The sequence below is a fragment of the Arthrobacter sp. 8AJ genome, from assembly GCF_902506025.1.
Taxonomy (GTDB): Bacteria; Actinomycetota; Actinomycetes; order Actinomycetales; family Micrococcaceae; genus Arthrobacter.
This window is the reverse complement of sequence record NZ_LR733289.1, coordinates 1,287,244-1,342,172: the sequence shown is the minus strand read 5'-3', so window position 1 is coordinate 1,342,172 and position 54,929 is coordinate 1,287,244. Positions and strand designations below refer to the sequence as shown.

Here is a 54,929-nt window from a genome sequence, read left to right as displayed (position 1 = left end):
CTCGAAGCCCTGGGCCGGCGCCTTACTCCCCCGGCCTACGTCGCGTTCCTGGACCGCCTCCTGTCCCTCGCCGGACGCCCGGCCTCCATGCCGCTGGGAAAGGTGCTGGGATCCAAGCTCGCCCTCGGCCTGGCCGGGGTGGTCATGGGCGGCTACCTGGCCGCAATCGGCAGCAGTCCCCTGATGAAACTCGCCGGGATCTTCGTCCTGTTCCTTGGCTACTTCATCCCGGACCTGCTCCTCTACAGCAAGGGGCAGGAGCGGCAGAAGGCCATGCAGCTTGAACTGGCCAACACGCTTGACCAGATGCTGATCTCCGTGGAAGCAGGGCTTGGCTTCGAAGGCGCCATGGCCCGGGCCGGTGAGAACGGCAAGGGCCCGCTGGCCGAGGAACTGGTCCGCACCCTGCAGGACATGCAGGTGGGACGCAGCCGCCGCGAGTCCTACATCGCGCTGGCGGAACGGACCAGCATCCCGGAACTGCGCAGCTTCGTGCAGGCCGTGGTCCAGGCCGACACGTACGGCATCGCCATCAGCCGGGTCCTTCGGGTCCAGGCCAAGGTCATGCGGGTAAAGCGCCGCCAGCGGGCCGAGGAAAAGGCCATGAAGCTGCCGGTCATGATCCTTTTCCCGCTGCTGTTCTTTATCTTTCCGGTCCTCTTCATTGCCATCCTGGGACCGGCCGTGATCAACACCGTGGTGACCTTCAGCGCACAATAGACGATACTCAGTGCGGCGGCAAGGTTACCTCAAGGTTTACACAGAATGATAAGAAATTGGACGCCGAAGGAATTCCAGGAAGTAGCCTTGAACAATGCAGAGTCAACATCCCGGTTCCAGCGGAAAGAGCCTCGCTGCGGACTCCCCGCTGGCCGGGGTCACGTTGCCTGCAGCCCCCGCCCCGGCCGCAGGCGCGGCCCTCTCACTGGAAGCGGCCGCGCTCTTGCCGCTCATTGACGCAGCCGTGCTGGAGGAGCTCGAGGACGAGCTGGCCGGATCCGGACTGGCCCAACGCTTTGCCCGCGACTACGCCGCCATGTGGGACCTGCGCCTGGCCCGGCTGGGAACAGCCGTGGACAGCCAGGACGAGGCCTCGGCCCTGGATGCCGTCATCAGCCTGAAGATCAGCTCCGCCATGGTGGGCGGACTCCGGTTGGCCAGGCTCGCCGAACTCCTCGAAGGCCTGATCCGGCAGGGCGACTTCGTCCGGGGCCAGGCCATGATGGCCGGCGTGGCCCAGGACGGGGCACGGACGGTGTCCGAGCTGCAGTCGACCTACATTTTGGAAAAGGGCTGACCCCTAGGCGTCATCGGGACGGCGGGGCGCCAACCGGTACCCCACCCCGCGGACCGTCTGCAGCCAGCGCGGTGACAGCTGGTCCTCCTTGAGCTTGCGCCGCAGGTTTCCCACGTGGACCTCCACCGCCCGCTCGTCCGCCTCGCTGATGTACGTGTCCCGTTCATAGAAATCGCCCCGCACGGCCCTCACCAGGTCAGCCCTGGTGCAGACGGCACCGCCGCCCTTGAGCAGCACATGCAGCAGGTCGAATTCACTGCGGGTCAGCCCCAGCGGCTCACCCTTGACCTCCACGGTGCGTGTCCGGTGGTTCAGCAGGAGGCCGTTGTGCCGGAACACGCCGGTCTCGCCGTGCGTGTCAGGAACCGGCGCCTGTCCCAAGCGGGCCGCCGCGTCCCCGGTTATCTCATGCCGGGGCCTGCGCATCATTGCCGCCACCCGAGCCCGAAGTTCCCTTGGCCTGAATGGCTTGGCGATGTAATCGTCCGCGCCTGTGTTCAGCGCCGAGAGCAGGTCCGGTTCCTCCGTCCGTCCGGTCAGCATCACCACATAGGCATTACTGAAATTCCGGATTCGCCGTAAAACCTCGAACCCGTCAATATCCGGCAGGCCGATATCGAGCGTTACAACGTTGGCCTGCTTGCTGCGGACCACCTCAACCCCGGCCCGCCCATCAACAGCTGTATGCACTTCGAAGCCCGCTTGGGTCAGTACGCCTTCAAGGAGGTTGCGTACATCCGCGTCATCTTCGATTACTACAGCTACACCAAGATCGTCCATTGCTATCCCTGCGCCAGGCGGAGATGGCCCCCCATTGGCCCAGCGCCAATGCCATTCCCGCTCCAACCATTTATACGCTACTAGTAAGCCCTGCTGATCACAGCTGTGTTGGCCCGGAGAATTGAAAAGTCAATTATTATGACAAGACATGTGCACTATGGATGGGAAAGGGTAAGTACCGGGGTAAGGAAAGCAATTCAAAGACCCTGGCAGGGCCTGTAATCCAGTTGCGAAAGGGTACGAGTCAGAAACATGGCTGAGCCATTGTTCCACCAGGGGCCTGGCCGGTTCTTCCGCGAGCTGGGACCCCGCGCCCAGGTGGCGTTGTGCCAGCTCCCCCTCACCCTCGTAGTGCTGGTCCTGGCGGTGATTACACCGTTCGCGTGGCCCTCCCTTCTGCACAGCCCGATATACGGCGCAGGGCTTGTCCTCCATGGCATCCTGTTCCTTGCCTGCTTCCTGGTCCCCTGGGAGCGGTTGCCGCACCGGCCGTACCTGGTGATCCCGGTGCTGGACTTTGCGGCGATTGCGTTCCTGCGCAATGGGGCGGTACCGCTCCTCCCGGGCCTGGCCGTCCTGGTGGTCTTTCCGGTCATCTGGCTCTCCGCGTCCGGAATGCTGGCACGGAGCAGCCTGGTGCTCAGCTTCCTGGGACCGTTCTTCATCATGGCCCCCTCGGCCGTGGACCACTTGCCCACTATCACGGCATCGGACCTCATCACGGTGGTTCTCTTCCCAGTGATGATGCTTGCTGTTTCGCTGGCCATCCGCTTCGCGAGCGTGAACCTGCGGCTGCAGCAGCGTGAACTGGCAGAGAAGGACCGCGAGCTCCGGGACCTGCTGGCGGCGAGCCGGGAACGGGAAAAGCTGCTCGAAACCGTCCTGGACGCCACCGACGTCGGTATTGCCGCCGTCGACCGTTCCGGCCACTTCCTGGTCTCCAACAGCCGCCAGCGCAACTTCCGCCGCGCCACAGGCGCTGACGAGGCCATCCCCGGCCAGGGGCACCAGCTCATCTTCGGCCAGGACCGCCGCACCCTGCTCCCCCCGGACCGCAGGCCCATCAGCCGGGCCATGGCGGGAGAATCCTTCGCCGACTACCTGGTGTGGGCCGGTGAGGGGCCGGAGCAGCGCGCCGTCTCCACGGCTGCACGTCCGCTTGTCAGCGAGGATGGCCGGCTCACCGGGGCGGTGGTGGTCTACACCGATGTGACCGGCTGGGTGGAGTCCGTGGCCGCCAACCAGGAACTGGTCTCCAACGTCTCGCACGAGTTCAAGAACCCGCTGAACTCGATCATTGGCAACGTGGACCTGGTCCTGGATGAGGCGGACCTGCTGCCGGCGCATCTGGCCCAGCGGCTCCTGGTGGTCCAGCGGAACGCGGAGCGGTTGATGGACCTCGTGGCCGACCTGACGGCCTCCGCCTCCACCACCTTGAATGTCCACCCCAAACGGACCGACCTGGCCAGCCTGGTGGAGACCAGCCTTAGTTCAGCCCAGGCCTCGGCACAGCGGTCCCACGTGGAGATCGCCGCCGATGTCCCCTCGCCCCTCTGGGCCTACGCCGACCCGCTCAGGATCGGGCAGGTCCTGGACAACCTGGTCTCCAACGCCATCAAGTACTCCCCCGGCGGCGGCAGGATCAGCATCAGCGCCACAGCGGACCGGCAGTGGGTTCGGCTGAGCGTCACGGACACAGGGATGGGCATGTCGCACGAGGACGCGGCACAGGTCTTCACCCGCTTCTTCCGGACGGAAGCGGCCCAACAGGCGGCCATTCCCGGAGCGGGGCTGGGCTTGTCCATCACGCGGATGATCGTGGAGCGGCACGGCGGCAGCATCATGTGCGAGAGCGGCGAGGGCCAGGGCAGCACTTTCACGGTGACCCTGCCGGCGGAGGGCCCCCCTCCGGCGTTCTAAGAGATCAGGGCGCGGCCCGGGTCAGTGCTCGCGGACGGCCCGGGTCTGTTCTGCACGGGCCAGGAGTTCGCTGTCCGAGGGGTAGGCCACTTCCTCCAGCACCAGGGGATGCGGGGCCGCAAGGACAGACTTGGCATCCCGCTTCTGCAGCAGCAGCCGTTCGTACAGCCAGCCGGGTTCCTCCACACCCTCGCCCACGTACAGGGCGGACCCGATCAGCGCGCGCACCATGTTATGGCAGAACGCGTCGGCCTGGACGGTTGCCACGATGACGCCGTCCTCGCCGCGCCGGAACTCGAAGCGCTGCAGCTCGCGGATGGTGGTGGCACCTTCGCGCGGCTTGCAGAAGGACAGGAAGTTCTGCAGGCCCAGCAGCCGGGACGCGCCCTCGTTGAGCAGGTCCACGTCCAGCGGGTTCTTGTGCCACAGGGTGAAATACCGCTCCAGGGGATCCCAGAGGGCAGGCCCGTCCGCGATCCGGTAGCTGTACCGCCGCCACAGCGCCGAGAAGCGTGCGTCAAAGCCGGCGGGTGCCGGCGAGATATCGTGGACCTCCACCGCGCCGTGCAGGTCGCCGAGGGCGCGGTTCAAGGCACCGCGGAGGCGCCGCAGCATGGCGACGGCGGGGTCGAGTTCGTGCCCGCGCGGCAGTCCCAGCCACTCGGCTTCGGTGAGGTCCAAATGGACCACCTGGCCGCGGGCGTGCACGCCGGCGTCGGTGCGCCCCGCGACGGTGACCCGTACCTGGCGCCGGACCAGGAGCTCGATTGCTTCCTCCAGGACACCCTGGACGGTCCGCCGCCTCGGCTGGAGCGCCCACCCGCTGAACGGGCCGCCGTCGTACGAAAGGTCAAGCCGGATACGCAAAAACCCGCCGCCCCCTGGAACGGGGGCCGCGGGTTTTTGGTGGTTCACAGACCTAAGTCTATGCGAAGAGAATCAGCGAATTACTTCGCGTCCTTCTCCTCGGCTGCGGGAGCCTCGGCAGCTTCTTCAGCAGCAGGTGCCTCTTCGGTTGCAGCAGCTTCCTCAGCGGCCGTAGCCTCTTCAGCGGGAGCTTCCTCGGCAGCCGGAGCAGCCTTGGCAGCAGCCTGGGTAGCCTCGGCTACGACGGCCTGCTTGGCGGAAACCGGCTCGAGGACCAGTTCGATGACAGCCATGGGAGCGTTGTCGCCCTTGCGGTTGCCGATCTTGGTGATGCGGGTGTAGCCGCCGTCGCGGTTCTCCACAGCCTGCGCAATGTCGGTGAACAGCTCGTGGACGACGCCCTTGTTGCTGATCAGGCCGAGGACGCGGCGGCGGGAAGCCAGGTCGCCACGCTTGGCGAAGGTCACCAGGCGCTCTGCGTACGGCTTCAGGCGCTTGGCCTTGGTCACCGTGGTGGTGATCCGCTTGTGCTCGAACAGGGATGAGGCCAGGTTCGCGAGCATCAGACGCTCGTGAGCCGGGCCGCCGCCGAGGCGCGGACCCTTAGTGGGGGTAGGCATAATTGTTTCTCCTCATGTGGAAGCCGTGGGCGGCACACCATGGTGCTGCCCGCCGGCCAAGGTCTGGTTTAGAGTTCGTCGTCGCCGAAAGCGGCGTCGTCCTCTTCGATTGCTGCGGCGCGTGCTGCGAGGTCAAAACCGGGAGGCGAGTCCTTGAGGGACAGGCCCAGTTCAACCAGCTTTGCCTTGACCTCGTCAATGGACTTTGCACCGAAGTTGCGGATGTCCATCAGGTCAGCCTCGGAGCGGGCAACGAGTTCACCCACGGTGTGGATGCCCTCACGCTTGAGGCAGTTGTAGGAACGGACGGTGAGGTCCAGATCCTCGATCGGCAGTGCCATGTCGGCTGCCAGGGCAGCGTCGGTGGGCGACGGGCCGATCTCGATACCTTCAGCTGCGGTGTTCAGCTCACGGGCCAGACCGAACAGTTCCACCAGGGTGGTGCCTGCGGAAGCAACGGCATCGCGCGGGGCGATGGCCTGCTTGGTCTCGACGTCGACAATCAGCTTGTCGAAGTCGGTGCGCTGCTCAACACGGGTTGCTTCCACGCGGAAAGTAACCTTCAGCACCGGCGAGTAGATGGAGTCAACCGGGATACGGCCGATCTCTGCGTCGCCGGACTTGTTCTGAGCTGCCGAAACGTAGCCGCGGCCGCGCTCGATGGTCAGTTCGAGTTCGAACTTGCCCTTCGAGTTCAGCGTGGCAATGTGCAGATCCGGGTTGTGGAATTCGACGCCGGCCGGCGGAGCGATGTCCGCGGCGGTGACGACTCCGGGGCCCTGCTTGCGCAGGTAAGCCACGACGGGCTCGTCGTGCTCGGAGGAAACCGACAGGCTCTTGATGTTGAGGATGATCTCGGTGACATCTTCCTTGACACCCGGAACCGTGGTGAACTCGTGCAGCACACCATCGATCCGGATGCTGGTTACGGCAGCACCGGGGATGGAGGAGAGCAGGGTACGGCGGAGGGAGTTTCCGAGGGTGTAGCCGAAGCCCGGTTCCAGCGGTTCAATGATGAAACGCGAACGGTTTTCGGAGACTACCTCTTCGGAGAGGGTGGGGCGCTGTGCAATGAGCACTTAGGTTTCCTTTCGGCGAGCATCCGCTATATGACGCAACACAGGTGGTGGAAATTCGGTCTGAAGACTTAACGCGCTGGGCTTGCCCGGACCATCGCTGGTCCGGGCAAGCTCCTGCTGCGGAAAAGAATTAGACGCGGCGGCGCTTCGGCGGGCGGCAGCCGTTGTGCGCTGCGGGGGTGACGTCCTGGATGGAGCCAACCTCGAGGCCTGCGGCCTGCAGCGAACGGATGGCGGTTTCGCGTCCGGAACCCGGTCCCTTGACGAAAACGTCTACCTTGCGCATGCCGTGCTCCTGCGCACGCTTGGCAGCGGCTTCGGCGGCCATCTGCGCAGCGAACGGGGTGGACTTGCGCGAGCCCTTGAAGCCAACCTCACCGGAGGAAGCCCAGGAAATAACAGCGCCGGTCGGATCCGTGATGGAAACGATGGTGTTGTTAAAGGTGCTCTTGATGTGCGCCTGGCCAAGCGCGATATTCTTCTTGTCCTTCTTACGCGGCTTGCGAACCGCGCCACGAGTCTTCGGGGGCATTTTTTCTCCTACAGAAAGTTATTGGGGAAAGTCCGTAAATCCCGAGCGGGGATTTTAACGGGCCTTCTTCTTGCCGGCGACGGTACGCTTCGGGCCCTTGCGGGTACGTGCGTTGGTCTTCGTACGCTGACCGCGTACGGGCAGGCCCTTGCGGTGGCGCAGGCCTTCGTAGCTGCCGATTTCAACCTTGCGGCGGATATCTGCTGCTACTTCGCGGCGAAGGTCACCCTCAACCTTGTAGTTGCCTTCAATGTAGTCACGCAGCTCAACCAGCTGGGCGTCAGTCAGGTCCTTGACGCGGACGTCAGCGCTGATGCCAGTGGCGGCCAGGGTTTCGTGTGCACGGGTCTTGCCCACGCCGTAGATGTAAGTAAGCGCAATTTCCAGCCGCTTTTCGCGGGGAATGTCTACGCCAGCGAGACGAGCCATAGTGGCAGTACTCCTTGATAAACCGGAGGTCGTAGGCAGTACACCCGCACGTTCCGTGCGGCCCCAGCCTCCGACCGGGGGTTAGCTGTCCGGACTCTTTCGAGCTCAATGTTCCAGATCAGCTTGTGCTGCCTTTATTTACTTGCGTGGGTTAGCAACCCAGGATTTCCTTCAGGGAAGGAAATTAGCCCTGGCGCTGCTTGTGGCGCGGGTTCTCGCAGATCACCATGACCCGGCCATTACGGCGGATCACTTTGCACTTTTCGCAGATCTGCTTGACGCTCGGCTTGACCTTCATGGCGTTCCTTTGCGTGTAGCAGTTTGGTCAACTGGAGCAGCAGTCAGTTTGCACTGCCGCCGCCCAGCAATTTACTTGTAGCGGTAGACGATACGACCACGGGTGAGGTCGTACGGGCTCAGCTCCACCACTACGCGGTCCTCAGGGAGGATTCGGATGTAGTGCTGACGCATCTTTCCAGAGATGTGTGCCAGAACGATGTGCTTGTTGGTGAGCTCAACGCGAAACATCGCGTTAGGCAGCGCCTCGGTCACAACGCCTTCGATCTCAATGACCCCGTCCTTCTTGGCCATACCCTCCGCTAACTGTTGTTGCCGCAGCCCCGCCGGATAGCACCGGGCATGACCACGAACGTTTTTGTTGGATCGATTGCCGTCTCCAGGCCCAAAAGGGCGTGGCAGTCCAGACAACCAACAAACAACACTACCCTGTTGGCCGGTAAAAGTTAAATCGGCCATAGTAGCCTACGCGGTGCGGTACGCACCATATTCGCCGGCCGGAGTGCTCACGGCACCAGCCGCCGCCACACCGTCCAGAATGGCCAAACGGACGACGTCGGCTGCCGCGCTTTGGAGCGTGATGAGACTGACCTGGCGGGCAGCGTCGTCGGAGCGGTCGAGTGCCACAGCACCGGTTGCCAGGCAGAAGACTGTGTCCCCGTCGGCCAGGGTATGGCTCGGGTTCAGCGCCCGGGCAATCCCGGCATGGGAAGCAGAGGCAGTCCTCTTACATTCGGCCACATCAAGAACGGCATTGGTGGCCACAACGACAAGGGTGGTGTTAAGGGGCGGCGGATCAGTGGTCTCCACGGAGAACTGCACCGCTGGTTCAAACGGGAGTCCGAGTGCGTTGACTATGGCCAGGGCTCCGACCACAACCCCGTTCCCGAGCGTGGCCGACGCTGTGCCAACTCCCCCTTTATATTGCCCCCGGCCGATCAGTGCCCCGGTGCCGGCACCCACGTTGCCCCGCCCGGCGTCGTGCCCCTCCTTTTGTGCTGCCGCGGCGGCCGTTGCCGCGTAGCCCATGTCCGGCGTCGGCCGTGCGGCGAAGTTCCCGCCCCTGCCGAGGTCGAAGATGGCCGCGGCGGGGACGATGGGCACCACTCCCCCGGGAACGGCAAAGCCGCGGCCGTTTTCCTCGCACCAGCGCTGAGCCCCCGCAGCGGACGCCAGCCCGTAGGCGCTGCCGCCCGTGAGGACCAGGGCGTCCACGGTGCCGACCAGGGTGGTGGGGTCAAGGGCGTCCGTTTCGTGCGTAGCCGGGCCGCCGCCCTGGACATCCACCGAGCCCACCGTGCCCGGCGGCGGCAGGACAACGGTAACGCCCGTCAGCCATCCGTCGGTGTCCTTCTGGACGTGGCCCACGCGGATGCCCGGGACATCGGTAATGGTTCCCATGCCCCTATTGTCCCCTCCGCTGGCGCGCCCCTGCCGCAACGGCGAACTTTATGCGAGACTGCAATCAACACAGCGTTAACGGGCGACGAAGCCTTGGATAACAGTTCCCTGACAAGGGCATATGCGGGTTTCAGCCCCCTGACGGTCTGGTGTAGTAGTCCCTAGATCAAGCCAGGGCCGGCCACGAGCAGGCTCCCAACCCGGGAGAGACACGCATGACCCGTCAACTCGCCCAGCACCCCGCCACCAAACCCAAGAGGCCCCCGGGGCGTTCGGCAAAAGTTCCACGACGGCGGTGGACCGCAAGGACCCGCCGCGACTTCTTTGTTTTCCTTGCCATGGCGCTGCCCAACCTGGTGCTGATCGCCGTCTTCACCTACCGGCCGCTGTTCAGCAACATGTACTACTCCACGTTGGACTGGACCCTCGGTTCCCCCACCGCCAGCGTGGTGGGCTTCGCCAACTACGTCACCTTCTTTACCAGCAACGATGCCCCGAAAGTGCTGGGCACCACCGCAGTGTTCACGCTGGTGACGGTGGGCGGCTCGATGATCCTGGGCCTGCTGGTTGCGCTGGCCTTGAACGCCAAGGTCCGCGGCACCACATTCGCGCGCTCCGCCGTCTTTGCCCCCTACGTCCTCTCCGGCGTCGGCGTGGGCCTCGTGTGGCTGTTCATTTTTGATCCGGGCTACGGCGTCCTGGCCTGGCTGCTCCGGGGCATCGGGCAGCAGAGCCCGCAGTGGATCAACGATCCCCAGCTGTCGCTGGTCATGGTGATCCTGGTTTACGTGTGGAAGAACCTGGGCTACTGCGCGGTGGTGTACCTCGCCGGGCTCCAGTCGCTTCCGCAGGAGGTCATGGAGGCGGCGTCCCTCGACGGTGCCAACGGGTTCCGCCGCTTCGTCAGCATCTCGCTGCCGCTGCTGTCCCCCACCACGTTCTTCCTCCTGATCACCACCATGCTCAGCTCGCTGCAGGCCTTCGACCTCATCCGGATCATGACACCCCTGGGCACCGGCACCAGCACCCTGATCTATGAGGCCTACCTCCAGGCCTTCGGGGCCTACAACAGGGCCGGCTACTCAGCGGCCATTTCGGTGGTCCTGTTTGCCATCCTCCTGGTGATCACCGTGCTCCAGCTGCGGTTCGTGGAACGAAAGGTTCATTACTCGTGACATCCCTATCACCGGTGAGCCCGGACCCCGCCGCCCCGGCCATCGCCGCACCGGATCCCGGCCTTCGCCGCGACCGGCCGTTCTCCCGCCGGAACCTTGTCCAGACCGTGGTGGGCGGCTACCTGCCGCTGCTGATCGCCACGCTGGTGGTGTTCCTTCCCCTGCTGTGGATGGTGCTCAGCTCCTTCAAGCAATCGGGCGAAATCGTCACCACCGACCTGAAGATCCTTCCGGAAAGCCTGAACCTGGAGAACTACCGGACCGCCATGACTACGGTCCCCTTCGGGCAGTTCTTCCTGAACAGCACCATCGTCACCCTGTCAGGGGCAACCATCAAGGTGCTCCTGGCCATCCTGACCGCGTACGCCCTGGTCTTTGTCCGCTTCCCGTTCCGGAACTTCATCTTCCTGCTGATCCTGGTGGCCCTCATGGTGCCGCCGCAGGTATCCATCCTGCCCAACTTCATCCTGATCGCGGGGATCGGCGGGAAGAACACCCTGTGGGGCATCATCCTGCCCGGCCTTGGCACCGCGTTTGGCACGTTCCTGCTGCGGCAGCACTTCCGTACCCTGCCCGCCTCCATTCTCGAATCTGCAGAGATGGACGGTGCCGGCCACTGGCGCCGGCTGTGGCAGATCGTGGTCCCCGTCTCCGTGCCTTCCATTGCCACGGTGGCCCTGGTGACCATCGTGACCGAGTGGAACGACTACATCTGGCCGCTCATCATCACGGACCGGCCGGAAACCATGACCTTGCCGGTGGGCCTCACCCTCCTGCAGAACAACGAGAGCAACGCCGCCGGCTGGGGTGTCCTCATGGCCGGGGCAGTCCTGGTCATCGTCCCCATCCTGATCATCTTCGCGGCCCTGCAGCGCTACATCGTGGCGGGCCTCACCCAAGGCAGCGTGACCGGCTAAGCCGCCGGCCGCCGTCGTACTACCCAACCTCCAAGTACTCCCCCTTCCGCAGGCAACAACCGAAAGGAACTGTCATGACACTTCACCTGGACCGGAGGCACTTCCTGGGCCTGGCAGGGCTCACCGCCTCTGCCGCAGCCCTGGCCGCATGCGGCGGACCTTCTACAAGCGGCGGTGGACAGGCCACGTCCCAGGCGGCCGATATCGACTTCAGCGGCGTGAAGCCTGCTGCCAAGATCGACTTCTGGTCCAGCCACCCCGGACAGTCCCAGGATGTGGAAAAGAGCCTGATCGAGAAGTTCCAGGCCAAGAACCCGGGCATCGCCGTCAACCTGGTCACCGCCGGGGCCAACTACGAGGAAATCGCCCAGAAGTTCCAGACCGCGCAGGCAGCCAAGTCCGGCCTCCCGGGTGTCGTTGTCCTCTCCGACGTGTGGTGGTTCCGCTACTACACCAACGGCAGCATCATTCCGGTGGACAGCCTGACCAAGCAGCTGAACATGAAAATGGACGACTTCCAGCAGTCACTGGTCAATGACTACAAGTACGACGGCAAGCAGTGGGCGCTGCCCTACGGCCGGTCAACGCCACTGTTCTACTACAACAAAGACCACTTCGCGGCAGCCGGAGTCCCCGACCGTGCTCCCAAGACGTGGCAGGAATTCGGCGAGTGGGCACCCAAGCTGAAGGCAAGCTCCGGCGCCCAGTACGCCTACATCTATCCGGCCCTGGCCGGCTACGCGGGCTGGACCCTGCAGAACATGCTCTGGGGCTGGGGCGGTGGCTGGTCCAAGGAATGGGACATCACCTGCGACTCCGCCGAATCCGTCGCCGCGCTGCAGTGGGCCCAGGACTCGATCTACAAGGACAAGTGGGCGGGTGTCTCGTCCAAGGAAGCGGCCGACGATTTCTCCGCAGGCCTGACCTCTGCCACCATCGCCTCCACGGGCTCGCTGCTGGGCATCCTGAAGTCGGCCAAGTTCAACGTGGGTGTTGGCTTCCTGCCCGGAGGCCCCAAGGCGACCTCCAACGTCTGCCCCACGGGTGGTGCAGGCCTGGGCATCCCCAGCGGCATTTCCAAGGAGGAACAGCTGGCCGCCGGGATGTTCCTGGACTTCGTCACCCAACCGGAGAGCACCGCGGAGTTCTCCGCCGCCACCGGCTACATGCCCACCCGCAAGTCGGCCGACATGAAGGCGGTCCTGGCCAAGACGCCGCAGATCCAGACCGCAGTGGACCAGCTCGCGGTGACCAAGGTCCAGGACAACGCCCGCGTGTTCCTGCCGGGTGCTGACCAGGAGATGGCAAAGGCCGCTGCGAAGATCCTCACCCAGCAAGGCGACGTCAAGTCCACCATGACGGACCTGAAGACCACCCTGCAGGGTATCTACGACCGGGACGTGAAGCCGAAGCTGAAGTCCTAGCCGCTGTCGAAACGCAAAAGCCCTGGCGGGACCCGGATCCGGGTCCTGCCAGGGCTTTTGTGCGTCACGCAGGAAAATGCGCGTCGAAGAAGGGGAAGCGTGTCCCCTTAGGGGATCGGCACCGGGGTGACGCCCAGGGGCACCAGGTGCTCCGCACCGCCGTCGGGCGCCGACAGCACCCAGATGCCCTTCTCGTGCACTGCCACGGAGTGCTCCCACTGGCAGGAGCGCTTTCCGTCGATGGTTACCACGGTCCAGTCATCCTCCAGGACTGCGGTCTCGATGCCGCCCCGGACCAGCATGGGTTCAATGGCAAGGCACAGGCCCGGCTTGATCTTGGGGCCGCGGTGGTTGGTGCGGTAGTTCAGGACGTCCGGGGCCATGTGCATCTCGGAGCCGATGCCGTGGCCCACGTAGTCCTCCAGGATGCCCAGCGGCTTGCCGGGGACGGAGGAGACGTAGTCGTCAATGGCGGCGCCGATGTCCCCGACGTGCGAACCGCCGGCCAGAGCGGCGATCCCCCGCCACATGGCGGCCTGGGTGACGTCCGAGAGGCGCTGGTCCTCGGGGTCCGCTGTTCCCACGATCACCGTGCGCGCGGAATCCGAGTGCCAGCCGTTGACGATCGCGCCGCCATCGATTGAGATGATGTCGCCGTCCTGCAGGACGCGGCTGCCCGGAATGCCGTGCACCACTTCCTCATTGACGGACGTGCAGATGGTCGCCGGGAAGCCGTGGTAGCCCAGGAAGTTGGACTTGGCGCCTGCCTCGTTGAGGACGGCGGCGAAGACATCGTCCAGGTGCTTGGTGGTGACCCCCGGCACCGCGGCGGCAACGGCGGCATCCAGTGCACGGCTGAGGACCAGGCCGGCCTCGTGCATGGTGCGCATCTGGGCGTTGTTCTTGTATTCGATGCGGGGCTGGCCGAAGGCCATGATGTTTCCTTTCAAATGGCTGAGGCTCCTCCCGGATGCCGGGAGGAGCCTCGATAAAACCGGGCGCCTTGGGTCAGGCGGCCTGTGCGGCCTTAATGGCCTGCATCACGCGGTTGGTTACTTCGTCGATCGGACCGATCCCATCAACCTTGGTGAGGATGCCGCGGTCGGCGTACTTCGCCACCACAGCTTCGGTCTGCTCGTGGTAGAGGTCCAGGCGGTGGCGGATGACGGCTTCGTTGTCGTCGCTCCGGCCCGTTTCCTTGGCCCGGCCCAGGAGGCGGTGTACCAGCTCCTCGTCGTCGGCAGTCAGCTGCAGGACCACGTCGAGCTTCTCGTCGCCGTCGGCGAGGATCTCGTCCAGGTAGTCCACCTGCGCGGTGGTGCGCGGGTAGCCGTCCAGCAGGAAGCCGTTCTCGACATCGGACTCGTTCAGGCGGTCACGGACCATCTTGTTGGTCACGCTGTCCGGGACGAAGTCACCGTTGTCCATGTACTTCTTGGCCTCGACGCCGAGCGGGGTTTCGCCCTTCACGTTGGCACGGAAGATGTCGCCGGTGGAGATGGCCACAACGCCGAGGCGTTCTGAAATCCGCTCCGCCTGCGTTCCTTTTCCGGAACCGGGAGGTCCAATAATCAGCATTCTCGTCATCGCAAAAGCCCTTCGTAGTGACGTTGTTGTAGCTGCGCATCAATCTGCTTTACGGTCTCCAACCCAACGCCCACCATGATCAGGATCGAGGTGCCACCGAACGGGAAGTTCTGGTTTGCGTTGATCAGCACGAGTGCCACCAGCGGGATCAGTGCCACGAAGCCCAGGTAGAGGGCGCCGGGCAGGGTGATCCGTGAGAGCACGTACTGCAGGTAGTCAGCGGTCGGCCTGCCGGCGCGGATACCTGGGATGAAGCCGCCGTACTTCTTCATGTTGTCTGAGACTTCTTCAGGGTTGAAGGTAATCGCGACGTAGAAGTAGGTGAAGAACACGATCAGGACGAAATAAACCGCCATGTAGATCGGGTGGTCACCGCGGGTGAGGTTGTTGTTGATCCACTCAACCCACGGTTGCATTGGCTCGCCGTTCCGGGGCTGGTTGAACTGAGCGATCAGCCCGGGAATGTAGAGCATGGAGGAAGCGAAGATCACCGGAATGACACCGGCCATGTTCACCTTGATGGGAATGTAGGTACTGGTGCCGCCCACAGTGCGGCGGCCGATCATCCGCTTGGCGTACTGCACCGGGATGCGGCGCTGTGACTGCTCAACGAAGACCACCAGGGCCACGGTGAGCAGACCCACCACCAGGACCAGGAAGAAGGTTCCCGGTCCCTGCGAGGTCCAGATGGCACCCAGGGAGGTGGGGAACTGGGCGGCGATGGAGGTGAAGATGAGCAGCGACATGCCGTTGCCCACGCCCTTCTCCGTGACGAGTTCGCCCATCCACATGATCAGGCCGGTGCCTGCCGTGAGCGTGATGATGATCAGGATGGTGGTGATGATGCTGCTGTCAGGGATCACCGGCAGCTGGCAGCCGGGAAGCAGCTGCCCTGAGCGGGCCAGGGACACCAGGGTGGTGGCGTTGAGCAGGCCCAGGGCGATGGTGAGGTAACGGGTGTACTGGGTCAGCTTGGACTGTCCCGACGCGCCCTCTTCGTACAGCTGCTGGAACCGGGGAATGACCACCCGGAGGAGCTGCACGATGATGCTGGCCGTGATGTAGGGCATGATGCCCAGGGCGAAGATGGACACCTGGAGCAACGCGCCGCCGCTGAAGAGGTTAACGAGCTGGTACAGCCCGCCGGCGGTCTGACCGTTCTGCAAGCATTGCTGGACATTCTGGTAGTTCACACCGGGCGAGGGAATGAAAGCACCCAAGCGGAAGATGGTGATGATTCCCAGCGTGAACAACAACTTGCGTCGCAGATCAGGCGTGCGAAAGGCCCGGCCAAATGCGCTAAGCAAGCGTCCTCCTGTGGTGTCAATAAGGGTGGGGTGACGGAATTTGATAAATCCCGACATCCGAGTCTAACGGGTCTATGTGCCGAGCGAACAATCCGGGCCGGCCGGCATGCGCCGGATGGCGGGAATTGTTCGCCAGGCGGATACGAAAAACTCCCGGTATCCGGGGCCGAAGCCCGCGGATACCGGGAGTTTTACAGCTGGCGCCGTCCTTACAGGGCGGTGGTGCTTCCGCCTGCTGCAGCAATCTTTTCGGCGGCGCTGGCCGAGAATGCGTGGGCGGTGACGTCAACCTTGACGGTGATGTCGCCGGTGCCCAGCACCTTGACGGGCTGGTTCTTGCGAACGGCACCCTTTTCGACCAGGTTCTCCACGGTGACTGCGCCACCTTCCGGGAACAGCTCGTTGAGCTTGTCCAGGTTTACCACCTGGAACTCGACCCGGAACGGGTTCTTGAAGCCACGCAGCTTGGGCAGGCGCATGTGCAGCGGCAGCTGGCCGCCGGCAAAGCCAGCCTTCACCTGGTAGCGGGCAGCCGTACCCTTGGTACCACGGCCGGCGGTCTTACCCTTGGATGCCTCACCACGACCCACACGGGTCTTGGCGGTCTTGGCACCCGGTGCGGGACGCAGGTGGTGAACCTTCAGGGCGTTCTGCTTCTCAGCAGCCTGCGCCTTATCAGCAGTGTTCTCTGCCATTTACTTCGCCTCCTCTACCTTTACCAGGTGCGGAACCGTGTTGAGCATTCCAACGGTTACGGCGTCGGCGGTGCGGACAACAGTGTGTCCGATCCGCTTCAGGCCGAGGGACCGCAGGGTGTCGCGCTGGTTCTGCTTGCCGCCAATGGCGGACTTGATCTGAGTGATTTCCAACTGAGCGTCCGAGGGGACCAGGTTCTTAGCCAAGACTAAACACCTGCCTTCGGAGCCAGGAGGGCCTTCACCAACGCTGCCGGAGCGATCTCGTCCAGCGGCAGGCCGCGGCGTGCTGCCACTGCTGCCGGCTCTTCGAGGCGCTTCAGGGCATCAACGGTCGCGTGAACGATGTTGATGGCGTTGGAGGAACCGAGCGACTTGGAGAGGATGTCGTGGATGCCCACGCACTCCAGTACTGCACGGACCGGACCACCGGCGATAACACCGGTACCGGCGGAAGCCGGACGCAGCATTACGACGCCGGCAGCGGCTTCACCCTGAACGCGGTGCGGGATGGTGTTGCCAACGCGGGGAACGCGGAAGAAGGACTTCTTGGCCTCTTCAACGCCCTTGGCGATAGCAGCGGGAACTTCCTTGGCCTTGCCGTAGCCCACGCCGACCATGCCGTTACCGTCACCAACGACGACCAGTGCGGTGAAGCTGAAGCGACGACCACCCTTGACGACCTTGGAGACGCGGTTGATGGTGACAACGCGCTCTACGAACTGGTTCTTTTCGGCTTCACGGCCACCGTCGCGGCCGCCACGGCCACCGCGGTCGCCGCGGCCCTGGCCACGGTCGCCACGCTCGCCGCGACGGGCGCCACCACGGCGGTCCTCGGCAGCGGGGGCAGTGGTCTCAGCAGCTGCGGCTTCGGGCGCCTTCTGATCTGCAGACACAGTGTCCTTTTCCTTGTTTGCTTCGGTCACAGTGACAGCCCACCTTCGCGTGCACCGTCAGCGACGGCGGCGATCCGGCCGTGGTACTTGTTACCACCACGGTCGAACACAACAGCCTCGACGCCGGCAGCCTTGGCACGTTCGGCAACGAGCTCGCCAACGCGCTTGGCCTTGGCAGTCTTGTCACCGTCGAATGCACGAAGGTCAGCTTCCAGGGTGGACGCGCTTGCTACGGTCTGGCCAATGGTGTCATCGACAACCTGGACAAATACGTGGCGTGCGGAGCGGTTGACCACCAGGCGGGGGCGGACAGCCGTACCGGAAATGCGCTTGCGGATACGAAGCTGGCGGCGGCTGCGACCAGCAGCCTTGCTCTTGTTCGTACGCTTCTTGTTAATGGAGATGGCCATGGTTACTTACCAGCCTTTCCGACCTTGCGGCGGATGACTTCGCCGGCGTAACGGATGCCCTTGCCCTTGTACGGGTCAGGCTTCCGCAGCTTGCGAATGTTGGCAGCGACCTCGCCGACCTGCTGCTTGTTGATACCTGAGACAGAGAGCTTGGTCGGTCCCTCTACTGCAAAGGTGATGCCGGCCGGAGCCGAAACGTTGACCGGGTGGCTGTAGCCCAGAGCGAACTCAAGGTCAGATCCCTTGGCCTGAACGCGGTAACCGGTACCGACGATTTCAAGCTTCTTCTCGTAGCCTGCGGTGACGCCCTGGATCATGTTGGCGATCAGGGTGCGGGTCAGGCCGTGGAGCGAACGGGAGGCGCGCTCGTCGTTCGGGCGGCTGACGGTCAGGGTGTTCTCGTCCAGGGCAACCTCGATGGGGCTGGCCACAGTGTGGGTCAGCTCCCCCTTGGAACCCTTGACGCTGACGACAGAGCCGTCAACCTTGACCTCAACGCCGGCAGGAACGGTGATGGGGAGACGTCCAATACGTGACATTATTCTCTTCCTTTCCCGTTACCAGACGTACGCGAGGACTTCGCCGCCCACGCCCTTCTTGCCGGCCTGCTTGTCAGTCAGGAGGCCGGAAGAGGTGGACAGGATAGCGATACCCAGGCCACCGAGCACGTGCGGGAGGTTGGTGGACTTCGCGTAAACGCGGAGACCCGGCTTGGAGATGCGGCGTACACCGGCGATGGAACGCTCGCGGTTCGGACCGAACTTGAGGTCCAGGGTCAGCTTCTTGCCAACCTCGGCGTCCTCTTCCTTCCAGCCGGCGATGAAACCTTCGGCCTTGAGGATGTCGGCAACGCGTGCCTTGAGCTTGCTGTAAGGCATAGACACGGAGTCGTGGTATGCCGAGTTTGCGTTACGCAGGCGCGTAAGCATATCTGCGACAGGATCTGTCATTGTCATGTGGGCTCATGCCCTTCCTCATAACGGTTTCCGCCGTTCCATTCCCTGGGGAGCGGAGCGGCCGGACCTTTTACGTAGTTAATTAAGCTTCGGTTTTGAACGGGAAACCAAGCGCCTTGAGCAGCGCGCGGCCTTCGTCATCGGTCTTGGCAGTGGTGACAACCGTGATGTCCATACCGCGGACGCGGTCGATCTTGTCCTGGTCGATTTCGTGGAACATAACCTGCTCGGTCAGACCGAAGGTGTAGTTGCCGTTGCCATCGAACTGCTTGCCACTGAGGCCGCGGAAGTCGCGGATACGGGGCAGGGCCAGGGTGACCAGGCGGTCCACGAATTCCCACATGCGGTCGCCACGCAGGGTAGCGTGTGCACCGATGGGCATGCCTTCGCGCAGCTTGAACTGTGCGATCGACTTGCGGGCCTTGGTAACCTGCGGCTTCTGGCCGGTGATCTGGGTGAGGTCGCGGACAGCGCCGTCGATCAGCTTGGAGTCCTTGGCGGCATCTCCAACACCCATGTTCACAACAACCTTCACCAGACGGGGTACCTGGTTCACGTTCTCGTACTTGAATTCATCCTGGAGCGTTGCCTTGATGGATTCGGCGTACTTGGTCTTCAGACGAGGAACGATCTTCGTTGCCGGAGTCTCGAGAGTCTCAGTCATTAGATGTCCTTCCCGGAGCTCTTGGACACGCGGATGCGGACGGTCTTCTTGACACCGTTCTTCTCCACAGTGTCGAGGCGGAAGCCCACACGGGTCGGCTTCTTGGTCGACGGGTCAACCAGGGCCACGTTCGAAATGTGGATCGGGGCCTCTACGACCTCGATGCCGCCGGTCTTGGTGCCGCGCTGCGACTGTCCAACACGGGTGTGCTTGGTGACGCGGTTGATACCCTCAACCAGCACGCGGTTGGTGTCGGTGAAGACGCGCAGAACCTTGCCCTGCTTGCCACGGTCGCCGCCGCGCTCAGCCTTGGCGCCAGTGATGACCTGAACCAGGTCACCCTTCTTGATCTTTGCAGCCATGGACTAGAGCACCTCCGGAGCCAGAGAAACGATCTTCATGAACTTCTTGTCACGCAGTTCACGACCAACCGGTCCGAAGATACGGGTACCGCGGGGGTCACCGTCGTTCTTCAGGATCACAGCTGCGTTCTCGTCAAACTTGATGTAGGAACCATCCGCACGGCGGCGTTCCTTCTTGGTACGGACGATGACGGCCTTGACCACATCGCCCTTCTTTACGTTGCCGCCCGGGATTGCATCCTTGACGGTGGCGACAATGACGTCACCGATGCCTGCGTAGCGACGGCCAGATCCACCGAGAACGCGAATGGTAAGGATTTCCTTAGCACCCGTGTTGTCGGCGACCTTGAGTCGCGACTCCTGCTGAATCACTATTTACTCCTTGCGTCGCGCCGGTTCTCAGGCCGTGATGTTGCTACGGAATGAGCCTTGCGGAACGGTTGATCGGGGTGTCTCTTGACCTGCCTGGATTTTGCCAGACCAGGCCTAAACGCCCGTGCCAGAAGCAGTTGCTCCCACCCGGTCCGGGACGGATCCCGGGCGCACAGGGGCACTATGCTGTGGCACGCTTGTTTACGAGGTTGATGATGGCGCGCGAAAGGCGCCATACAAACTCAATATCCTAGCATGTTTTCCGCCAGTCCCCATATCACCACCGTCCCCTGCCCGGCAAGACGGACGACGGCGTGACGCAGGGCAGCCTTTCGGCCCGCTAACGGTGCCGCTCCCCCGCCAGGCGTGGCGCCGCCGTCGTCCGCTTCACTCAAAAGCTGCCTGGCGTGACGCCCGCGTTAAGCGAGGAAGCCCCCGCTCCCGGAAGGGAGCAGGGGCTTCCAGCGAAGCAGCAGGTGCTACTTGGCCTTTTCGAGGATTTCCACGAGCCGCCAATTCTTGGTGGCGGACAGCGGACGGGTCTCGGCGATGACAACGAGGTCGCCGATGCCGGCGGTGTTCTCTTCGTCGTGTGCCTTGACCTTGGAGGTGCGGCGGATGACCTTGCCGTACAGTGCGTGCTTCACGCGGTCTTCAACCTCGACAACGATGGTCTTTTCCATCTTGTCGGAGACCACGTAACCGCGACGGGTCTTGCGGTAACCGCGCTGCCCAGCCTTGGCTTCGGTAGCAGTTTCGGTCACGTTCTGGTCCTTTTCACTCACTTGGCGTCCTCCTCGGTCTCAGCCTTTTCAGCCTTTTCGGCCTTCTTGGTTGAAGCCTTCTTGGACTTCTTCTCTTCCTTGGCTTCCACAACCGGTGCGGCAACCTCGGCACGAATGCCCAGCTCGCGTTCGCGGAGAACGGTGTAGATGCGTGCGATGTCCTTCTTTACCGCGCGCAGGCGACCGTGGTTCTCCAGCTGTCCGGTGGCGGACTGGAAACGCAGGTTGAACAGCTCTTCCTTGGCCTTGCGGAGTTCTTCAACGAGACGCTCGTTGTCGAAACCGTCCAGCTGTGCGGGAGCCAGATCCTTGGATCCTACTGCCATTTCTATTCACCACCCTCGCGACGCACAATGCGTGCCTTCAACGGCAGCTTGTGGATTGCCAGGCGCAGGGCCTCGCGAGCTACCTCTTCATTGACACCGGAGAGTTCGAACAGAACCCGGCCCGGCTTGACGTTGGCGACCCACCATTCCGGTGAACCCTTACCGGAACCCATGCGGGTTTCGGCAGGCTTCTTGGTCAGCGGACGGTCCGGGTAGATGTTGATCCAGACCTTACCGCCACGCTTGATGTGGCGGGTCATTGCGATACGAGCGGACTCGATCTGACGGTTGGTGACGTATGCCGGGCTCAGGGCCTGGATGCCGTACTCACCGAAGGAGACCTGGGTGCCGCCCGTAGCAGCGCCGGAACGACCCGGGTGGTGCTGCTTACGGTGCTTTACTCGACGTGGGATAAGCATTTAAGCCTGTCCTCCTTCTGCAGCAGCAGGTGCTGCTTCAACTGCCGGTGCTTCGGCAGCAGGAGCTGCTTCAGCGGCCGGACGGTCGTTGCGACGGCGGCGGTCACCGCGGTCCGCGCCACCCGGGCGGCCGGGACGCTCGCCACGGCCACCGCGGGACGGTGCGGCAGCAGCCTGTGCAGCCAGTTCCTTGGCGGTGACGTCACCCTTGTAGATCCAGACCTTCACACCGATGCGGCCGAAGGTGGTCTTGGCTTCGTAGAAGCCGTAGTCGATGTTCGCGCGGAGGGTGTGCAGGGGCACACGGCCTTCGCGGTAGAACTCCGAGCGGGACATTTCAGCGCCACCCAGGCGGCCCGAGCAGGCGATACGGATGCCCTTGGCACCTGCACGCTGTGCGGACTGCATGGCCTTCTTCATCGCACGGCGGAATGCCACGCGGGAAGTCAGCTGCTCTGCAACGCCCTGGGCCACAAGCTGGGCTTCCATCTCGGGGTTCTTGACCTCGAGGATGTTCAGCTGGACCTGCTTGCCGGTGAGCTTTTCGAGCTCGCCGCGGATGCGGTCTGCTTCTGCTCCACGGCGGCCGATGACGATGCCGGGACGGGCCGTGTGGATGTCCACGCGGACGCGGTCACGGGTGCGCTCGATCTCGACCTTGGCGATGCCGGCGCGCTCCATGCCCGTGGACATGAGCTGGCGGATGCGGATGTCTTCGCGAACGAAGTCCTTGTACCGCTGGCCGGCCTTGGTGCTGTCAGCGAACCAGTGCGATACGTGATCGGTGGTGATGCCGAGTCGGAACCCGTGCGGGTTTACTTTCTGTCCCACTTAGCGAGCCTCCTCTTTCTCCGGGGTAGCGACTACCACGGTGATGTGGCTGGTGCGCTTCTTGATCTGAAATGCACGACCCTGGGCACGCGGCTGGAACCGCTTCATGGTCGGGCCTTCATCAACAAACGCTTCGCTGATGATGAGGTCGCCTTCGTCAAACGCCACGCCGTCGCGGTCCGCGAGGACCCGGGCGTTGGAGATTGCTGACTGAACTACCTTGAATACCGGCTCCGAAGCTGCCTGCGGGGCAAACTTCAGAATTGCCAGAGCCTCATTCGCTTGCAATCCACGAACAAGGTTGACGACGCGCCGGGCCTTCATAGGCGTTACGCGGATGTGGCGCGCAATTGCCTTGGCTTCCATTGCTTTCCTTCTCTCGTCTTTGACGTAAACGCAGGCGCCTAGCGGCGCTTGCCCTTACGGTCGTCCTTGACATGGCCGCGGAATGTCCGCGTGGGAGCGAATTCGCCGAGCTTGTGCCCGACCATCGACTCAGTGACAAACACCGGGATGTGCTTGCGTCCGTCGTGTACGGCGATCGTGTGTCCGAGCATGTCGGGGATGATCATCGAACGGCGGGACCAGGTCTTGATGACGTTCTTGGTGCCCTTTTCGTTTTCCCTGGCTACCTTCACAAAGAGGTGCTGGTCAACGAAAGGACCTTTTTTCAGGCTGCGTGGCATGTGTCCAGGCTCCTATCGCTTGTTCTTGCCAGTACGACGGCGACGCACAATAAGCTTGTCGCTCTCTTTGTTGGGGCGGCGGGTGCGGCCTTCCCGCTTACCGTTCGGGTTGACGGGGTTACGTCCACCGGACGTCTTACCCTCGCCACCACCGTGCGGGTGGTCGACCGGGTTCATGGCGACACCACGGACGGTCGGGCGAACGCCCTTCCACCGCATACGGCCGGCCTTGCCCCAGTTGATGTTCGACTGCTCGGCGTTGCCGACCTCGCCGACGGTTGCGCGGCAGCGCACGTCAACGTTGCGGATTTCGCCTGAAGGCAGACGCAGCTGGGCGAAGCGGCCTTCCTTGGCAACAAGCTGGATCGATGCGCCGGCGGAGCGGCCCATCTTGGCGCCGCCACCCGGACGCAGTTCAACTGCGTGGATGACAGTACCCACCGGGATGTTGAGCAGGGGCAGGTTGTTACCGGGCTTGATGTCAGCACCGGCACCTGCCTCGACAACGTCACCCTGGGAGAGCTTGTTGGGAGCGATGATGTAACGCTTGGTGCCATCAACGTAGTGCAGGAGGGCGATGCGAGCCGTGCGGTTCGGATCGTACTCGATTTCGGCAACGCGGGCGTTGACGCCGTCCTTGTCGTGGCGACGGAAGTCGATCAGACGGTACTGGCGCTTGTGTCCGCCACCCTTGTGACGGGTGGTGATCTTACCGGAGTTGTTACGGCCGCCCTTTTTGGGCAGCGGACGTACCAACGACTTTTCCGGCGTCGACCGCGTAATTTCGGTGAAGTCCGCTACGCTCGAGCCACGACGGCCCGGGGTAGTCGGCTTGTACTTGCGGATTCCCATAATTTATTTCCTCGTTAAAGTGGTCTCCGCTACGCGAGCGGACCGCCGAAGATGTCGATGGTGCCTTCTTTGAGGGTGACAATCGCACGCTTGGTGTTCTTGCGGGTACCCCATCCGAATTTGGTGCGCTTGCGCTTACCGGCACGGTTGATGGTGTTGATCGATTCGACCTTGACGGAGAAGATCTTCTCCACGGCCAGCTTGATCTCGGTCTTGTTCGAACGGGGGTCCACCAGGAAGGTGTACTTGCCCTCGTCGATCAGGCCGTAGCTCTTTTCCGACACGACGGGTGCAAGCACGACGTCGCGGGGATCCTTGATGGTGGCTGCACTCACTTGGCATCCTCCTCGTTCTTAGCTGCCTTAGCGGCAACGAATGCGTCGTAGGCAGCCTTGGTGAAGACAACGTCATCAGAGACGAGAACGTCGTAGGTGTTCAGCTGGTCTGCGTACAGAACGTGAACGCCGGCGAGGTTGCGCACGGACAGTGCAGCAACGTCGTTATCGCGCTCGATGACGACCAGCAGGTTCTTGCGGTCGGAAACACCGCGGAGCGTTGCCAGTGCGGTCTTGGCGGAGGGCTTGGTGCCTTCAACCAGTTCTGCGACAACGTGGATGCGACCGTTGCGGGCCCGGTCAGACAGTGCGCCGCGCAGTGCAGCAGCAATCATCTTCTTGGGGGTGCGCTGGCTGTAGTCACGCGGGGTCGGACCGTGGACAATGCCACCGCCGGTCATGTGAGGAGCACGGATGGAACCCTGACGGGCGCGGCCGGTACCCTTCTGCTTGAACGGCTTGCGTCCTGCACCGGAAACTTCAGCGCGGGTCTTGGTCTTGTGGGTACCCTGGCGTGCAGCAGCGAGCTGGGCAACGACGACCTGGTGCAGCAGCGGCACGTTGGTCTGAACGTCGAAGATCTCTGCAGGCAGGTCAACCTGGACAGTGTTAGCCATTGAACTAGGCTCCCTTCACGGCGGTGCGTACGAAGACGACCTGGCCGCGGGCGCCGGGGACGGCACCCTTGATCAGGAGCAGCGACTTCTCGACGTCAACCGCGTGGACCGTGAGGTTCAGCGTGGTGTGACGAACGGCGCCCATGCGGCCGGCCATTTTCATGCCCTTGAAGACGCGGCTCGGGGTGGATGCGCCACCGATTGAACCGGGCTTACGGTGGTTCTTGTGGGCACCGTGGGAAGCGCCAACGCCGTGGAAGCCGTGACGCTTCATAACACCGGCGAAGCCCTTACCCTTGGTGGTCCCGACGACGTCGATCTTCTGGCCGGCTTCGAAGAGCTCTACAGAGAGCTCCTGGCCCAGCTCGTACTCGGCAGCATCTGCGGTACGAAGTTCGACGACGTGGCGGCGAGGCGTGACGCCTGCCTTTTCAAAGTGACCAGCCAGCGGCTTGGTGACCTTGCGGGGATCGATCTGGCCGTAGCCGATCTGAACGGCGACGTAGCCATCAACATCTGCGTTGCGCAGCTGGGTGATGACGTTCGAGTCTGCCTGGACCACAGTGACGGGGATGAGCTTGTTGTTCTCGTCCCAGACCTGGGTCATGCCGAGCTTCGTGCCCAGCAGGCCCTTTACGTTACGGGTTGCGGTCATAGTCTCTCAGCACCTCCCTACAGCTTGATTTCGATGTTCACGTCAGCCGGCAGGTCGAGACGCATGAGCGAGTCAACAGCCTTCGGCGTGGGATCGATGATGTCGATAAGACGCTTGTGCGTGCGCATTTCAAAGTGCTCGCGGCTGTCCTTGTACTTGTGCGGAGAGCGGATAACGCAGTACACGTTCTTCTCCGTCGGCAGCGGCACGGGGCCAACTACCGTTGCGCCTGCGCGCGTGACCGTCTCAACGATCTTCCGTGCTGAAACGTCAATGACCTCGTGGTCGTATGACTTCAGCCGGATGCGGATTTTTTGTCCCGCCATGTCGCCTGACTCTCTTTCAGTCTGTGCTTCCCCGGTTTAGGGCTGCCCTGTTCACTTACTCGTTGTATGGCTGCCGAAGCATTTGAGGTCGTAACCACCATCCGCCGCACAAACTGAATCCGGATAAATCCGGGTTCCTCACCTTGCCGGCGCAACCGACCCCCGCGGTCGGGCGTGTCGCGCTGAACACGCATACAAATCCGCAATTCCATTGGGGTGGGTTATGTTTGGTCTTCAACTTGGACCCTGCACCCGGCATTATCCGGATCGGGACGCGAAGAAGCGCTTGAACAACTCATCTAGTATGCCGGAAAAGCCGGGCAGATGCGAATTGGCACCCGGGCCGCCGCCTGCACGCCCCATTGCAGTGGAAAGAAACCGGCTGGATGATAGGGGCATGACCCTGGAAGGCACTGAAGCGGTGACGGAACTGGCCGGGCGCGTGCCGGCGTCGTTCACCCTGGGCGTCGCCGCCGCGGCGTTCCAAATCGAAGGCGCGCTGAAGGACGGGGGCCGCGGCCCCTCGGGGTGGGATGCCTTCGCGGAAAAGCCCGGCGCCATCATGGACGGGCACTCCCCCGCCGTGGCCTGCGACCACTACAACCGGCTGCCGGAGGATGTGGCGCTGCTCAAGGAGCTGGGCGTTGATTCCTACCGGTTCTCGCTTTCCTGGCCACGGATCCAGCCCGACGGCCGGGGCAGCTTCAATGCCGAAGGCCTGGATTTCTACGACCGCCTCATCGACCAGCTCCTCGATGCCGGCATCTCCCCGATGGCCACCCTGTACCACTGGGACACCCCCCTGCCGCTGGAACACCGTGGCGGGTGGCTGAACCGCGACACCGCCGAAAGGTTCGGCGACTACGCCCGGGCCGCCGGTGAGCGGTTCGGCGACCGTGTGGCCCAGTGGGTCACCCTCAACGAACCGGTCTCGGTCACCCTCAATGGCTACGCCCTGGGGGTGCACGCGCCGGGGCGCCGGTTGATGTTCGATGCCCTTCCCGCCATCCACCACCAGCTCCTGGCGCACGGGCTCGGCGTGCAGGCGCTGAGGGCGGCCGGAGTGGCGGGCGGCGTTGGCCTGACCAACCTGCACTCCCCCGTCAGGCCCGCCACCCGGAAGATCGGCGACCGGCTCGTCGCGCACCTGTACGACCTTCTGATGAACAGGATCTACGCCGATCCCGTCCTGCTAGGCCGCTATCCCTCACTGCCCCTGTACGCCAAGCCCTGGCTGCGCTCCATCGGCAGAATCTCCGATGCCGACCTGAGGACCATCCACCAGCCCCTGGACTTCTACGGGCTCAATTACTACTTCCCGGTGAAGGTGGCCCTGGGGCCGGGCATCACCCCCATGCCTGCGGACATGCACAAGGAAATCGCCAAGCTGCCCTTCCACGAAGTGGGTTATCCGGAGTACGGCAGCACCGGGTTCGGTTGGCCCGTGGCACCGGAGCACCTGGGGGTCCTGCTGCGGGAAATGAGGGACCGGTACGGAGAGGCGCTTCCGCCGATGTACATCACCGAGGGCGGCGCCAGCTTTCCTGAACCCGACAGGGTTTCAGAGACGCTGGAGGACACGGACCGCGTCGAGTATCTGGCTGCGCACCTGGGGACAGCTCTTGAAGCTACTGCTCCCGGTGGCGTGGCCGAGGGCGTTGACCTGCGCGGCTATTACGTGTGGACACTGATGGACAATTTCGAGTGGGCCGCCGGCTACTCGCAGCGTTTTGGCCTGGTGCACGTGGACTTCGATTCACTGGAGCGGACCCCCAAACGGTCCTTCTACTGGTACCAGGCGCTGTCGCGCGCCCGGGGCCACCGGCGGGACTAGCCGGCGGGCTACCAGCGGCATGTCACTGCCGACATGTCACTGGAGGCCCAGCACTGTAAGGAAGATCAGCACGCAGTTCAGTCCCACGATGAGCGTGGCGCTCGTCCAGCCCGCAATCCGAAGCGGTTTCGAGTCCGCGTGGATGCCCATCACCTTGCGGCTGCCGGTGAGGCGGATCAGCGGAATGAGCGCGAACGGGATGCCGAAACTCAGGAGGACCTGGCTCAGGACCAGGGCCAGCGTTGGTTCAATGCCGGCGCCCAGGACCAGCAGAGCCGGGATCAGGGTGAGCGTGCGGCGCATCAGCAGCGGAATCCTGACCTTCAGCAGCCCGCCCATGATGGTGGCCCCCGAGTAGCACCCCACCGACGTGGACGCCAGGCCCGAGGCCAGGAGGCCAATGGCGAATACGACGCCGATGACGGGCCCGAGTGCCGACGTCACGGCTGCGTGCGCTCCGGCGATGGTGTCCGTCCCCTCCACTCCGCGAAGGCTGGTGGCGGCCAGCAGCAGCATGGCTATATTGACGATTCCGGCAAGCAGCAGGGCACCGGCGACATCCACGCGGGTGGCCCGGATCAACCGCGTCCTGACTGCCGGGTCTTCGGAGAAGCCGTGTCGGTCGCGGGCCAGGGCCGAGTGCAGGTAGATCGCGTGCGGCATGACGGTGGCCCCGAGCATGCTGGCTGCGAGCAGGACGGTGTCGGTTCCCTCGAAGCGTGGCACGAGGCCGGCGATGGCACCACCGGCATCCGGCGGCGCGACGAACAGGCCCGAAACAAACCCGACGGCTATCACGCCGAGCAGGGTCAGAATGGCGAGTTCGAAGGACTTCTGGCTCCGGTTCGACTGCAGCGTCAGCAGCAGCATGGACGCCAGGCCGATGATGAACCCGCCCGTGAGCAGGGGCAGGCCGAACAGCAGGTTGAGCGCAACGGCGCCGCCAATGACTTCCGCCATATCCGTGGCCCCGGCAACGATCTCAGCCTGCACCCAGTAGGCACGGCGCCGCCCGGTTCCCAGGCGTTTGCCGAGGATTTCCGGAAGGCTCATTCCGGTGGCCAGGCCCAGCTTGGCCGACTGGTACTGGATCAGCACCGCCATGGCATTGGCTGCCACCAGAACCCAGACGAGCAGGTACCCGAAGTTTGCGCCGGCAGTCAGGTTTGCCGCCACGTTCCCCGGGTCCACGTACGCGATGGCGGCCACGAACGCGGGCCCGAGCAGCAGGAGGCGGGACCACACTTTGGTGGTGGCGGATTCCGCCGCCAATGTTGAAACAGCCATCACGTGTCCTCGTCGTTGCGGGCGTCAATAAGACGAGGATACCGCGAATTTAGGTATACCGAAAAGTAGGAATAAGGCTTACCAGCAATGGGCGCTGCAACCCGCGTTACTGGTTCTTGTTTGCCCTGTTGATCCGCTTGGCCCGGTCGATCTCGTGCCGGAAATTCCTTTTGACCCAGAACACCCCGGCCACGACGGCCACCGCGATGATCAGGAAAATAAGCCACCCCATGATGATCTCCTTTCAGTGCTGCAACAGTATCAGTGGCCCCTCCCGGGGGCATCCGCGGGGTCCCCGCCAAAAAGGCTAAAAGAAAGCCCCGCTGCTTGGAGCAGCGGGGCTTTCTTTGCGGATTCAACGCGGGCCGGGGCCCGGTGGATCCTCGATCAGCAAGTACTACTTGATGATCTTGGTAACGCGTCCCGAACCAACGGTGCGGCCGCCTTCGCGGATAGCGAAGCCGAGGCCCTCTTCCATAGCGATGGGCTGGATGAGCGCAACGGTCATCTCAGTGTTGTCGCCAGGCATAACCATTTCCGTGCCCTCGGGCAGGGTGATAACGCCGGTTACGTCCGTGGTACGGAAGTAGAACTGCGGGCGGTAGTTGGAGTAGAACGGGTTGTGACGTCCGCCTTCGTCCTTGGAGAGGATGTAGACGTTGGCCTCGAAGTCGGTGTGCGGGGTGATGGAACCCGGCTTGACGACAACCTGGCCACGCTCGACATCGTCGCGCTTCAGACCGCGGAGCAGCAGGCCACAGTTCTCGCCGGCCCATGCTTCGTCGAGCTGCTTGTGGAACATCTCGATACCGGTAACCGTGGTCTTCTGGACCGGGCGGATGCCGACGATCTCGACCTCGGAGTTGATGGCGAGGGTTCCACGCTCGGCGCGGCCCGTAACAACGGTGCCACGGCCGGTGATGGTGAAGACGTCTTCGATCGGCATCAGGAACGGCTTGTCGCGGTCACGTACGGGGTCCGGAACGGACTCGTCGACAGCAGCCATCAGGTCCTCAACGGACTTGACCCACTCGGGGTCGCCTTCCAGGGCCTTCAGGCCTGAAACGCGGACAACCGGAGCGTTGTCGCCATCGAAGCCCTGCGAGCTGAGGAGCTCACGAACTTCCATTTCGACGAGGTCGAGGAGTTCCTCGTCATCGACCATGTCAGCCTTGTTCAGTGCGACCAGCAGGTAGGGAACACCAACCTGGCGGGCCAGCAGAACGTGCTCGCGGGTCTGTGCCATCGGGCCGTCGGTAGCGGCAACCACGAGGATTGCGCCGTCCATCTGGGCAGCACCGGTGATCATGTTCTTGATGTAGTCAGCGTGGCCGGGGGCGTCTACGTGTGCGTAGTGACGCTTCTCGGTCTGGTACTCCACGTGGGAGATGTTGATGGTAATACCGCGCTGACGCTCTTCGGGTGCAGAGTCGATCGACGCGAAGTCACGCTTCTCGTTGAGATCCGGGTACTTGTCGTACAGCACCTTGGAAATGGCGGCCGTCAGCGTCGTCTTACCGTGGTCAACGTGACCAATGGTGCCGATGTTGACGTGCGGCTTAGTCCGCTCGAACTTTGCCTTTGCCACAGGTTCCTCCTAGAACGTTTTCAAATAGCTTGCCCTCCAGCCGCGCTTATCGCGGTAGAACTCAGGCAAGTCTACTTGGGGGGCTTTGGATTGGTGAAATTGCAGATTCAGGAACTAATACTAATCCCCTGAGCCTGTTCGTGCAGGGGCCGGAATCCGGCCGGATTACTCCGGCCGGCCCGGCCACCTGCACCGGCCACGCTGTCCGCTGGCAGACAGCGCCACCGAGGTGTTCGCTTCGAAAGTCCGGAAGGACTACTCGCCGCGGGACTTCTGGATGATCTCGTCGGCAACTGCCTTCGGGACCTCGGCGTAGCTGTTGAACGTCATGGAGTACACAGCACGGCCCTGGGTCTTCGAGCGCAGGTCACCGATGTAGCCGAACATGCCGGACAGCGGAACGTGCGCACGGATGACCTTGACGCCCTGTGCATCTTCCATGGACTGCATCTGGCCACGGCGGGAGTTGAGGTCACCGATAACTTCACCCATGTATTCCTCAGGGGTGCGGACCTCGACATCCATCAGCGGTTCGAGCAGAACCGGGTTCGCCTTGCGTGCAGCTTCCTTGAAAGCCATACGGCCGGCGATCTTGAACGCCATTTCCGAGGAGTCAACATCGTGGTACGCGCCGTCGATCAGCGTGGCCTTGATGCCGACAACCGGGTAGCCGGCCAGGACGCCGTCGTTCAGTGCATCCTGGATGCCCGCGTCAACAGACGGGATGTACTCGCGGGGAACGCGGCCACCAGTGACCTTGTTCTCGAACTCGTACAGCTCGCCCTCGGCGGTGTCCAGCGGCTCGATGGCAATCTGGATCTTTGCGAACTGACCCGAACCACCGGTCTGCTTCTTGTGCGTGTAGTCGTGGCGTTCGACGGCGCGCTTGATGGTTTCGCGGTAAGCAACCTGGGGCTTGCCCACGTTGGCCTCAACCTTGAACTCGCGGCGCATGCGGTCCACCAGGATGTCCAGGTGGAGCTCGCCCATGCCGGCGATGATGGTCTGGCCGGTGTCTTCGTTGAGGGACACCTGGAAGGTGGGGTCCTCAGCGGAGAGCTTCTGGATGGCCGTGGACAGCTTCTCCTGGTCACCCTTGGTGTTCGGCTCGATGGCAACCGAGATCACGGGCTCCGGGAAGCTCATGGACTCGAGCACAATCTGGTTGCTGGCATCGCACAGGGTGTCACCGGTGGTGGTGTCCTTCAGGCCGATGGCTGCGTAGATGTGGCCGGCGGTAGCGCCCTCAACGGGCATTTCCTTGTTGGCGTGCATCTGGAACAGCTTGCCGATGCGCTCCTTCTTGCCCTTGGTGGAGTTGACCACCTGGGCGCCTGCTTCCACGTGACCGGAGTACACGCGGATGAAGGTGAGCTGGCCGAAGAAGGGGTGGGCCGCAATCTTGAACGCCAGGGCCGAGAACGGCTCGTCAGCGGAAGGCTTGCGGGTCAGTTCCTTCTCTTCGTCGCGGGGGTCGTGGCCGACCATCGGGGGGACGTCGAGCGGGTTCGGCAGGTAGTCCACAACCGCGTCGAGCATGGGCTGAACGCCGCGGTTCTTGAACGCGGAGCCGCAGAAGATCGGGTAGAGCTCGGAGTTGATCGTCATCTTGCGGATGCCGGCCTTGAGCTCGTCGATCGAGATCTCTTCACCCTCGAGGTACTTCTCCATGAGTTCCTCGGAGGACTCGGCGACGGTCTCAACGAGGTTCGCGCGGTACTCCTCAGCCTTTTCCTGGAGGTCAGCGGGGATCTCGCGGATCTCGTACTTGGCACCCATGGTCACGTCGCCCTTGGCGTCGCCGGGCCACACCAGTGCACGCATGTAGAGCAGGTCCACGACGCCGATGAAGTCGTTCTCGGCACCGATGGGCAGCTGCATGACCAGCGGCTTGGCACCGAGGCGGCTGATGATGGTGTCTACGGTGAAGTAGAAGTCAGCACCGAGCTTGTCCATCTTGTTGACGAAGCAGATACGCGGAACGTTGTACTTGTCCGCCTGGCGCCAAACAGTCTCGGACTGCGGCTCAACGCCTTCCTTGCCATCGAAGACGGCAACTGCACCGTCGAGGACGCGCAGGGAGCGCTCCACCTCAACCGTGAAGTCCACGTGGCCGGGGGTGTCGATGATGTTGATCTGGTTGTTTTCCCAGAAGCAGGTCACGGCGGCAGACGTGATGGTGATGCCGCGTTCCTTTTCCTGTTCCATCCAGTCGGTGGTCGAAGCGCCGTCGTGCGTTTCGCCGATCTTGTGGTTCACACCCGTGTAGAACAGGATGCGCTCGGTGGTGGTGGTCTTGCCGGCATCGATGTGGGCCATGATGCCGATGTTGCGGACCTTACTAAGGTCGGTAAGCACGTCCTGTGCCACGGGGTCTCCTTTTGGGATGGACTACACGTTCGCCGCCGGCTCGGTTGAGCCGGCGGCGCCCGGGGAGTATTACCAGCGGTAGTGTGCGAAGGCCTTGTTGGACTCGGCCATCTTGTGGGTGTCTTCGCGACGCTTCACAGCGGCACCGAGACCGTTCGACGCGTCCAGGATTTCGTTCTGGAGGCGCTCGGTCATCGTCTTCTCGCGGCGGGCCTTGGAGTAGCCAACCAGCCACCGCAGGGCGAGTGCGGTGGAGCGGCCCGGCTTGACCTCAACCGGAACCTGGTAGGTGGCGCCACCGACACGGCGGGAGCGGACCTCGAGGGAAGGCTTGACGTTGTCCATGGCCTTCTTCAGGGCTGCAACGGGGTCGCCGCCGGACTTGGCGCGTGCGCCTTCGAGTGCACCGTAGACGATGCGCTCTGCCGTGGACTTCTTGCCGTCAACGAGTACCTTGTTGATGAGCTGGGTTACCAGCGGGGAACCGTATACCGGATCCGAAACGAGCGGCCGCTTGGGGGCCGGACCCTTGCGAGGCATATTACTTCTTCTCCATCTTTGCGCCGTAGCGGCTGCGGGCCTGCTTACGGTTCTTCACACCCTGGGTATCGAGGGCGCCACGGACGATCTTGTAGCGGACACCCGGGAGGTCCTTAACACGACCACCGCGAACGAGCACAATGGAGTGCTCCTGCAGGTTGTGGCCAACACCGGGGATGTAGGCGGTAACTTCCACGCCGCCGTTGAGGCGCACACGTGCCACCTTACGCAGAGCCGAGTTCGGCTTCTTCGGGGTGGTGGTGTAGACGCGGGTGCAGACACCGCGGCGCATGGGGCTGCCCTTAAGCGCGGGAGCCTTGGTCTTTGAGACCTTAGGCGTGCGGCCCTTACGGACCAGCTGGTTAATCGTAGGCACTCTCGTGTTCTCCGTTTTATCCGGAGTGGCTGTTTCCGGCCACTCTCCTGTTGCGTTGCCCCGCCGCCCGGGCCCTGAAGGGAATCTCCATGGCGGCGAAGGCGAAGCCTTAATAGTCGGATCGCACACCGGCACGAAACGTACATTCCTGTAGTTCCCTAGGCATGCAAAAATGTGGCATACGTTGCACAAGAACCCTGCAAACCGGAAACGTCGCTCTGGTCCAGCTTCTCAGCTGGTACCGGCGCACTCATCCACTGCCACAATAACAATTGGTAACAAGTCTAGCATGGACGGGCTCCATGCCTTAATCGACGGGTTAAACGGGGATGGTCCCCCACCTTTCGGTGCGGGACCATCCCTCTTGCATCCTAAGGGCGGGGCGGAGGGTCCCTACGTGGCGCGGAACGCAACACGAAAGGGACCGCCCTGCCCGTCAGCGGAAGTCGTTGCCCAGGTCGTAGTCATCCAGCGGGATGGCGTGGAACTCGGGAGCTCCGTCACCGCCCAAGGTGTCGTACGAGAAGTCACTGAATGCGCTGGGGCCGGTGAACAGGTTGGCCTTTGCTTCCTCAGTGGGCTCCACGGTGACCTCGGTGTAGCGCGGGAGGCCCGTGCCGGCCGGGATCAGCTTACCGATGATGACGTTTTCCTTCAGGCCGAGCAGCGGATCGCTCTTGCCTTCCATTGCCGCCTGCGTCAGGACGCGGGTGGTCTCCTGGAAGGAAGCTGCGGACAGCCAGGACTCGGTGGCCAGCGACGCCTTGGTGATGCCCATGAGCTCAGGACGTCCGGAAGCCGGAGTCTTGCCCTCGGACACAACGCGGCGGTTGGCGTCCTCGAAGCGGCTGCGCTCGGCGAGCTCGCCGGGCAGCAGGTCCGATTCGCCGGACTCGATGACCGTGACGCGGCGCAGCATCTGGCGGACGATAACCTCGACGTGCTTGTCGTGGATACCGATGCCCTGGCTGCGGTAAACGCCCTGCACTTCGTCCACGAGGAACTTCTGTGCCGCACGCGGGCCCATGATGCGCAGGACCTGCTTGGGGTCGACCGGGCCGTTGATCAGCTTCTGGCCCACGGAGACGTGGTCGCCGTCTTCGATCAGCAGGCGTGAACGGCGGAGGACCGGGTAGGCGATCTCTTCCGTTCCGTCATCCGGGGTGATGACCAGGCGCATCTGGCGCTCGGACTCTTCGATGGTGATGCGGCCGGCTGCTTCAGCAATCGGGGCGACACCCTTCGGAGTACGGGCTTCGAAGAGCTCCTGGATACGGGGCAGACCCTGGGTGATGTCGTCGCCACCACCGGCGGAAACAGCACCACCGGTGTGGAACGTACGCATGGTCAGCTGGGTACCGGGCTCACCGATGGACTGTGCGGCGATGATGCCCACGGCCTCGCCGATGTCCACGGTCTTGCCGGTGGCCAGCGAGCGGCCGTAGCACAGGGCGCAGGTGCCGACGCTGGACTCACAGGTGAGTACGGAGCGGACCTTGACCTCGGTGATGCCTGCCTTGAAGAGCTCATCGATCACGACGTCGCCGCAGTCGGTGCCGGCGGCTGCGAGGACGTTGCCCTCGGAGTCCACGACGTCGACGGCCAGCGTACGTGCGTAGGCGCTGTTCTCGACGTTCTCGTCCAGGACCAGCTCACCGTTGGAATCGGCGACGGCGATGGGCGTGACCAGGCCACGCTCGGTGCCGCAGTCCTCTTCACGGACGATGACGTCCTGCGAGACGTCCACCAGACGACGGGTCAGGTAACCCGAGTTGGCGGTACGCAGTGCGGTATCGGCCAGGCCCTTACGGGCACCGTGCGTGGCGATGAAGTATTCCAGCACCGACAGGCCCTCGCGGTAGGAGGACTTGATGGGGCGCGGGATGATCTCACCCTTCGGGTTGGCCACCAGGCCACGGATACCCGCGATCTGGCGGACCTGCATCCAGTTACCACGTGCACCGGAGGACACCATGCGGTTGATGGTGTTCATCGGGGACAGGCTCTCACGCATCACGGAGGCGATGTCGTTGGTTGCCTTGTTCCAGATCTCGATCAGTTCCTGGCGGCGCTCGTCGTCGTCGATCAGGCCCTTGTCGTACTGGCCCTGGATCTTGGCGGCGCGTTCTTCGTACCCGGCAAGGATTTCCGGCTTGGCAGCAGGAACCTCGATGTCGGAGATGGCGACGGTGACGCCTGAACGGGTGGCCCAGTAGAAACCGGCATCCTTCAGGTTGTCCAGCGTTGCCGCGGTGACGACCTTGGGGTAGCGCTCGGCGAGGTCGTTGACGATCCGGGACAGTTCGCCCTTGTCGGCAACGGCTTCAACCCACGGGTAGTCCTCGGGCAGGGTCTGGTTGAAGACAACCTGGCCCAGGGAGGTCTGGACGAGTGCCGGCTGACCGGGCTCCCAGCCTTCCGGGGCTTCCCAGCCGGCGTAGGGGACGAATCCTTCGAGCCGGATCTTGACCTGCGAGTTCAGGTGCAGCTCGCGTGCATCGAAGGCCATGATGGCTTCCGACACGGAGGAGAAGATCCTGCCTTCGCCGGCGGAACCCTTGCGCTTGGTGGTCAGGTGGTACAGGCCGATGATCATATCCTGCGAAGGCAGGGTGACCGGGCGTCCGTCAGAGGGCTTCAGGATGTTGTTCGAGGACAGCATCAGGATGCGAGCCTCAGCCTGCGCCTCGGGGCTCAGCGGCAGGTGGACTGCCATCTGGTCGCCGTCGAAGTCGGCGTTGAACGCGCCACAAACCAGCGGGTGCAGCTGGATTGCCTTGCCTTCAACAAGCTGCGGCTCGAACGCCTGGATGCCCAGGCGGTGCAGGGTAGGTGCACGGTTGAGCAGCACCGGGTGTTCGGTGATGATCTCTTCGAGCACGTCCCAGACCTGCGGGCGGTAGCGCTCCACCATCCTCTTTGCCGACTTGATGTTCTGGGCGTGGTTGAGGTCAACCAGGCGCTTCATCACGAACGGCTTGAAGAGCTCCAGGGCCATCTGCTTGGGCAGGCCGCACTGGTGCAGCTTCAGCTGCGGGCCGACGACGATGACCGAACGGCCGGAGTAGTCGACGCGCTTGCCGAGGAGGTTCTGGCGGAAACGGCCCTGCTTGCCCTTGAGCATGTCGCTCAGGGACTTCAGCGGACGGTTGCCAGGTCCGGTGACCGGGCGGCCGCGGCGGCCGTTGTCGAAGAGGCTGTCAACAGCTTCCTGAAGCATGCGCTTCTCGTTGTTGACGATGATCTCCGGAGCACCCAGGTCAAGCAGGCGCTTGAGGCGGTTGTTGCGGTTGATCACGCGACGGTACAGGTCATTGAGGTCGGAGGTCGCGAAGCGGCCACCGTCCAGCTGGACCATGGGGCGCAGTTCCGGCGGGATCACCGGGACGGCGTCGAGGACCATGCCGAGCGGGCTGTTGTTGGTGGTCAGGAATGCGTTGACCACCTTGAGCCGCTTGAGGGCACGGGTCTTGCGCTGGCCCTTGCCGTTGGCAATGACGTCGCGCAGCAGGTCGGACTCGGCCTGCATGTCGAAGTTCTCGAGGCGCTTCTTGATGGCCTCGGCACCCATGGAGCCTTCGAAGTACATGCCGTAGCGGTCGCGCAGTTCGCGGTACAGGCCTTCGTCACCTTCGAGGTCGGCGACCTTCAGGTTCTTGAAGCGGTCCCAGACCTGCTCGAGGCGCTCGATGTCGGCGTCGGCACGCTTGCGCACGTTGGCCATCTGGCGGTCGGCGGAGTCGCGGGCCTTCTTCTTGTCGGCAGCCTTGGCGCCTTCGCCCTCGAGGCGTGCGATTTCGCCTTCAAGGTCGCGGGCAATCGCGGCGATGTCGGCATCGCGGTTGTCGATCAGCTGCTTCTTCTCGATGTCGTGCTCAACCTGCAGGTTGGGCAGTTCCTCGTGGCGGGCAGCTTCGTCGACGCTGGTGATCATGTAGGCAGCGAAGTAGATGACCTTTTCGAGGTCCTTCGGTGCCAGGTCAAGGAGGTAGCCCAGGCGGGACGGAACACCCTTGAAGTACCAGATGTGTGTAACGGGGGCGGCCAGTTCAATGTGGCCCATGCGCTCACGGCGGACCTTGGCGCGGGTGACTTCAACGCCACAGCGCTCACAGATGATGCCCTTGAAGCGCACGCGCTTGTACTTGCCGCAGTAGCATTCCCAGTCCCGGGACGGGCCGAAGATCTTCTCGCAGAAGAGGCCGTCCTTCTCGGGCTTGAGCGTGCGGTAGTTGATGGTTTCCGGCTTCTTAACCTCGCCGTACGACCAGCCGCGGATGTCTTCCGCGGTGGCGAGGCCGATCTGCATGAGGCCGAAGGAGGATTCGCTGGACATATGGTCCCTGTTCTCTCTTGTTCTCTAAATTCTGAAGTCTTGGTGCGGGATGAGGGAGGTGGGGTTCGACGGCGGGTGCGCACCCGCCGTCGAACGCCCGCCTGCTAAACCTCTTCTACGGAGCTGGGCTCTGCGCGAGACAGATCGATGCCCAGTTCTTCCGCAGCCGTGAAGACTGCGTCATCAGAGTCACGCATTTCAATTGTGGTTCCGTCCGTGGAAAGAACTTCCACGTTCAGGCACAGCGACTGCATTTCCTTGATCAAGACCTTGAAGGATTCGGGAACGCCCGGCTCGGGGATGTTCTCGCCCTTGACGATCGCTTCGTAGACCTTCACACGACCGTGGATGTCATCGGACTTGATCGTGAGGAGTTCCTGGAGGGTGTAGGCGGCGCCGTAAGCTTCGAGCGCCCACACTTCCATTTCACCGAAGCGCTGGCCACCGAACTGTGCCTTACCACCCAGCGGCTGCTGCGTGATCATGGAGTACGGGCCGGTGGAGCGTGCGTGGATCTTGTCGTCCACCAGGTGGTGGAGCTTCAGGATGTACATGTAGCCGACCGAGATCGGATCCGGGAACGGCTCGCCGGAGCGGCCGTCAAACAGGCGGGTCTTGCCCGAGGAGTTGATCAGGCGGTCACCGTCGCGGGTCACGTTGGTGGAGTCCAGCAGGCCCGTGATTTCCTCTTCGCGGGCACCGTCGAACACCGGCGTGGCAACAGTGGTGGGACCACTCTCGCGCGGCAGGTTCGGCAGCTGCTTGACCCACTCGGGCTCGCCTTCGATCTTCCAACCGGTCTTGGCAACCCAGCCGAGGTGCGTTTCGAGCACCTGGCCCACGTTCATACGGCCCGGAACACCCAGCGGGTTCAGGACGATGTCAACGGGGGTGCCGTCAGCAAGGAAGGGCATGTCCTCGATCGGAAGGATCTTGGAGATAACACCCTTGTTGCCGTGGCGGCCGGCGAGCTTGTCGCCGTCGGTGATCTTGCGCTTGGCGGCCACGTAGACGCGGACCAGCTGGTTCACGCCCGGGGGCAGCTCGTCGTCGTTGTCGCGGTCGAAGACGCGCACGCCGATGACGGTTCCGGACTCGCCGTGGGGAACCTTCAGGGAGGTGTCGCGGACTTCGCGGGACTTCTCACCGAAGATGGCGCGCAGCAGGCGCTCTTCCGGGGTCAGCTCGGTTTCACCCTTCGGGGTGACCTTTCCGACCAGGATGTCCCCTGCTTCAACCTCGGCACCAATGTGGATGATGCCGCGCTCGTCCAGGCCGGCCAGGACTTCCTCGGACACGTTGGGGATGTCACGGGTGATTTCCTCGGCACCAAGCTTGGTGTCGCGGGCATCGATCTCGTGCTCCTCGATGTGGATGGAGGAAAGGACGTCCTCGGCAACGATGCGCTGCGAGAGGATGATGGCGTCCTCGAAGTTGTGGCCTTCCCATGACATGAATGCCACGAGCAGGTTCTTGCCCAGTGCGAGCTCACCCTGGTCCGTAGCCGGGCCGTCGGCGATGATGCCGCCAACTTCCAGGCGCTGGCCTTCGTTCACCAGGACGCGGTGGTTGTAGCAGTTGCCCTGGTTGGAACGGGCGAACTTGTTGATGCGGTAGTTGGTCTCGGTGCCGTCGTCGTTGAGCATGATGACGAGCTCGGCGGAAACCTCGGTGACCACACCGGCCTTCTTGGCGATGACAACGTCACCGGCGTCGACGGCGGCGGCGCGCTCCATGCCGGTGCCCACCACGGGAGCCTCGGAACGGACCAGCGGCACAGCCTGGCGCTGCATGTTGGCACCCATGAGTGCACGGTTGGCGTCGTCGTGCTCCAGGAACGGGATCAGGGCCGTAGCCACGGACACCATCTGGCGCGGGGAAACGTCCATGAACTCGACGTCGGCGGCGGGAACCAGCACGGGCTCGCCTCCACCACCGCGGGCACGGACCAGGACGGTCTCTTCAGCGAACTTCTTGTTCTCGTCCAGCGGCGCGTTGGCCTGGGCGATCAGGACCTCAGCCTCGTCATCGGCCGTCAGGTACTGGACGTCGTCGGAGACGACGCCGTCCTTGACCAGGCGGTACGGGGTCTCGATGAAACCGAACGGGTTGATGCGGCCGTAGGAAGCCAGCGAACCGATCAGACCAATGTTCGGGCCTTCAGGGGTTTCGATGGGGCACATACGTCCGTAGTGGGACGGGTGCACGTCACGGACTTCCATGCCGGCGCGGTCACGGGACAGACCACCGGGGCCAAGGGCCGACAGGCGGCGCTTGTGGGTCAGGCCCGAGAGCGGGTTGTTCTGGTCCATGAACTGCGACAGCTGGGAGGTTCCGAAGAACTCCTTGATGGCTGCAACCACGGGGCGGATGTTGATCAGGGTCTGCGGCGTGATGGCCTCGACGTCCTGGGTGGTCATACGCTCGCGGACAACGCGCTCCATGCGGGACAGGCCGGTGCGGACCTGGTTCTCGATGAGCTCGCCGACGGCGCGGATGCGGCGGTTGCCGAAGTGGTCGATGTCGTCGATCTCGACGCGCAGGTCCACTTCCTGGCCATCGCGGGTGCCCTTGATGGTCTTCTCACCGGCGTGCAGCGCGACGAGGAACTTGATCATGGCGACGATGTCTTCAACGTGCAGGACAGAGGCTTCCTTGTCGCCAAGGGAGCGGTCGATGCCAAGCTTGCGGTTGATCTTGTAGCGGCCAACCTTGGCCAGATCGTAGCGCTTGGAGTTGAAGTACAGGTTGTCCAGCAGGGACTGGGCAGCCTCGACGGTGGGCGGCTCGCCCGGGCGCAGCTTGCGGTAGATGTCCAGCAGGGCGTCTTCGCGGGTTTCGGTGGCGTCCTTCTCCAGGGTTGCCCGCATGGAGTCGTACTGGCCGAACTCTTCGAGGATCTGGCCTTCGGTCCAGCCCAGGGCCTTCAGCAGGACCGTGACGGACTGCTTGCGCTTGCGGTCGAGGCGGACACCGACCTGGTCGCGCTTGTCGATCTCGAGCTCGAACCATGCACCGCGGGACGGGATGATCTTGGCGGTGAAGATGTCCTTGTCGCTGGTCTTGTCGGCGGCGCGCTCGAAGTAGGCGCCCGGCGAACGGACCAGCTGGGAGACGACGACACGCTCGGTGCCGTTGACGACGAAGGTGCCCTTCTCGGTCATCAGGGGGAAGTCACCCATGAACACGGTCTGCTGCTTGATTTCGCCCGTGTTGTTGTTCATGAACTCGGCCTTGACGTACAGCGGAGCCGAGTACGTTGCGTCCCGGTCCTTGCACTCAGCCATGGTGTACTTGGGGTCAGCGAACTCCGGATCGGAGAAGCTCAGGGACATGGTGCCCTGGAAGTCCTCGATCGGGGAGATCTCTTCGAAGATGTCCGACAGGCCGGACGTGGTGGCGACGCTGAGATCGTTTTCTTCGACAGCCTTTGCCACGCGTGCCTGCCAGCGCTCATTGCCGACCAGCCAGTCAAAGCTGTCCGTCTGCAGGGCAAGCAGATTCGGAACGTCAAGGGGTTCGTGAATCTTTGCGAATGAGAGCCGGCGAGTGGCACCATCAGTGCTGTCGGCAGTGTTAGCGGTTTCGTTATTAGAGGTGCTCGAGGCGACCAAGAGGGATCCTTCCACAGACCTTCAGGCGTTTTCAGATCTCCCCCGCTGTGCACCCTGCGAAGTGACTCCGCAGCGCTACCATCCGGTTCCGCTATATGACCCGGGGCCTGAACTGACTATGCTGTGACCGTTGTTACGGCACGTTGATTGCCAGCTGCCAGGCAAAGCCCACCGCTATATGAAGGCTGAAGGTAAACAGGGAAGACGCAAATATCTACGATACGGCAAAACAACCTACGTGTCTACCCCACATCCCGCCGGATTGCAAGCACCCAGTTTCCGGCGGCCTGCACCAGGAGTGCCGGACCGCCTAGAGGCGCAGCGTGACGCCCTCGGCCGTGCAGGTGCCGGCGTTCGCGAAAACGGCATCCCTTACGGCGTCCTTGGATTCCTGGGACGGCTTGCCCCCGGTTTCCGCCACCGACGAGTGGTCGATGGCCAGCAGGCTCAGCGAGGTGAACAGGCCCCTCAAGTCCCCGGAAACAGTGTCCTTGGCGTCCTGGGCCCGGGAGTACACGTCCTCGTAGCCCTGTGAATCGGTGGGGGAAACGGCGCCATAGTCCGCCACCAGCTTGTTGAAGAGTTCGCAGGCCGCCTTGGTTCCCCCTGACCGGGCCGCACCGGTACTTCCAGGCCCGGTGGAGACGGCAGGGCTGGTGCTTGCCGCGCCGTTGTCCGAGGGTGCCGGCGTGGCCTGGGTTGTTTCCGCCGGCGCCGGCGTGGACATCGAGCACCCCGCCAGCGCACTGCCCGTCAGTACGGCCATGGCGGCGATGGCAGCCGCAGTAAATGTCTTGTTCACGATGTCGCTCCGTCCGTCCCGGCTCCGGACCTGGTGTCCCCCTGCAAAGCGCGTCCCCCTGCAAGGCCTCGCCGTCCACCCTACGCAAGCGGCCGCCGTCGTGCACAACACAGTGGATGGGTACCTCTCCCCTGCCGTCCGGGGCTGCAAAGCCCGGCGGCACGATGCCGCGCAGGAATGCACGTGGCGCTCCCGGCGTTTGAATAGTTGGGTGACCAGGCTCACGATAGCCTTGGTGGCTTAGACCGAAACCGGACTGAAAGTGGTAACCATGGACAACACTCCCCACAGCAATGACGTTGTCATCCTCGGGGCCGCACGGACTCCGCAGGGCCGGATCAACGGCCAACTGTCCAGCCTCACGGCAGTGGATCTCGGTGCGCACTCCATCAAGGCCGCACTGGCCTCCAGTGGCGTCGATGCCGCGGATGTGGAGGCTGTCATCATGGGCCAGGTCCTGCAGGCAGGCGCCGGGCAGAACCCTGCGCGGCAAAGCGCCATCGGCGCCGGCATCGGGTGGAATGTGCCTGCCGTGACCGTCAACAAGGTGTGCCTTTCCGGGCTGACCGCGGTGATTGACGCCGCCCGGATGATCCGCGCGGGCGAGGCTGCCGTGGTGGTGGCCGGCGGCCAGGAGTCGATGAGCCGGGCACCGCACCTGCTTCCGGGATCGCGGCAGGGGTGGACCTACGGCTCCATCCAGGCGCTGGACGCTGCCGCCCACGACGGGCTGACCGATGCCTTTGACGGGGAGTCGATGGGCCTGTCCACCGAGACGCGGAACCTCTCGCTGGGTATCGACCGCACCTCCCAGGACAACGTCGCCGCCCAATCGCACCAGCGCGCGGCGCTTGCGGCGAAAAACGGAACGTTCGACGGCGAGATCGCACCTATCAGCGTCAAGCAGCGCAAGGGCGAGCCCCTGGTGGTGGACACCGATGAAGGGGTCCGCCCCAATACCTCGATCGAATCACTGGCCGGCCTGCGCGCTGCATTCGTCACTGACGGCACCATCACCGCAGGCAACTCCTCTCCCCTGTCCGACGGCGCCGCCGCCCTGGTGATCGCATCCCGCGGCTACGCAGAGGAGCACGGGCTCGAATACCTGGCGGTGGTCGGGAAGCCGGGACAGGTGGCCGGGCCTGACAACTCCCTGCATTCCCAGCCGTCCAACGCCATCATGAACGCCCTGGGGAAAGCAGGGTGGAGCACCGCCGACCTTGACTTCATCGAGATCAACGAAGCCTTCGGCTCGGTGGCCGTGCAGTCCCTCAAGGACCTGGACTACCCGCTGGAGAAGTGCAACCTCCACGGCGGCGCCATTGCCCTGGGTCATCCGATCGGCGCCTCGGGTGCCCGGCTGGCCGCCCACGCCGCCCATGAGCTGAAGCGGCGCGGGACCGGCAAGGCTGCAGTGTCCCTCTGCGGCGGGGGCGGGCAGGGCGAGGCCCTCCTGCTGTACCGCGACTGATGGCGGGCTCATCCGGAAACGGAGCGGACGGCGTCGGGCGGGAACGGTTCCTGGCCGACGCCGCTGCCCGCGGCCTGGCAGTTGACGTGGTGGAACGGCCCGCAGCGAAGAGCCTCGAAGAGGCTGCGGACATCATGGGAATCACACCGGCGGACATCGTCAAATCCCTGGTGGTGAAGCACAAGGACGGGACGTTCCTCTTCGCGCTCATCCCGGGCGACCGGCAGATTTCGTGGCCCAAGCTCCGTGCCCTGGTGGGCGTGAACAAGCTGTCGCTGCCGCCCGCAGGAACTGCACTGGAGGCAACCGGCTACGAGCGGGGCACCATCACCCCGCTGGGCAGCACCACCGCCTGGCCCGTCTATGCCGACGCCACGATCACCGGGCGGCGCATCTCCATGGGCGCCGGGGCACTCGGCTACAGCGCGTTCGTGGATGCCGATGAGTTGACCGCAGCCCTGGGCGCCGTGGTGGCGGACATCAGCGAACCGTCCTGAAACGGAAAGCCTTTGTTAAAGCAGGAAACCCCGCCCACCGAAGTGGACGGGGTTTCCGAAGGAAAAGGCGTTGTTACTTGAGGGTAACGGTGGCGCCTGCAGCCTCGAGCTGCTCCTTGGCCTTCTCGGCAGCTTCCTTGTTGGCGCCTTCGAGAACAGCCTTGGGGGCGCTGTCAACCAGGTCCTTGGCTTCCTTGAGGCCGAGGGAGGTGATGGCGCGAACTTCCTTGATGACTGCGATCTTCTTGTCACCGGCAGATTCGAGGATGACGTCGAAGTCGGTCTTCTCTTCAACCTCTTCAGCAGCTCCGCCACCGGCGGGGCCGGCAACTGCAACAGCAGCGGCGGTAACTTCGAAGGTCTCTTCGAAGAGCTTGACGAACTCGGAGAGCTCGATGATGGTCAGTTCCTTGAAAGCTTCAATGAGCTCTTCGTTGCTGAGCTTCGCCATGGTAGGCGTCCTTCCTGTTGTGGTGTCCCGCCGGCGTTAGGCCGGGATAACACCGGAGTCTGGTGGGGTAAAGAGAATTAGTTCTCTTCGGCAGCAGGAGCTTCAGCGGGAGCTTCAGCTTCAGCGGCAGGGGCTTCTTCAGCGGCAGGCGCTTCGGCAGCTGCCGGTGCACCGTTCTCTTCTTCAAGCTTGAGGCGCAGTGCGTCGATGATGCGTGCAGCTGCGGCGGCAGGTGCCTTGAGGACGCCTGCAACCTTGGCGAGCTGCAGCTCGCGGGACTCGAGGGCAGCCAGTGCGGCGACCTCGGTGGCGTCCAGCGCCTTGCCCTCGAAGTAACCGGTCTTGATGACCAGCTGCTTGTTGGCCTTGGCAAAATCCGTCAGGCTCTTGGCAGCGGCAACTGCGTCACCCTTGATGAACGCGATTGCAGTGGGGCCGGCAAGCTGGCCGTCGAATGCTTCGACGCCGGCTTCCTTGGCTGCAATGGCGGTCAGGGTGTTCTTGACGACCGCGAACTTGGTGTCCTGGCCGAGAGAAACACGCAGCTGCTTGAGCTGTGCAACGGTGAGCCCGCGGTATTCGGTCAGGACAGCGGCGTTCGATTCCTTGAAATCGTTAGTGATCTCAGCTACTGCTGAAACCTTGGTAGGCGTTGCCATAACCCTCCTTCCGGGGATAGTGCCGGTATTCGACGGTCCCCGCTCAAGAGAGCTAAAACTAAAAACGCCCCGCGCAGATGCACGGGGCTTGGCTCAACACGTTTATCCCGTGGAGCTTTGCTTCGTTCACCTGCGCCGGCCGCCCTGCGTTGAGGGTCCTTCGTCCGGAAAGCCACTGTGGTCCCCAGCGCACAACTGCAGAGTTGAGCCATGTTCAGGAGAGTGGATTTCCAACAACCGACGGTCTTTGGTACTCCCAGCTTACGCGAGGCATTGCCGGTCCGCCAAATCGGCGCTCAGCTGGTGCTGGTGCGCAGCGTGGGGAGCTCCTTCTGCCAGATACCCGTCACGCCGGCCGTCTGGAATCCCAGCTGCTTGTTGACCGTCAGCAGGTACCGGTTCTCCGGCGCATTCCAGGTGTAAATGATGCGTGCGTCCGGGAACTGCTCGCTGAGCCGCTCCATGTTGGCCACCTTGATCAGCAGCCCGAGCTTGTTGCCCCGGTGTTCCTGCAGGACCAGGGTGTCGTCCTGGAACACCACGTCAGCCCGGTGCGCCAGGACCGTGATGGTGGTCAGGCCCACCAGCGCCCCGGTGGCGATGTGCTCGACGGCGGTGACCACCGTTCTCCTGCCCTGCGCGATGGCGACGTCCTCCGCCTCACGCAGGATGCCGCCGTCGAACACCATGTCCTGTTCAATCGGCGCATCCAAGGACGGGTCGACGTCGGCGCCGGCCTGGTTTTCGAGCGCGGCCACGGCCTCCAGCCAGCGGTCCGGGCAGCGGTCCGTCCAGTGGTGCAGCCGGTACCTGCCGTTGTTGGCTTCCTCGGCTTCAGCTTGTAGGTCGGCCACGAGCTTGGTGTCCAGGGGCAGGAGACAGGAGCTGAACTGCTCGATGTGCTGCAGCGTGTATCCGGTCTTCTGCGCGAACTCCACTTCGCGGCTCTCCAGGGGCACAAACCCCTGTCCGGAGCCGGGCACCAGCTGGGCCCGTTCAAACTCGTGCAGTGACGCGCCCGGATGGTTCGTATCCACCAGGATCATGGTGCGGCCTTCACCCCTGGCCAGCTGTTCGGCAGCCTCAAGCAGGCGGCGCCCCACCCCCTGCCGCTGGAACTCGGGCAGGATGTCCAGGGTGAGCTCGGCCAGGTCCAGGTGGTCGGTCAGGGGCAGCGCGATATCAACCGTGCCTACAATGGCGCCGTCCACCTTGGCAACGAGGATCAGCTGGCGCTCGTACGGGTCCGCGAACTCAAGCAACTTTTCCTGCGGACCGTACGCAAGATCGTCGCTGCCCCACGTCTGCATCCGGACCTTGCGGCCCACCTCCACGGCGGCGAGGAAGTCCGCCGCGTCCGGGGTGTCCAATGAGTCGGGTATGTACAGCTGCTCGATCTTCACGTCTATTGCCATGCGGGCATCATCCCAGCCGTTTCTGCCACTCACCTTCATAGCCGGCGGGCCTGAATCCAAGGGCGGTATTTATCGCCAGCATATGCTGGTTTTCGCTGGCATTCCACGTCAGGACCGAGCGCGCCGGGGGCCATTTTTCCTGTGCATGCCGCAGGTTTGCCGCCTTGATCAGCATCCCCAGGCGGTGGCCGCGGTGCCCCGCCGCGACAAGGGTGTCCTGCTGGAGCAACGACTCCGGGACCTGCGGGCGCCAGGCCAGTACGGAGTAGGCAACCAGTTCACCGGTGGGGCGGTACACCGCCGCGGCCACGGAGGTCTGCACACCGCTGCGGACCAGGGCCTGTTCATCGTCCCGCACGCGGCGTACGTCCCAGTCCTCCCGCTCCCAGTCCATTCCGGCTGTGGGGGCGTCCGTGCTCATCCGCGCCCGCAACCCGGTATAGCCGGCAACAAGCGTGTCCGGGCAGTGGCCGTCCCAGGCCGTCAGGATGTAATCGCCGCTGCGGGCCAGGGCGTCAGCCTCCAGGCGTGCCAGCCGGGTATCCGGTACGGGCAACATGAGCCGGCTGGAACGCTCCACCTGCTCAAGCGCATACCCGGCGGACAGGGCAAAGGCGGTTGCAGGGTCATCCCCCGGCAGTTGGCCGGCCCCGGATCTCGCGGCGACCATGGGCGAATCACGCCGTACAGCGTCCAGCGGCACCTCATGGAAGGAGTCCAAGGATGACCTGCCGCGTGCCCGCGCCACGGTTTCGGCATGCTCCAGCAGGGCGCGTCCCAGTCCCCTGCGGCGCCGGGCAGGAATGACCAGGACGTCGATGCCTGCAGTGGCCAGGTTCTCGCGCAGGGGCAGCGTCACCGAGCACATTCCGACCGGTTCCCCGCCGGCCCGGGCCAGGAACAGGTGCCGTTCCTCGTACTCGTTGCCGCGCCAGAACTCCAGCGCTTCGGCTGGGGTAAGGCAGCGCTCCAGGCTCCCCCAGACAGCCAGCGCCTCTGCCTCCTTCATGGCCTGGCAGGCCAGGAGGTCCGCGGACGGCGCAGTGCCGGGGCGGTCCTGGCCGCGCGGAGGAATGACGACGGCGGCAATCGCCAGGGCAGCGGACGGCGGCGACGACGCGGGCTGGGTTCGCTTGGGCTGGTCCATGCCGCCAGCTTAGGCACTGCCCGCCGGTATGGACGCAAAAAAGAAGACCGCCCCGGCACGTGAGCGCCGGAACGGTCTTCGGTTGCTCCGGAATCATTCCGGGAGCAGGAACTTCAGTGAGGGACTATGCCTCGGTGAGCACCTTGGTGACGTTGGGGTCCACGGAGATGCCGGGGCCGAACGTGGTGGCAACGGTGGCCTTCTGGATGTAGCGGCCCTTCGCGGCGGACGGCTTGAGGCGAAGAACCTCTTCCAGTGCTGCTGCGTAGTTCTCGGCCAGCTTGATGGCGTCGAAGGAAACCTTGCCGATGATGAAGTGCAGGTTGGAGTGCTTGTCGACGCGGAAGTCGATCTTTCCACCCTTGATGTCGTTGACGGCCTTGGTGACGTCGGGGGTCACGGTGCCCGTCTTCGGGTTCGGCATCAGGTTACGCGGGCCCAGGACCTTACCGAGGCGGCCAACCTTGCCCATGAGGTCAGGGGTGGCAACGGCGGCGTCGAAGTCGGTCCAGCCGCCGGCGATCTTTTCGATCAGGTCGTCGGAACCAACGAAGTCGGCGCCGGCTGCGATTGCGGCCTCAGCCTTGTCACCCGTTGCGAAAACCAGGACGCGGGCGGTCTTACCGGTGCCGTGGGGCAGGTTGACGGTGCCGCGGACCATCTGGTCAGCCTTGCGGGGGTCGACGCCGAGGCGGAATGCGACCTCAACGGTGGCGTCGAACTTGGACGGGTTGGTGTCCTTGGCCAGCGTTACTGCCTCGAACGGTGCGTAGTGCTTCTCCGCGTCGATCTTGGCGGCTGCTGCCTCATATGCTTTGCTGCGCTTTGCCATGCTGCTTATTTCTCCTTGTGCAGTTGTGGTCTGCGGACCGCGCTGGGCCCTGCCACAGTCGGCGATCCGGTTCGTTATCCGGCCCGGATGGCCAACATTTCAATTTTTTTGGTGCCGGTGTCCCGGCGGTACCGCCCGTGTCGTCAATTACCACGACGCTGGACAGCGGTCAGGGATGTTAGCCCTCGACGGTGATGCCCATGGAGCGGGCGGTGCCGGCGATGATCTTCGCTGCGCCTTCGAGGCTGGTGGCGTTGAGGTCTTCCATCTTGGTGGAGGCGATCTCGTTGACCTGGGCCTGGGTCAGCTTGGCAACCTTGACGGTGTGCGGGGTGGATGAACCCTTGGCAACGCCTGCAGCCTTCTTGATGAGCTCTGCAGCCGGCGGGGTCTTGGTGATGAACGTGAAGGAACGGTCCTCGTAGACCGTGATTTCCACGGGGATGACGTTTCCGCGCTGGGCTTCCGTCGCAGCGTTGTACGCCTTGCAGAATTCCATGATGTTGACACCGTGCTGGCCAAGCGCAGGACCGATCGGCGGGGCCGGGTTGGCGGCACCTGCCTGGATCTGCAGCTTGATGAGGCCGGTGACCTTCTTCTTGGGAGCCAATGTAGGGTCCTTCTCTCAATAACGTCCTGGGGCACAGGAGCGTGCCTCAGGTTTTTGGCCGCCATGGCAAGGCGGCCGGCCGTTCCGGCGCCACTAAGCGGGCGGCACCGGGACGAATTCTAGGATTCTCAGATCTTGGTGACCTGGTTGAACGCCAGGGTGACCGGCGTTTCGCGCTCGAAGATGGAGACCAGCACCACGAGGGTCTGGGACTCGGGCTTGATCTCCGAGATCGTGGCGGGGAGGGTCTCGAACGGACCTTCCTTGACGATGACGGACTCGCCGACCTCGAAGTCGACGGCCACGGGAACCTGGTTCTGCTTGTTGACCGGCTTGCCCTTCTCGGCCTGCTCTTCCTCGAACACGGGAGCGAGCATGGAGAAGACCTCGTCCAGGCGCAGCGGGACCGGGTTGTGGGCGTTGCCTACGAAGCCGGTGACACCGGGGGTGTGGCGGACGGCGCCCCAGGAGGCATCCGTCAGGTCCATGCGGACCAGGACGTAGCCGGGGATGCGGACGCGGTTGATCACCTTGCGCTGGGCGTTCTTGATCTCCACGACTTCTTCCATGGGCACCTGGATTTCGAAGATGTAATCTTCCATGTCCAGGGTCTGGATGCGGGTTTCAAGGTTCGCCTTCACGCGGTTCTCGTAACCGGCGTAGGAGTGGATGACGTACCAGTCACCCTCCTGGCGGCGCAGCTTGGCCTTGAACTCCTCGGCCGGGTCAGCGGCTGCGGTGGCTGCAGCGGCGGCAAGGGCGTCTGCGGGCTCGTCTTCACCCTCGGCTTCGGAAGCGTCGGCTTCGTCGGCGTCAACAACTGCTGCGTCGGAGGCTGCGTCGTCGGATTCGGGCGTGGAGGACTCAACCTCGGACTCTTCACCGGCTTCTGCCGTGACGTCCGGGGATTCTTCCAGCCCAGTCTCGGTTACCTCGAGCTCCTGCTCAGACACTTGGTCTCCTGCTTCCTCATTGCCTAACATGCCTATTTAAATGGCTCAATTCCGCACGCCGGCGCTTCCTTCCGGTTACCCGGGCGAAACACGCGGCCTGCGGACCGTGCAGCCTTAGCTGTCCTTGGAGCCGGTGCCGCCAAAGATCCAGCTGACAGCGGTTCCGAAACCAATGTCCAGCAGGCTGACGATGACCATCATGATGGTCACGAACACCAGCACCACGAGCGTGTAGTTGATCAGTTCCTTGCGGGTGGGGGCAACAACCTTCTTCAGTTCGCCGATGATCTGGCGGACAAAGAGTGCAATGCGGGCGAAGAAGTTTGCCTTGGCTTCCTTCTTAGCTGGGCGGCCCTTGGAGCTGCTGGCAGCTGTTTCGGTCACCTGGTCCTCGCTCATCTTTGCAATGGTGGATTACCCGGCCCTGATCAGGACCATGGTTGCTGCGCCTGCTCCGGGCTTTCGCCCGGAGCAGCTTGCGCAGGGCAGACAGGACTCGAACCTGCAACCTGCGGTTTTGGAGACCGCTGCGCTACCAATTGCGCCACTACCCTATGGAGTGAATTGCACTTCTTTGATGGCCCAACACCAGTTTGGACTGGGGCGCACGCCATCATCTGTGTTTCAACACCGGTGAACCAGTCTACGCAAGAACTTCGCGTAGGTAAAACCAGCCCGTTCCGGCCCATCCGCAGTCCGGCCTGAAACGTGCTGCGCGGGGCAGTCATAAATCAAAACCGGCACCCCGGAGGGTCCGGTGAACAGCATAGAGTAGAACTCGTCGAATCCCACATTCCAGCCTCCGGGCTGCAAGCGAAGAACGGACCTGCCAATGTCTTCCGCCCGCGTTTCCCAACGCATTTCCGCTATTGCCGAATCCGCAACCCTGGCCGTTGACGCCAAGGCCAAGGCGCTGAAGGCAGCTGGCCGGCCGGTTATTGGTTTCGGTGCGGGCGAACCCGATTTCCCCACCCCGGACTACATCGTCCAGGCGGCCATCGAGGCTGCCGGCCAGCCCAGGTTCCACCGCTACTCCCCTGCCGGCGGCCTGCCCGAGCTGAAGAAGGCAATTGCGGAGAAGACGCTGCGCGACTCCGGCTACACCGTGGATCCCTCACAGGTGCTGGTCACCAACGGCGGCAAGCAGGCCGTCTACAACACCTTCGCCACCCTGGTGGATCCGGGCGACGAGGTCCTTGTGCCCGCCCCGTTCTGGACCACCTACCCGGAGGCCATCCGGCTGGCAGGCGGCGTGCCCGTGGAGGTCTTCGCCGGGCCCGAACAGGACTACCTGGTAACTGTTGAACAGCTCGAAGCGGCCGTGACGGACCGGACCAAGATCCTGCTGTTCGTCTCGCCGTCGAACCCCACGGGTGCTGTGTACTCCCCCGAGCAGGTGGCGGAGATCGGCAAGTGGGCCGCGGCCAAGGGCCTGTGGGTGGTCACGGACGAAATCTATGAGCACCTGACCTACGACGGCGTCCCGTTCACGTCCATCGCCACCGCTGCCCCGGAACTGGGCGACAAGGTGGTCATCCTCAACGGCGTTGCCAAGACGTACGCCATGACCGGCTGGCGGGTGGGCTGGATGATCGGCCCGGTAGACGTCATCAAGGCCGCCACCAACCTCCAGTCGCACGCCACGTCCAACGTGTCCAACATCATGCAGATCGCCGCCCTCGCCGCCGTGTCCGGCCCCCTGACCGCCGTCGATGAGATGAAGGTGGCGTTCGACCGCCGCCGCAAGGCCATCGTCGCGGGGCTGAATGCGATTGACGGCGTGGAATGCCCGACGCCGAAGGGCGCCTTTTACGTATACGCCGACGTCCGTGCGCTGCTGGGTAAGGAATTCCCCACCGCGTCCGGCACCGCCACGCCGCAGACCTCCGCGGAGCTGGCCTCGCTGATCCTCGACGAGGTTGAGGTGGCAGTGGTTCCGGGCGAGGCGTTCGGCCCCTCCGGCTTCCTGCGCCTCTCCTACGCCCTGGGCGACGACGACCTCGCCACAGGCGTCCAGCGGCTGCAGGACATCCTGGGCAAGGCCCAGTAACGCCCCATCACCTTTCGCCGGAAAAACCAGAACGCCCCATCACCAAGTGATGGGGCGTTCTGGTTTAAGGCCCGAAAGGTGATGGGGCGTTGGAGATATAGGGGCGGGAGGTGATGGGGCGTTTAGAGGAGGCGGCGCTCCGCGGCCCACTTGGTGAGTTCGTGGCGGCTGGAGAGCTGGAGCTTCCGCAGCACCGCCGAGACATGGGTCTCCACGGTCTTGATGCTGATGAAGAGTTCCTTGGCCACTTCCTTGTAGCTGTAGCCCCGGGCGATGAGCCGCATGACCTCAAGCTCACGGGCTGAGAGCTTGTCGAGTTCGTCGTCGGCGATGTCCGCGGGGGCAGTGCCGAAGGCGTCCAGGACAAAACCGGCAAGCCGGGGCGAGAAGACCGCATCGCCGCCGGCAACCCGGAACACGGCGTCGGTGATCTCGGCGCCGGAGATGGTCTTGGTGACATAGCCGCGGGCGCCGGCACGGATTACTGCGACCACATCCTCCGCGGCGTCGGACACACTCAGGGCCAGGAACCGGGTGCTGGACAGGAGCGCGGCGGAGCCGGCGATGACTTCCCGGCCGCCGCCGCCCAGTCCGCCGGGGAGGTGGACATCCAGGAGGACGACGTCGGGCCGCTGCTGGGCAATCACGGCGATGGCCTGCTCCACGGTGGCAGCCTCCCCCACCACCTGGATGCTGGGGTCGAGGTCCGCTTTCAGGCCGGACCGGAAGATGGCATGGTCGTCCACGATGACCACCCGTGCGGAGTTGGCCGGCCGGGTACTTCCGGCACCTGTTCCCTGGGTTGTGTTCATGATTTTCCTTCCGCGTGTTCTGCTGCGGCAGGCAGCCGGAGGCGGACCTCGGTGCCGTCGCCGGTGCTGAGGATGGCAGCCGAGCCGCCGTGCCGTTTCATCCGGCCGATGATTGATTCCCGGATACCGAGCCGGTCCGCGGGCACGTCCCCCAGCTCAAAGCCCGGTCCCCTGTCCTTGATGAAGATCTCGGCCTGCCCGTCAGACGCTTCAAGGTAGACCGAGACCGTCCCGCCACCGTGCCGTGAGGCGTTGAGCATGGCCTCCCGGCTGGCCTGGACCAGGGCCTCGTGCGCCTCGGTCATGACGGCGTCACCAACGGTGACCACTTCCACGGCATTGCCGAGCAGGTCCTCGACCTCGCCGGCAACAGCCTTGATCCGGTCCGAGAGCTGGCCGCTTTCGCGGCCTGGATCCTGGAACAGCCAGCCCCGCAACTCGCGTTCCTGGGCACGGGCCAGGCGGACGACGTCGTGCTCGTTGCCCGCCCGCCGCTGGATCAAGGCGAGGGTCTGCAGCACCGAATCATGGAGGTGGGCGGCGATCTCGGCACGTTCCGTTTCCCGGATCCGGCCCGCGCGCTCCGCTTCCAGGTCACGCCAGAACTTCAGGGCCCAGGGCAGCAGGACCAGCACCACGCCGCCCAGGACGGCCACCGAAGCGAGCAAGGCGAGCCAGGTCTGTTCCCAGGAACCCGAGCCGGACACCATCACCAGAACCCCGGCCACCACCAGCGCCAGACCGGCGGCTAGCCGGCCCCAGCCGCCGGCCTGGTCCGCCTTGGTCTTGTCCACCAGGCCTGCACGCCGGGTCTCGTCCAGCTGCATCCACGCGATCGAAGCACCGCCCAGCACCGCGGCAGCCGGGATCAGCGTTCCCAGGGACACGTCCACGCCCAGCAGCTGGGCAATCATGATGCCGGCGACGAGCAGGAGCCCGCAGCCCAGCAGGATTTCCTTGCCGTACCGCATTCCGCGCGCGCGGAACCAGGGGGGAACCGGAGCCCCGCCCCGGTCCTCCGGGACGGGACCAGCGGCACTTGCCGGGGTTCCGGCGTCGGCCGCTCTTCCTGGGCCGGGCTGGCTCACCGCGGGGGCAATGGGCGACGCCGGGCGGCGGGCGTTGCGGCGGGCGGCCTCGTCCGCAGTGGGCACCATGACCCAGAGCCAGGCATAGAAGACCAGGCCCGCCCCTCCAGCAAAGGACGCCAGGACCATGCCCAGGCGGACGTTCTTCACCGGCCAGCCCAGGTGCGCGGCAAGGCCGGAGCACACCCCCGCGATCACACGGTCGCTGCTCCGTGCCAGGGGCGGCCGCGCCGGAAGGGTTGTCATGGGTCAATCCAAACACGGATCAGGGTTGCCCGGACCGCATTCGGCCGCTTCCCGGGGACAGCTCAGGGACGGTTCAGGGTTTCCCCCAGTAGAGCGCCAACCGGCCTGGACGGGAGGATCGAGGTATGAACC

Annotated in this window: 61 protein-coding genes and 1 tRNA gene (1 of these 62 running past the window's edge); 10 read left to right on the top strand and 52 right to left on the bottom strand. The window is 63.8% G+C overall.

Translation table 11 applies throughout. The annotated features are described in order from the left end of the window. Positions 1-720 carry the 3' portion of a type II secretion system F family protein gene (locus BACI349Y_RS06290; protein ID WP_159631378.1) on the top strand. 165 nt of this gene lie to the left of the window's left edge, so 720 of the gene's 885 nt are visible here — the last part of the coding sequence; its start codon lies off the left edge, out of view; its stop codon occupies positions 718-720. 94 nt (positions 721-814) lie between these two features. Continuing rightward, positions 815-1,297, top strand: a complete 483-nt coding sequence (locus BACI349Y_RS06285) for an Hpt domain-containing protein (RefSeq protein ID WP_159631377.1) — start codon at positions 815-817, stop codon at positions 1,295-1,297. A gap of 3 nt (positions 1,298-1,300) precedes the next feature. Here the strand turns inward: BACI349Y_RS06285 and BACI349Y_RS06280 are convergent, their stop codons facing one another. Further along, positions 1,301-2,077 carry a response regulator transcription factor gene (locus BACI349Y_RS06280; protein ID WP_159631376.1) on the bottom strand — a complete coding sequence of 259 codons (777 nt, stop codon included), beginning with the start codon at positions 2,075-2,077 and terminating at the stop codon, positions 1,301-1,303. A 252-nt stretch (positions 2,078-2,329) separates the two neighbouring features. On the opposite strand from BACI349Y_RS06280, the gene BACI349Y_RS06275 reads away from it, so the two are divergent. Continuing rightward, a complete protein-coding gene (locus BACI349Y_RS06275; protein ID WP_159631375.1) occupies positions 2,330-3,997 on the top strand; it encodes a sensor histidine kinase in 1,668 nt (555 codons plus the stop codon). A gap of 21 nt (positions 3,998-4,018) precedes the next feature. Here BACI349Y_RS06275 and BACI349Y_RS06270 read toward each other — a convergent pair whose 3' ends face one another. The 8 genes from BACI349Y_RS06270 to BACI349Y_RS06235 form a co-directional block, all read right to left on the bottom strand. Further along, positions 4,019-4,912, bottom strand: coding sequence for a tRNA pseudouridine synthase A (locus tag BACI349Y_RS06270; protein WP_159631374.1), 894 nt, complete (start codon positions 4,910-4,912; stop codon positions 4,019-4,021). Between the two features lie 32 nt (positions 4,913-4,944). After that, entirely contained in the window at positions 4,945-5,484 is a 540-nt protein-coding gene (gene rplQ, locus BACI349Y_RS06265; protein WP_159631373.1) for a 50S ribosomal protein L17, read from the bottom strand. 68 nt (positions 5,485-5,552) lie between these two features. Next, positions 5,553-6,563 carry a DNA-directed RNA polymerase subunit alpha gene (locus BACI349Y_RS06260; protein WP_013601812.1) on the bottom strand — a complete coding sequence of 337 codons (1,011 nt, stop codon included), beginning with the start codon at positions 6,561-6,563 and terminating at the stop codon, positions 5,553-5,555. Positions 6,564-6,693: 130 nt separating this feature from the next. Next, positions 6,694-7,095, bottom strand: coding sequence for a 30S ribosomal protein S11 (gene rpsK, locus BACI349Y_RS06255; protein WP_009358720.1), 402 nt, complete (start codon positions 7,093-7,095; stop codon positions 6,694-6,696). 54 nt (positions 7,096-7,149) lie between these two features. Beyond that, positions 7,150-7,524, bottom strand: coding sequence for a 30S ribosomal protein S13 (rpsM, locus tag BACI349Y_RS06250; protein WP_003803743.1), 375 nt, complete (start codon positions 7,522-7,524; stop codon positions 7,150-7,152). 184 nt (positions 7,525-7,708) lie between these two features. After that, the gene (gene rpmJ, locus BACI349Y_RS06245) at positions 7,709-7,822 is read right to left on the bottom strand and encodes a 50S ribosomal protein L36 (RefSeq protein WP_009358722.1); all 114 of its coding nucleotides are present in this window, start codon (positions 7,820-7,822) and stop codon (positions 7,709-7,711) included. Positions 7,823-7,893: 71 nt separating this feature from the next. Beyond that, the gene (gene infA / locus BACI349Y_RS06240; RefSeq protein WP_009358723.1) at positions 7,894-8,115 is read right to left on the bottom strand and encodes a translation initiation factor IF-1; all 222 of its coding nucleotides are present in this window, start codon (positions 8,113-8,115) and stop codon (positions 7,894-7,896) included. Positions 8,116-8,286: 171 nt separating this feature from the next. Then, a complete protein-coding gene (locus BACI349Y_RS06235; protein WP_159631372.1) occupies positions 8,287-9,222 on the bottom strand; it encodes a P1 family peptidase in 936 nt (311 codons plus the stop codon). A 215-nt stretch (positions 9,223-9,437) separates the two neighbouring features. Here BACI349Y_RS06235 and BACI349Y_RS06230 point away from each other — a divergent pair, with 215 nt between their 5' ends. The 3 genes from BACI349Y_RS06230 to BACI349Y_RS06220 all read left to right on the top strand — a co-directional run bounded on the left by BACI349Y_RS06230 (position 9,438) and on the right by BACI349Y_RS06220 (position 12,738). Then, positions 9,438-10,397, top strand: coding sequence for a carbohydrate ABC transporter permease (locus BACI349Y_RS06230; RefSeq protein ID WP_201302398.1), 960 nt, complete (start codon positions 9,438-9,440; stop codon positions 10,395-10,397). Continuing rightward, positions 10,394-11,314, top strand: coding sequence for a carbohydrate ABC transporter permease (locus tag BACI349Y_RS06225; protein WP_159631371.1), 921 nt, complete (start codon positions 10,394-10,396; stop codon positions 11,312-11,314). Before BACI349Y_RS06230 ends, BACI349Y_RS06225 begins: the two co-directional genes overlap by 4 nt. A gap of 74 nt (positions 11,315-11,388) precedes the next feature. After that, complete coding sequence (locus BACI349Y_RS06220) at positions 11,389-12,738, top strand: ABC transporter substrate-binding protein (protein WP_159631370.1); 1,350 nt, start codon at positions 11,389-11,391, stop codon at positions 12,736-12,738. A 107-nt stretch (positions 12,739-12,845) separates the two neighbouring features. On the opposite strand, the gene map is transcribed toward BACI349Y_RS06220, so the two are convergent. The 23 genes from map to rpsJ form a co-directional block, all read right to left on the bottom strand. Beyond that, positions 12,846-13,673 carry a type I methionyl aminopeptidase gene (gene map / locus BACI349Y_RS06215; RefSeq protein ID WP_159631369.1) on the bottom strand — a complete coding sequence of 276 codons (828 nt, stop codon included), beginning with the start codon at positions 13,671-13,673 and terminating at the stop codon, positions 12,846-12,848. Positions 13,674-13,746: 73 nt separating this feature from the next. Beyond that, positions 13,747-14,316, bottom strand: a complete 570-nt coding sequence (locus BACI349Y_RS06210; protein WP_201302397.1) for an adenylate kinase — start codon at positions 14,314-14,316, stop codon at positions 13,747-13,749. A gap of 5 nt (positions 14,317-14,321) precedes the next feature. Next, on the bottom strand, positions 14,322-15,632 hold the full coding sequence (gene secY / locus BACI349Y_RS06205) for a preprotein translocase subunit SecY (protein WP_159631367.1): 1,311 nt from the start codon (positions 15,630-15,632) through the stop codon (positions 14,322-14,324). Between the two features lie 209 nt (positions 15,633-15,841). Then, the gene (rplO, locus tag BACI349Y_RS06200; RefSeq protein WP_013601817.1) at positions 15,842-16,327 is read right to left on the bottom strand and encodes a 50S ribosomal protein L15; all 486 of its coding nucleotides are present in this window, start codon (positions 16,325-16,327) and stop codon (positions 15,842-15,844) included. Beyond that, the gene (gene rpmD, locus BACI349Y_RS06195; protein ID WP_009358731.1) at positions 16,328-16,534 is read right to left on the bottom strand and encodes a 50S ribosomal protein L30; all 207 of its coding nucleotides are present in this window, start codon (positions 16,532-16,534) and stop codon (positions 16,328-16,330) included. A 2-nt stretch (positions 16,535-16,536) separates the two neighbouring features. Further along, on the bottom strand, positions 16,537-17,253 hold the full coding sequence (gene rpsE, locus BACI349Y_RS06190; protein WP_141159772.1) for a 30S ribosomal protein S5: 717 nt from the start codon (positions 17,251-17,253) through the stop codon (positions 16,537-16,539). Next, entirely contained in the window at positions 17,250-17,633 is a 384-nt protein-coding gene (rplR, locus tag BACI349Y_RS06185) for a 50S ribosomal protein L18 (protein WP_159631366.1), read from the bottom strand. Before rplR ends, rpsE begins: the two co-directional genes overlap by 4 nt. A 2-nt stretch (positions 17,634-17,635) precedes the next feature. After that, on the bottom strand, positions 17,636-18,172 hold the full coding sequence (rplF, locus tag BACI349Y_RS06180) for a 50S ribosomal protein L6 (RefSeq protein ID WP_159631365.1): 537 nt from the start codon (positions 18,170-18,172) through the stop codon (positions 17,636-17,638). An 18-nt stretch (positions 18,173-18,190) separates the two neighbouring features. Beyond that, entirely contained in the window at positions 18,191-18,589 is a 399-nt protein-coding gene (rpsH, locus tag BACI349Y_RS06175) for a 30S ribosomal protein S8 (RefSeq protein WP_015937843.1), read from the bottom strand. 82 nt (positions 18,590-18,671) lie between these two features. Next, positions 18,672-19,253, bottom strand: coding sequence for a 50S ribosomal protein L5 (gene rplE, locus BACI349Y_RS06170; protein WP_018769138.1), 582 nt, complete (start codon positions 19,251-19,253; stop codon positions 18,672-18,674). After that, a complete protein-coding gene (rplX, locus tag BACI349Y_RS06165; RefSeq protein WP_015937845.1) occupies positions 19,253-19,615 on the bottom strand; it encodes a 50S ribosomal protein L24 in 363 nt (120 codons plus the stop codon). The genes rplE and rplX overlap by 1 nt, the downstream gene beginning before the upstream one ends. Positions 19,616-19,618: 3 nt before the next feature. After that, entirely contained in the window at positions 19,619-19,987 is a 369-nt protein-coding gene (gene rplN, locus BACI349Y_RS06160) for a 50S ribosomal protein L14 (RefSeq protein WP_003803789.1), read from the bottom strand. Positions 19,988-20,466: 479 nt separating this feature from the next. Next, positions 20,467-20,772 carry a 30S ribosomal protein S17 gene (gene rpsQ / locus BACI349Y_RS06155; protein WP_043454607.1) on the bottom strand — a complete coding sequence of 102 codons (306 nt, stop codon included), beginning with the start codon at positions 20,770-20,772 and terminating at the stop codon, positions 20,467-20,469. Next, positions 20,769-21,098 (bottom strand): 50S ribosomal protein L29, encoded by a 330-nt coding sequence (rpmC, locus tag BACI349Y_RS20440; protein WP_159631364.1) that lies wholly within the window; start codon positions 21,096-21,098, stop codon positions 20,769-20,771. Before rpmC ends, rpsQ begins: the two co-directional genes overlap by 4 nt. Positions 21,099-21,100: 2 nt before the next feature. Then, on the bottom strand, positions 21,101-21,517 hold the full coding sequence (rplP, locus tag BACI349Y_RS06145; RefSeq protein ID WP_043454603.1) for a 50S ribosomal protein L16: 417 nt from the start codon (positions 21,515-21,517) through the stop codon (positions 21,101-21,103). Then, complete coding sequence (rpsC, locus tag BACI349Y_RS06140) at positions 21,518-22,348, bottom strand: 30S ribosomal protein S3 (protein ID WP_141942674.1); 831 nt, start codon at positions 22,346-22,348, stop codon at positions 21,518-21,520. After that, the gene (gene rplV / locus BACI349Y_RS06135; RefSeq protein WP_009358304.1) at positions 22,349-22,714 is read right to left on the bottom strand and encodes a 50S ribosomal protein L22; all 366 of its coding nucleotides are present in this window, start codon (positions 22,712-22,714) and stop codon (positions 22,349-22,351) included. Between the two features lie 38 nt (positions 22,715-22,752). Further along, complete coding sequence (rpsS, locus tag BACI349Y_RS06130; protein ID WP_003803803.1) at positions 22,753-23,034, bottom strand: 30S ribosomal protein S19; 282 nt, start codon at positions 23,032-23,034, stop codon at positions 22,753-22,755. A 12-nt stretch (positions 23,035-23,046) separates the two neighbouring features. Continuing rightward, a complete protein-coding gene (gene rplB / locus BACI349Y_RS06125; protein ID WP_159631363.1) occupies positions 23,047-23,886 on the bottom strand; it encodes a 50S ribosomal protein L2 in 840 nt (279 codons plus the stop codon). Positions 23,887-23,915: 29 nt separating this feature from the next. Further along, positions 23,916-24,221: a 50S ribosomal protein L23 gene (gene rplW / locus BACI349Y_RS06120; protein ID WP_011692807.1), complete on the bottom strand. Its 306-nt coding sequence runs from the start codon at positions 24,219-24,221 to the stop codon at positions 23,916-23,918. After that, a complete protein-coding gene (gene rplD / locus BACI349Y_RS06115) occupies positions 24,218-24,838 on the bottom strand; it encodes a 50S ribosomal protein L4 (protein WP_141159766.1) in 621 nt (206 codons plus the stop codon). Before rplD ends, rplW begins: the two co-directional genes overlap by 4 nt. A gap of 4 nt (positions 24,839-24,842) precedes the next feature. After that, positions 24,843-25,493, bottom strand: coding sequence for a 50S ribosomal protein L3 (gene rplC, locus BACI349Y_RS06110; protein WP_159631362.1), 651 nt, complete (start codon positions 25,491-25,493; stop codon positions 24,843-24,845). Between the two features lie 17 nt (positions 25,494-25,510). Beyond that, positions 25,511-25,819 (bottom strand): 30S ribosomal protein S10, encoded by a 309-nt coding sequence (gene rpsJ / locus BACI349Y_RS06105; protein ID WP_003803825.1) that lies wholly within the window; start codon positions 25,817-25,819, stop codon positions 25,511-25,513. Positions 25,820-26,216: 397 nt separating this feature from the next. On the opposite strand from rpsJ, the gene BACI349Y_RS06100 reads away from it, so the two are divergent. Next, positions 26,217-27,653, top strand: coding sequence for a GH1 family beta-glucosidase (locus BACI349Y_RS06100; RefSeq protein WP_159631361.1), 1,437 nt, complete (start codon positions 26,217-26,219; stop codon positions 27,651-27,653). 36 nt (positions 27,654-27,689) lie between these two features. On the opposite strand, the gene BACI349Y_RS06095 is transcribed toward BACI349Y_RS06100, so the two are convergent. From BACI349Y_RS06095 to BACI349Y_RS06060, 9 genes are all read right to left on the bottom strand, one after another. After that, a complete protein-coding gene (locus BACI349Y_RS06095; RefSeq protein WP_159631360.1) occupies positions 27,690-28,940 on the bottom strand; it encodes an Nramp family divalent metal transporter in 1,251 nt (416 codons plus the stop codon). Positions 28,941-29,046: 106 nt separating this feature from the next. Beyond that, positions 29,047-29,172 (bottom strand): hypothetical protein, encoded by a 126-nt coding sequence (locus BACI349Y_RS20400; protein ID WP_256371453.1) that lies wholly within the window; start codon positions 29,170-29,172, stop codon positions 29,047-29,049. Positions 29,173-29,337: 165 nt separating this feature from the next. Next, positions 29,338-30,528, bottom strand: a complete 1,191-nt coding sequence (gene tuf, locus BACI349Y_RS06090; protein WP_141159762.1) for an elongation factor Tu — start codon at positions 30,526-30,528, stop codon at positions 29,338-29,340. 255 nt (positions 30,529-30,783) lie between these two features. Next, a complete protein-coding gene (gene fusA, locus BACI349Y_RS06085; protein ID WP_159631359.1) occupies positions 30,784-32,898 on the bottom strand; it encodes an elongation factor G in 2,115 nt (704 codons plus the stop codon). 69 nt (positions 32,899-32,967) lie between these two features. Then, positions 32,968-33,438: a 30S ribosomal protein S7 gene (gene rpsG / locus BACI349Y_RS06080; RefSeq protein ID WP_003803829.1), complete on the bottom strand. Its 471-nt coding sequence runs from the start codon at positions 33,436-33,438 to the stop codon at positions 32,968-32,970. 1 nt (position 33,439) lies between these two features. Further along, positions 33,440-33,814 carry a 30S ribosomal protein S12 gene (rpsL, locus tag BACI349Y_RS06075; RefSeq protein ID WP_009358312.1) on the bottom strand — a complete coding sequence of 125 codons (375 nt, stop codon included), beginning with the start codon at positions 33,812-33,814 and terminating at the stop codon, positions 33,440-33,442. Positions 33,815-34,250: 436 nt separating this feature from the next. Then, a complete protein-coding gene (locus BACI349Y_RS06070; protein ID WP_159631358.1) occupies positions 34,251-38,150 on the bottom strand; it encodes a DNA-directed RNA polymerase subunit beta' in 3,900 nt (1,299 codons plus the stop codon). A gap of 104 nt (positions 38,151-38,254) precedes the next feature. Then, the gene (gene rpoB / locus BACI349Y_RS06065; protein ID WP_159631357.1) at positions 38,255-41,764 is read right to left on the bottom strand and encodes a DNA-directed RNA polymerase subunit beta; all 3,510 of its coding nucleotides are present in this window, start codon (positions 41,762-41,764) and stop codon (positions 38,255-38,257) included. Positions 41,765-42,074: 310 nt separating this feature from the next. Then, on the bottom strand, positions 42,075-42,566 hold the full coding sequence (locus tag BACI349Y_RS06060; RefSeq protein WP_236560745.1) for a hypothetical protein: 492 nt from the start codon (positions 42,564-42,566) through the stop codon (positions 42,075-42,077). 271 nt (positions 42,567-42,837) lie between these two features. On the opposite strand from BACI349Y_RS06060, the gene BACI349Y_RS06055 reads away from it, so the two are divergent. Together BACI349Y_RS06055 and BACI349Y_RS06050 are read left to right on the top strand one after the other, a co-directional pair. Beyond that, positions 42,838-44,037, top strand: a complete 1,200-nt coding sequence (locus BACI349Y_RS06055) for an acetyl-CoA C-acetyltransferase (RefSeq protein WP_159631356.1) — start codon at positions 42,838-42,840, stop codon at positions 44,035-44,037. Continuing rightward, positions 44,037-44,534, top strand: a complete 498-nt coding sequence (locus BACI349Y_RS06050) for an aminoacyl-tRNA deacylase (RefSeq protein ID WP_159631355.1) — start codon at positions 44,037-44,039, stop codon at positions 44,532-44,534. Before BACI349Y_RS06055 ends, BACI349Y_RS06050 begins: the two co-directional genes overlap by 1 nt. A gap of 73 nt (positions 44,535-44,607) precedes the next feature. Here the strand turns inward: BACI349Y_RS06050 and rplL are convergent, their stop codons facing one another. The 9 genes from rplL to BACI349Y_RS06005 all read right to left on the bottom strand — a co-directional run bounded on the left by rplL (position 44,608) and on the right by BACI349Y_RS06005 (position 51,155). Then, positions 44,608-44,985, bottom strand: a complete 378-nt coding sequence (rplL, locus tag BACI349Y_RS06045) for a 50S ribosomal protein L7/L12 (RefSeq protein ID WP_018760467.1) — start codon at positions 44,983-44,985, stop codon at positions 44,608-44,610. A 77-nt stretch (positions 44,986-45,062) separates the two neighbouring features. Beyond that, positions 45,063-45,644 carry a 50S ribosomal protein L10 gene (gene rplJ, locus BACI349Y_RS06040; protein ID WP_141942696.1) on the bottom strand — a complete coding sequence of 194 codons (582 nt, stop codon included), beginning with the start codon at positions 45,642-45,644 and terminating at the stop codon, positions 45,063-45,065. A gap of 296 nt (positions 45,645-45,940) precedes the next feature. Next, entirely contained in the window at positions 45,941-47,059 is a 1,119-nt protein-coding gene (locus tag BACI349Y_RS06035; protein ID WP_159631354.1) for a GNAT family N-acetyltransferase, read from the bottom strand. Between the two features lie 7 nt (positions 47,060-47,066). Continuing rightward, positions 47,067-48,206, bottom strand: a complete 1,140-nt coding sequence (locus BACI349Y_RS06030; protein WP_159631353.1) for a GNAT family N-acetyltransferase — start codon at positions 48,204-48,206, stop codon at positions 47,067-47,069. Positions 48,207-48,330: 124 nt separating this feature from the next. Further along, a complete protein-coding gene (gene rplA, locus BACI349Y_RS06025) occupies positions 48,331-49,038 on the bottom strand; it encodes a 50S ribosomal protein L1 (protein WP_159631352.1) in 708 nt (235 codons plus the stop codon). A 178-nt stretch (positions 49,039-49,216) separates the two neighbouring features. Further along, positions 49,217-49,648: a 50S ribosomal protein L11 gene (gene rplK, locus BACI349Y_RS06020; protein WP_018760472.1), complete on the bottom strand. Its 432-nt coding sequence runs from the start codon at positions 49,646-49,648 to the stop codon at positions 49,217-49,219. Positions 49,649-49,776: 128 nt separating this feature from the next. Further along, positions 49,777-50,601 (bottom strand): transcription termination/antitermination protein NusG, encoded by an 825-nt coding sequence (gene nusG / locus BACI349Y_RS06015; RefSeq protein WP_159631351.1) that lies wholly within the window; start codon positions 50,599-50,601, stop codon positions 49,777-49,779. A gap of 114 nt (positions 50,602-50,715) precedes the next feature. Continuing rightward, positions 50,716-51,000 (bottom strand): preprotein translocase subunit SecE, encoded by a 285-nt coding sequence (gene secE, locus BACI349Y_RS06010; protein ID WP_159631350.1) that lies wholly within the window; start codon positions 50,998-51,000, stop codon positions 50,716-50,718. Between the two features lie 82 nt (positions 51,001-51,082). Continuing rightward, positions 51,083-51,155 (bottom strand) — tRNA-Trp (locus BACI349Y_RS06005). A gap of 278 nt (positions 51,156-51,433) precedes the next feature. Here BACI349Y_RS06005 and BACI349Y_RS06000 point away from each other — a divergent pair. Continuing rightward, the gene (locus BACI349Y_RS06000) at positions 51,434-52,651 is read left to right on the top strand and encodes a pyridoxal phosphate-dependent aminotransferase (RefSeq protein WP_159631349.1); all 1,218 of its coding nucleotides are present in this window, start codon (positions 51,434-51,436) and stop codon (positions 52,649-52,651) included. Between the two features lie 122 nt (positions 52,652-52,773). Here the strand turns inward: BACI349Y_RS06000 and BACI349Y_RS05995 are convergent, their stop codons facing one another. Together BACI349Y_RS05995 and BACI349Y_RS05990 are read right to left on the bottom strand one after the other, a co-directional pair. Next, a complete protein-coding gene (locus BACI349Y_RS05995; protein WP_201302396.1) occupies positions 52,774-53,463 on the bottom strand; it encodes a LuxR C-terminal-related transcriptional regulator in 690 nt (229 codons plus the stop codon). Beyond that, the gene (locus tag BACI349Y_RS05990; protein WP_159631348.1) at positions 53,460-54,797 is read right to left on the bottom strand and encodes an ATP-binding protein; all 1,338 of its coding nucleotides are present in this window, start codon (positions 54,795-54,797) and stop codon (positions 53,460-53,462) included. The genes BACI349Y_RS05995 and BACI349Y_RS05990 overlap by 4 nt, the downstream gene beginning before the upstream one ends. Positions 54,798-54,929: the final 132 nt, after the last annotated feature.

Coding starts and splice junctions, on each gene's coding strand:
- rplF (WP_159631365.1), bottom strand. CDS start 18,172: ATGTCACGTATTGGACGTCTCCCCATCACCGTTCCTGCCGGCGTTGAG.
- rpmC (WP_159631364.1), bottom strand. CDS start 21,098: ATGGCAGTAGGATCCAAGGATCTGGCTCCCGCACAGCTGGACGGTTTC.
- BACI349Y_RS05990 (WP_159631348.1), bottom strand. CDS start 54,797: ATGACAACCCTTCCGGCGCGGCCGCCCCTGGCACGGAGCAGCGACCGT.
- BACI349Y_RS06050 (WP_159631355.1), top strand. CDS start 44,037: ATGGCGGGCTCATCCGGAAACGGAGCGGACGGCGTCGGGCGGGAACGG.
- BACI349Y_RS06235 (WP_159631372.1), bottom strand. CDS start 9,222: ATGGGAACCATTACCGATGTCCCGGGCATCCGCGTGGGCCACGTCCAG.
- rplR (WP_159631366.1), bottom strand. CDS start 17,633: ATGGCCATCTCCATTAACAAGAAGCGTACGAACAAGAGCAAGGCTGCT.
- BACI349Y_RS06035 (WP_159631354.1), bottom strand. CDS start 47,059: ATGGCAATAGACGTGAAGATCGAGCAGCTGTACATACCCGACTCATTG.
- BACI349Y_RS05995 (WP_201302396.1), bottom strand. CDS start 53,463: ATGAACACAACCCAGGGAACAGGTGCCGGAAGTACCCGGCCGGCCAAC.
- rplA (WP_159631352.1), bottom strand. CDS start 49,038: ATGGCAAAGCGCAGCAAAGCATATGAGGCAGCAGCCGCCAAGATCGAC.
- rpsG (WP_003803829.1), bottom strand. CDS start 33,438: ATGCCTCGCAAGGGTCCGGCCCCCAAGCGGCCGCTCGTTTCGGATCCG.
- map (WP_159631369.1), bottom strand. CDS start 13,673: ATGGCCTTCGGCCAGCCCCGCATCGAATACAAGAACAACGCCCAGATG.
- rplQ (WP_159631373.1), bottom strand. CDS start 5,484: ATGCCTACCCCCACTAAGGGTCCGCGCCTCGGCGGCGGCCCGGCTCAC.
- rplX (WP_015937845.1), bottom strand. CDS start 19,615: ATGGCTGCAAAGATCAAGAAGGGTGACCTGGTTCAGGTCATCACTGGC.
- BACI349Y_RS06280 (WP_159631376.1), bottom strand. CDS start 2,077: ATGGACGATCTTGGTGTAGCTGTAGTAATCGAAGATGACGCGGATGTA.
- rplE (WP_018769138.1), bottom strand. CDS start 19,253: ATGACTGAGACTCTCGAGACTCCGGCAACGAAGATCGTTCCTCGTCTG.
- rpsH (WP_015937843.1), bottom strand. CDS start 18,589: ATGACAATGACAGATCCTGTCGCAGATATGCTTACGCGCCTGCGTAAC.
- rplC (WP_159631362.1), bottom strand. CDS start 25,493: ATGACCGCAACCCGTAACGTAAAGGGCCTGCTGGGCACGAAGCTCGGC.
- BACI349Y_RS06210 (WP_201302397.1), bottom strand. CDS start 14,316: ATGCTGATTATTGGACCTCCCGGTTCCGGAAAAGGAACGCAGGCGGAG.
- rpsS (WP_003803803.1), bottom strand. CDS start 23,034: ATGCCACGCAGCCTGAAAAAAGGTCCTTTCGTTGACCAGCACCTCTTT.
- rpmJ (WP_009358722.1), bottom strand. CDS start 7,822: ATGAAGGTCAAGCCGAGCGTCAAGCAGATCTGCGAAAAGTGCAAAGTG.
- BACI349Y_RS06230 (WP_201302398.1), top strand. CDS start 9,438: ATGACCCGTCAACTCGCCCAGCACCCCGCCACCAAACCCAAGAGGCCC.
- rpsM (WP_003803743.1), bottom strand. CDS start 7,524: ATGGCTCGTCTCGCTGGCGTAGACATTCCCCGCGAAAAGCGGCTGGAA.
- BACI349Y_RS06220 (WP_159631370.1), top strand. CDS start 11,389: ATGACACTTCACCTGGACCGGAGGCACTTCCTGGGCCTGGCAGGGCTC.
- BACI349Y_RS06095 (WP_159631360.1), bottom strand. CDS start 28,940: ATGGCTGTTTCAACATTGGCGGCGGAATCCGCCACCACCAAAGTGTGG.
- secE (WP_159631350.1), bottom strand. CDS start 51,000: ATGAGCGAGGACCAGGTGACCGAAACAGCTGCCAGCAGCTCCAAGGGC.
- rplJ (WP_141942696.1), bottom strand. CDS start 45,644: ATGGCAACGCCTACCAAGGTTTCAGCAGTAGCTGAGATCACTAACGAT.
- rpsJ (WP_003803825.1), bottom strand. CDS start 25,819: ATGGCGGGACAAAAAATCCGCATCCGGCTGAAGTCATACGACCACGAG.
- rplL (WP_018760467.1), bottom strand. CDS start 44,985: ATGGCGAAGCTCAGCAACGAAGAGCTCATTGAAGCTTTCAAGGAACTG.
- BACI349Y_RS06030 (WP_159631353.1), bottom strand. CDS start 48,206: ATGGACCAGCCCAAGCGAACCCAGCCCGCGTCGTCGCCGCCGTCCGCT.
- BACI349Y_RS06070 (WP_159631358.1), bottom strand. CDS start 38,150: ATGTCCAGCGAATCCTCCTTCGGCCTCATGCAGATCGGCCTCGCCACC.
- rplD (WP_141159766.1), bottom strand. CDS start 24,838: ATGGCTAACACTGTCCAGGTTGACCTGCCTGCAGAGATCTTCGACGTT.
- rpsK (WP_009358720.1), bottom strand. CDS start 7,095: ATGCCCCCGAAGACTCGTGGCGCGGTTCGCAAGCCGCGTAAGAAGGAC.
- rplB (WP_159631363.1), bottom strand. CDS start 23,886: ATGGGAATCCGCAAGTACAAGCCGACTACCCCGGGCCGTCGTGGCTCG.
- BACI349Y_RS06100 (WP_159631361.1), top strand. CDS start 26,217: ATGACCCTGGAAGGCACTGAAGCGGTGACGGAACTGGCCGGGCGCGTG.
- BACI349Y_RS06000 (WP_159631349.1), top strand. CDS start 51,434: ATGTCTTCCGCCCGCGTTTCCCAACGCATTTCCGCTATTGCCGAATCC.
- BACI349Y_RS06055 (WP_159631356.1), top strand. CDS start 42,838: ATGGACAACACTCCCCACAGCAATGACGTTGTCATCCTCGGGGCCGCA.
- BACI349Y_RS20400 (WP_256371453.1), bottom strand. CDS start 29,172: ATGGGGTGGCTTATTTTCCTGATCATCGCGGTGGCCGTCGTGGCCGGG.
- BACI349Y_RS06275 (WP_159631375.1), top strand. CDS start 2,330: ATGGCTGAGCCATTGTTCCACCAGGGGCCTGGCCGGTTCTTCCGCGAG.
- rplV (WP_009358304.1), bottom strand. CDS start 22,714: ATGGAAGCCAAGGCAATTGCGCGCCACATCCGCGTAACGCCTATGAAG.
- BACI349Y_RS06285 (WP_159631377.1), top strand. CDS start 815: ATGCAGAGTCAACATCCCGGTTCCAGCGGAAAGAGCCTCGCTGCGGAC.
- rplP (WP_043454603.1), bottom strand. CDS start 21,517: ATGCTTATCCCACGTCGAGTAAAGCACCGTAAGCAGCACCACCCGGGT.
- infA (WP_009358723.1), bottom strand. CDS start 8,115: ATGGCCAAGAAGGACGGGGTCATTGAGATCGAAGGCGTTGTGACCGAG.
- rplO (WP_013601817.1), bottom strand. CDS start 16,327: ATGGCAGAGAACACTGCTGATAAGGCGCAGGCTGCTGAGAAGCAGAAC.